The organism is Micromonospora sp. CNZ322 (genome assembly GCF_007827755.1).
The window spans coordinates 763541-820434 of the sequence record NZ_VITD01000001.1 but is presented as its reverse complement, the minus strand read 5'-3'; the positions used below and the strand labels follow the sequence as shown (position 1 = coordinate 820434).

Here is a 56894-nt window from a genome sequence, read left to right as displayed (position 1 = left end):
CTCCGTATCCCCTCGCCGAGGCCTGCCAGGACCACCTGATCAGCCTCGCCATCGAAGAATCAATACGCGCCGGCCAGCCGGTCGTCACCGCCACCGAGGCATGGGGACGGTAGCTCGGGCGGATCCACTTCTGTCCCTTGGCTGACAGTACGCAACCGGGAAGCCAGCTCACCTGTGGAGCCGAGTATCAACCGAATGCCCGGGAGTACCCGGGCTGCACACGGGGAGCAAGGATGAACCGAAGCACTCGACGCCGGATGCTCGCAGCCACCGCAACCGGTCTGCTGGCCACCTCTCTTGGCGTCGCTGTCTCCGCGACCGCGACCGCCGCGCCCGGCGGGGCGGCCCTCCGCACCTGCAAGATCAGTACGCTGCCGTACCCGACCGACACCTATCGCGCCGACGCGAACGCGGTCGACCCGACGGGCCGCTACGTCGCGGGCACCGCGCTGCGGGTCGGTGAGACCGACAACCAGTACCTGCTGCTGTTCTGGGACGGGCAGCGGGTCACCGAGCTGGAGTCGAAGGGCATGGCCACCCCCGTCGACATCAACGCCGACGGCGTCGTGGTCGGCAACGGGTCGGCGGAGACCGGCTACGGGCAGCCGTGGAGGTACCGCGACGGCAAGCTCGAGCAGTTGCCGGTGCTGCCGTCCACCGGCATCTTCGTCAGCGCCATCAACGATGCCGGCGACATCGTCGGCTACGGCTCCGACATCGTCCCCGGGGAACTGGTCGCGCTGCGCTGGCCGGCCGCCCGTCCGGGCACTGTCGAGGTGCTCGACGCGCCGGTCGACGCCCAGGCAGGTGGGATCACTGACAACGGGACCATCGTCGGTAGCGCCGGGCCCTTCGGAGACTGGAACAGCTGGGTCCGCCGGCCGAACGGCCGGATCGACGCGCTCACGTTCCCCGGCGCCGAGTGGAGCACGGCCGGCGTGGCGGCGGGCCGCTGGGCGATCGGCCAGGTATGGCTGGACGGCGGCACCAGCTCGACCGGGGTGCGGTGGGACCTTCGGAACGGCTCGCACACGTTGCTCGACCAGGAAATGCCGGCAGTGACCGATGTCAACGCCAAGGGCGTCGTGGTGGGTGATGACCGCGTTGCCAGGGGCTCCACCTCCCGGGTCCTGCCGGGTGGCGGCGAAGGGGTGGTCGTCGGTGCGCGGTCCATCTCCGACTCGGGCACCATCGTCGGGTTCCGCAACGTCCTCGCCGACCGGTTGACTCCGGTGCGTTGGACGGGCTGCTGACCCACCGACTCTCCCACCGCGTGGGGCCGGCCCGGACGGGGTCGGCCCCACGTCTCGTCAGCGCGTCACGGCTTCCAGGAACCGGCGGTCTGGAACTGGTCCTGGTACTCCAACGCGCCCGAGGTGTCGTGCACGTCGAACACCACGCTGCCCGTGCGTCTGGTGCCAGCGGTCAGGTCGTCGACGGCCGGCATCGGTTTGCCGCAGCCGGAGAAGGCTCCACCGATCGCTGTGGTCTTGGTGCCGTCGGCGGCGACCCACTGAAAGTAGAGCGGGTTCGTCGAGGCGGTGCCCTTGGTGACGGCCACCGTCACGTCGGCGATCACGTACATGCCCTCGCCGGGCTTCAGTCCGTGGGACTTGCATGGTTTGGTGGCGCTGCTGAACTTCGTCACGGTGATCTCGACGGTGCCTGCCGAGCTGTTGACGACAAGGGTGTCGCCCGGCGACATGTCGCGGGTGTCGCCGTTCGCTGACGGTGGGGTCGGCGGAGTGGCCTGTGCCTCGCTCACCGTGGTCGAGGTGCCTTTGGTGCCGATGACGACCGCCACGATGCCGCCGGCGCAGGTGAGCAGGGTGAGTACGGCCGCGGTGACCGCGACGAGCACGACGGACTTCTTGGCGCGGTCCGTCTGCGCCAGGGGTGGTGCGATGATCGGGTAGCCGGGGCCACCAGGTGCCCGATATCCGCCGCCAGCGCCCGTGTACCCGCTGGCCGCCGGGTACGCAGCCCCCGAGAACGGCGGCTGCGGTGTCGCCGCGAACGAGCGGGTCGGCGGCTGCGGGTTCGGTTGTTGGGGGTCGTGCGGCCTGACGCGGGGCTGGGGGTGGGTCACCGTACTCCTTGACGCTTCGGTACGTGCGGTGCGGGAACTCTTCGACGTTACCGTGGGTGGCGGAGCGTCCAGTGGCCACGCCGGAGGGCTTCCCACCGCGAGGATCCGAAACCGCTCTGGCCAGCGTGGACAGTGTTCAATCGGTCACCGAACGCCAATGTGGATCGGTATCTTATTCATCGCCATGAGTAACCAGGCGAGGTCAACGTGCCGAAAGTACGGCGGCGGTGCGGACCAGCCCGTCGGCGATCACGAAGCGGCCGCTGATCGATGTCGGAGGGTCGTCGACCCCCGCCGCGTCCACCCGGGCCGGTGCGATCCGGGCAGTGAACGTGCCGGCATCCGGATCAATGTCGAGCCGGGCGTCGTGGAAGTCCAACCAGCCGCGGACGACCGGATGCCACACCTTGTAGACGGTCTCCTTCGCACTGAACAGCACGACCGGCCAGTAGGTGCCGCTGGGTAGCCGAACACACATTGCCTCCTCCTCGGGCAGCAGCACGAGTCGGCGTACTCCCGGATTGACCTCGCGGTGCTGCTCGGCGTCCATTCCGACGGACCGGATGTCGGTGGTGTGCGCCGCCGCGGCGGCGCAGTAGCCGGCGGTGTGGGTGATGCTGCCGACCACCCCGGCCGGCCAGACCGGCGCGCGATCGGCGGCGGCCGGCACGGCGGTCGTCGGCAGGCCGAGGTCGCGCAATGCCCTGCGGGCGCAGATCCGCCCCGCGGCGAAGTCCCGCCGACGGGTCTGCACCGCCCGCTCGCCGAGACATGCCTGCTCAGCGGGGAGCAATTCGCCCGTCCAGTCCTCCGGCCCGGCGACGGCAACGGCGACAGTCGATGGCAGCAGGTCACGCATTCCATTGACCTACTGGTCGGTAGGAATGACGCAGAGAGTTAACCGTCAAATTTCCGACTCCCACGACCGCCGAAGGTACCGCAAAGATGTAACACCGGAGGGACGCGCAGCGCCCTCCCTGATGGCTCCGGGGGGACCACCATCAATGCTGGCCGGCGCGGCAGCCGCCAGTCCCGTGGACATCTGGAAGGACGTGCGATGACCGATGGCCTGGATCGGCCGGGGGTGCGGGCTGACGAACACGCCCCGAAGACCCCCTGCTGGAGCTGCGGCTCCTGCGGTGACGAGTGGCCGTGCGCGACGAAGCGCACCCGGCTGCTGGCGGAGTACGAGGGTGATCGCGCCATGCTCAGCGTCTATCTGGGCTCCTGCCTCGCCGCCGCCACCGAGGATCTGCGCGCGGCACCGGTGATGTCGCTCCAGGACCGGTTCATCGGCTGGTTGCCGCGCGGCTCCCGGCGTAGCTGAGGCTCTGGAGGCCCCGCCGCTGGGCGGGGCCTCCAGAGACTGGCGTTCAGCGACGTCGAGGGCGTCGGGTCACCGCGAAGCCGACCACGCCGGCCACCGCGGCGAGCACGCCGCCGATGCCGGTCCAGAGCCAGCGCGAGCCGAGATTCGGCAACCAGTCCGCGAGCGAGCCGCTCTCGTCGTCGGCCTCCGCGTCCACCGGGGGTACGGCGTTGAGCACCGTGCCGGCCTTGGTGTTCGGCACCAGCGGGGCGGCCAACTCGCCGTCGTCAGCCGAGGCGCCCCGGTCGGCGATGGTGCCGACCAGCAGGTCGACGTCGATCGGCGCACCCAGATCGGGCTCCGGCAGCTCGATCACCGAGAGCCGGACGACGTACGTGCCGGGCAGTGGGTCGGCCGACCAGGGCTCCGCCCACGACCGCACCTCGCGCAGCGTGCAGCCCAGCACCACGTTCGACGCCTTCGCGTCCACGGTCGGGGTCTGGGCTCCCGCCGTGCACGCCTGGCGTCGGCGCAGCCCGTCGAAGACGTCCACCGTCCAGGTGGAGGCGCCGCTACGTCCCTTCGGGAAGGTGACGGTGGCGTTGATCTCGTGCACCTGGCCGGCCGTCGCCGGGAACGACCAGTAGAGGTGGTCGCCGATCGAGGCGTCCACCCGTACCGGTTGGCCGGCGGTGATCGGGGTGGCGGTGAGGAACGACGTGCCGGCACGGTTCACCGGCGTGGCACCCGGGGAGGGGGTCGGTGCGGCGACGGCCGCAGCGGGGAGCAGAGCGGCCACGCCGGCGGCGAGCAGCGCCGCCGTCGACCGGAACAGTGCGGTACGCATCAGTTCTCCCTCCAGGTGGCGACCCACCAGCGGGTGAGCAGACCGGCGAGCAGACCGGTGACCAGCCCGGCGATGGTGAGCAGGGCGAGCAGCACCCAGCCCCGGCCGAGGTCCGGTCCGTCCGGTGCGGGTGCGGCGGCGACGACGTCGATGGTCAACTCCACCGGCATGCCCGGGGTGGCCGCGGTGCCGGGACGCGGGGCGAACGAGTTGCTGACCACCAGGCAGACCGTGGTGGGTTCGATGACCGGCGCGGAGTTCTGCTCGGTCTCGGCGGCGTCCTCGTCGTCGGCGGAAGCCGACCAGCGCAGTCCGGCGGAGAGCACGTCGGCCCGCCCGCTGCCGGCGTCCGCCCCCCGGACGAGTTCCCGCCCGTCGGCCGCGGTGGCCCGCAGCAGCACCCCGTAGTCCCGGTTGACGGCCCGGTCCAACGCCATGCTCACCGAAGCCCGCAGCTCCTGCCCGGGGCGGATCGGCACCCGGTAGTAGCGATGCTCGGAGAACGCCTCCCGGTCGGCGTAGACGCCGGGGGCGAGCAGTGGCGCCGAGTCGCACGCGCTCGTGCCGCCGACCACGGTCGGGGCCCGGGTGTGCGTGTCTGCGGCCCGCTCGACAAGCTGTTTGATCCGGTCGGTCAACTCCTCGGCGCTCTGCGCGGCGGTGTAGGTCCCGCCGGTCGCGCTGGCGATGCAGAGCAGTTGCCGGCGAACCTTCTCGTCGGGGGCCAGACCGAGGGTGTCGACGACCAGGCTGGTGCCCTGGGCGGCCAGTTCCCGGGCCACCTCGCACGGGTCCGGCGGAGCACAGGTGTCCTCGCCGTCGGTGATCAGCACGATCCGCCGGGTGGTGGCCCCGGTGCCCAGGTCCTGCGCGGCGGAGCGCAGCGCCAGCCCGACCGGAGTGAACCCGGTCGGCCGAAGTGTCGCCACCGCCGCCTTGGCGGCGGACCGGTCCACCGGCCCGACCGGCACGATCTGCTGGGTGTCCTGGCAACCGACCTTCTTGTCCTTGCCGCGGTAGGTCGCGCCGAGCACCCGGATGCCGAGCTGTGTCTCCTCGGGCAGCGCATCCACCACCTCGTTGAAGGCCTGCTGGGCGACCGATATCCGGGTGCGTCCGTCGATGTCGGCGGCGCGCATCGACCCGCTGACGTCGAGCACCAGCTCGACCCGGGGCGGCTCGGGCACCGGCTCCTCGTCGGCCTGCGCCGGCCCGGTCAGCGCGGTGGTCGCCAACAGTCCGAGAAGGACCGCCGTCGATCGTCTGAAGTTGATCACGATCCGCAGTGTAGTGAGATCCACTTTGGATGATCGTTTGGGTGCAGGCGTGCGGAACCGGCGACTCCGGCTGGGCCGGGGACCGCCTCTGACCGGCCGCGCCCGCGCTCAGGGTCCACGCCGGGTCACCCTCGGTCAACTGTGCGAGGGAAGGTGTCGGCTCGGCCAGCATCCGTCGGAAATCTGACCCAAGTCGACCCGTTGTGCCGGTGGTGCGCGGTGGTTAAGCTCTTCTTGCGCGCCCCAATCGCCCGCTTCCCCCGTGGCAGGCGATCGGGGCGCGCGTCTTTGTCAAGAAGGGCCCGCACGCTTCGGCGTGCGGGCCCTTCTTCCGTCGCGCTGTGCGGCGCGTCGCGTGTCGATGCTTATATCCACCGGCCGTCGAGCCACATCCGGGACAGCCAGTCCGAGTACGGAATCACCCGACCCACGAAGATCGGATAGAAGTACGCGAAGCAGAGCGCCACCAGCAGCACGTACGCCCCCGCAGCGATGCTGCCCACCAGCCGGCGCTCATAACTCGGGTCACCCGGCACCAGCGGCGCCACCGCACCCACGTCGCCCCCGGCGGGCGCGATCAGCGCGCCCAGCACATACACCACGGCCAGCACCAGGAACGGCACCGCCGGCGCGGCGTAGAACGAGAACATCGTCCGGCCGTCGAGGGCGAACCAGAACCACGGCAGCAGCCCGGCGGCCACGGTGAGCAGGATCGCGCCGGCCCGCCAGTCCCGACGGGCCACACCCAGCCAGACCAGCGCCACCAGGGCCGGCAGGAACGACCACCAGAGCAGCGGGGTGCCGAGCAGCAGAATCTCGGAGGCGCAGCTCGCCGCGCCGCAGACGCCGTCGCCGGCGTAGTGGAACGCCACCGGTCGGCCCAACAGCAGCCACTGCCACGGCCACGACTGGTACTTGTGCGCATCATCGAGCTGGGCGTGGAAGCCGTACGCCGCGCGGTGGTACTCGAAGAGATTGATCAGCGGGCCGATCACCGGCCGGTCGCTGAGCCGGGAGCCCGGGTAGGACGACGCGAGCCGGTAGTAACCGTCGTCGGTGAGCAGCCAGCCCGACCAGGTGGCGAGGTAGGTGCCCACCATGAGCACGCCGGCGAGCACCAGCCAGGGCAGCTCGTCGACGAGCGTGTCCCGCCAGGGCCGGCGGACGCCCGCCGAGCGGCGGACGCCGACCTCCCAGAAGAGCACCAGCAGCGCGAAGGCCGGCACGAAGTACAGGGCGCTCCACTTCACCGCACAGGCGCAGCCGATCAGCACCCCGGCGGCCAGCCGCCACCACGGCCAGGTGCGCCAACCGGTCGGCGGGCGGCCGGCCCGGCCCGGCTGGCTCGGATCGAGCCCGTCGTCCAGGGCCCGAGCCCAGCGCCGACGGCGGGCGTCCCGATCGAGCACCAGTGCGCCGAACGCCGCCAGGACGAAGAAGAGCAGGAAGATGTCGAGCAGGGCCGCGCGGGACAGCACCAGGTGGAAGCCGTCCAGGGCGAGCAGCAGGCCGGCCGCGCAGCCGAGCACCGTCGAGCGGAACATCCGCCGACCGATGCGGACCAATAGCAGCACCGACAGCGTGCCGATCACCGCCGCCGAGAAGCGCCAGCCGAACTCCGGCGCGGTGGTCATCAGGTGCCCGGGGACGGAGACCTTGGAATCGGCGTCCTGATAGCCGAACGCCCACTCGCCGATGCCGATCAACCACTTGCCCAGCGGCGGGTGCACCACGTACGACGGGACGTTGTCCTTGTAGTTCCACTCCACGCCACGCGAGATCAGCCCGTAGGCGTCCTTGGCGTAGTACGTCTCGTCGAAGATCTTGCCCTTCGGGCTGGACAGCCCGACGAAGCGCACGATCGCCGCGATGGCCACCACCACTGCCGTGGCCAGCCAGGAGAACCGGTCCACCTGGGTGTCGACGGTGGCGAACCGTCGCCGGACCACCGCGGCCACCCCGCCGCCCTCGGCGCTCGGTGGCGTCGGCTCCTGGTTGGCACTGGGCTCGCCCGTCATCTGGATCATCTTGTCCGGATCGGCGCTCGGGCTCTGCGCTGTCGACGCACTCGTCACCCGGCGATCGTAGGCTGCCAGGGTGTCCGGTGGCGTCCGTCGTCCCTGATACCGGTATTCCCAGCAATGAAGGAGACGAATCCGTGGGTGAAATGTCCGAAGTTGGGCGCCTGATTCTGCTCGGTGCTCCACTCGGCAACCCCGCCGACGCCTCGGCCCGACTCCGGGAGGTGCTGATCAGCGCCGACGTGGTCGCCGCCGAGGACACCCGCCGGCTCACCCGGTTGGCCCGCGATCTCGACCTCACCGTCGGCGGTCGAATCGTCTCCTACTTCGAGGGCAACGAGGAGCGGCGCACCCCCGAGCTGGTCGAGGCCATCCTCGGCGGGTACGTGGTGGCGCTGGTCACCGACGGCGGGATGCCCAGCGTCTCCGACCCCGGCTACCGGCTGGTCCGTGCCACGTTGGATGTCGGGGCGCCGGTCACGGTCGCCCCCGGGCCCAGCGCGGTCACCACCGCGCTGGCCGTCTCCGGGCTGCCCTGCGACCGGTTCTGCTTCGAGGGCTTCCTGCCCCGTACCCCCGGCGGCCGCCGATCCCGGCTGCGCGCCCTCGCCGCCGAGGAGCGCACCCTGGTCTTCTTCGAGGCTCCGCACCGGATCGGAGCGACGCTCACCGACCTGGCGGACACGTTCGGGGCGGACCGGCCGGCCGCGCTCTGCCGCGAACTCACCAAGACCTACGAGGAGGTGCTCCGCCGCCCCCTCGGCGAGCTGGCCCGGTGGGCCACCGAGGGGGACCCGCGCGGAGAGATCACCCTGGTGGTGGCCGGAGCCCCGGTGACCGCGGCCGAACGCCCCGACGACGACACCCTGCGCGCCGCCGTCGCCGAGCGGGAGGCCGCCGGCCGGTCCCGCCGGGACGCCATCACCGACGTCGCCACCGAGTACGCGCTGCGCCGCCGGGACGTCTACACGATCGTGCACAGCTGACCGAGGAGGTACGGTTCGCCGGACGGCGGGTTCACCACGCGGCGGCCAGGAAGCCGACGGTGATCAGCGTGGGGCCGGCGATGGCGGCGGCCACGGCCCAGCGGCGGTGCCGGCGACCGGGCAGCCGGGCCGACCCGGTCCACCGGACGATGCCGCCGGTGCAGGCCACCACCACCAGCAGACCGGGCAGCCACCGCAGGTGCCGGCCCACGCCGACGTCCGCGTACGCGGTGCCGCTGTCCGGGCCGGTCATCCGCGCCGGCAGCGCGGTGCCGGCCGTGCTCCCCTCGACGGGCACGCCGCTGACCCGGACGCCATGGGCGATGAACCGCCCGTCCTCGGCCGTGAAGAGCCCCCGGCACCGCAGGGTGAGCCCGCCGCCGGAGCAGTCGTCGATCACCACGGTGCCCGTCCGGGCGTGCCCGACCGCGAGCCAGAACGGGCCGGCGCTGACCCAGGCGAAGAAGGCCGCGACCAGGCTCAGCACCACCAGCGCGGCGAGCCCGGGCAGCGGATCCGGCGGTGGGGGCGTGCGGCTGGGTGCCCGGCGCAGCGCCAGCCGGAAGCCGCGAAGCCGCGCCGGTGCCGCGTCCTTGCGGACCGGGGTGCCGTCCCAGTGCACCTGCTCGATCGGCGCCCAGAAAGCGCCGGCGTCGTCGTCCGGCGGGTCGCCGTCGGGCCCATTGTCGCGCTGCCGGCGGCCCTGCTGCCGGACCGGCACCCGACGCGGCACCGCGTCCACCGGCGCGCCGGTGGTCGGCTCCACCTCGACGGGCTCCGCGCCAGCCGGTGCCGAGCCGGCCGGCGGGCCCGACGAGCCGGGCCGGACCGGGCTGGGTACGGGTGCCCCCGGGGTCGGACGGGTCGGTGTGGGCGCCGGCGCCGTCGGCGTGGGGCGGGCCGGGGCGGACCTCCCCGCCGGGGTGGGCCGCTGCGCACCCGGGTCGGCGCTGGGCTCGAGCCGGGGCTGCGGCGCGACCCCGGCGACCCGGGACGCGGCGGGCTCGGGCCCCGGGTCGTCGCCGACCGCCGGCCCGGTGGGACGGTCCTCGTGGTCCCGTGCCGCTCCTCTGCCCGTCACGACGTTCATTGCACACCGGGCCAGGAGGTGAAACGGGCAGGTGAGCCGCGTGTCGACGACAAATCGGACCAACGGGCGAGGTGGTCGGCCCGGTCCGCCGGTCCGGCACCCCCCATTGGTTCGCGAACGCCCCGGACGGGTCACTAGGCTCACTGCTCATGAGTCACGTTCTCGCGGCAGTGGCCTGGCCGTACGCCAACGGCCCCCGCCACATCGGCCACGTCTCCGGTTTCGGCGTTCCCTCCGACGTCTTCGCCCGGTACATGCGGATGGCCGGCCACGACGTGCTCATGGTCTCCGGCACCGACGAGCACGGCACCCCGATCCAGGTGCAGGCCGACGCCGACGGGGTGACCCCGCGCGAGCTGGCCGACCGGTACAACAGGGTGATCGTCGAGGACCTGCACGGCCTCGGTCTCTCCTACGACCTGTTCACCCGCACCACCACCCGCAACCACTACGCGATGGTGCAGGAGTTGTTCGAGGGGATGTACCGCAACGGCTACATCGTGCCGAAGACCACCATGGGCGCGATCTCCCCGTCCACCGGGCGTACCCTGCCCGACCGCTACATCGAGGGCACCTGCCCGATCTGCGGGTACGACAGCGCCCGCGGTGACCAGTGCGACAACTGCGGCAACCAGCTCGACCCGATCGACCTGATCAACCCGAAGTCGCGGATCAACGGAGAGACTCCGAAGTTCGTCGAGACCGAGCACTTCTTCCTGGACCTGCCGGCCCTGGCCGAGGTGCTGCGGCAGTGGCTGGACACCCGCGAGGGGTGGCGGCCCAACGTGCTGCGGTTCTCCCGCAACCTGCTCGACGACCTCCAGCCCCGGGCGATCACCCGTGACCTGGAGTGGGGCGTACCGATCCCGCTCGACGACTGGCGCGACCGGCCGGACAAGCGGATCTACGTGTGGTTCGACGCCGTGATCGGCTACCTGTCAGCCTCGATCGAATGGGCCCGTCGCTCCGGCGACCCGGACGCGTGGCGGAAGTACTGGTCCGCCGACGGCGCGGGGAAGGACGCCCAGTCCTACTACTTCATGGGCAAGGACAACATCGTCTTCCACTCGGTGATCTGGCCGGCGCTGCTCTCCGGCTACTCCGGCGAGGGCTCCCGCGATGGTGAGCCGGGCGAGCTGGGTCGGCTCAACCTGCCCACCGAGGTGGTGTCGAGCGAGTACCTGACCATGGAGGGGCGCAAGTTCTCCTCGTCACGCAAGGTGGTCATCTACGTTCGCGACTTCCTGGAGCGCTACGACGCCGACGCGCTGCGCTACTTCATCGCCGCCGCCGGCCCGGAGAGCAACGACACCGACTTCACCTGGGCCGAGTTCCTGCGCCGCAACAACGACGAGTTGGTCGCCGGTTGGGGAAACCTGGTCAACCGGTGCGTTTCGATGGCCGCTAAGAACTTCGGGGCGATCCCGCCGGTCGACCCGGCCGGGCTCACCGAGGCCGACCAGGCGCTGCTCACTGTCGCCCGGACCGGGTTCACCACTGTCGGCGACCTGATCGGCCGGCACCGGCAGAAGCAGGCGATCGGTGAGGCCATGAAGGTGGTCGCCGAGGCCAACAGGTACCTCTCCGAGCAGGCGCCCTGGAAGCTCAAGGACGAGGCGGACAAGCCCCGGATGGGCACCATCCTGCACGTCGCCCTTCAGGTGATCAGCGATGCCAACACGCTGCTCACCCCGTTCCTGCCGCACTCCGCGCAGCAGGTGCACGAGCTGCTCGGGGGCACCGGCGTGCACGCGCCGATGCCGGTGATCGAGCAGGTCGACGACCTGGACGGCGGCCCGGCGTACCCGGTGCTCACCGGGGACTACACCGTCGGCGCGCGCTGGGAGTCGGTGTCGATCGAGTCGGGTCGCCCGCTGGCCGCGCCGAAGCCGGTGTTCCGCAAGCTCGACCCGTCGATCGTCGACGAGGAACTGGCCCGGCTCGCCGACTGAACGCACGACGCGCGCGGTGGCGGGGTGCCCTGCCGCCGCGCGCCGTCACATCGCGTACCGGGTGTCCATCACCTGGTCGTCGGTCACCTCGGCGCCCGGCGCCCAGGCCTCGTAGATGCCACGTTCCTGACACTGCGCGCCGGTCGTGACCACGGTGTCCGGGTTCGGGTAGCGCAGGCGCACCCGCAGCCAGCCGGCCTCCTCCCGCAGCACCAGGCACGGCACGCCCCGCCACTGGGCGCACCGGACCCGGCGGGCCACCGCGTCCACCGGGTAACGGGCCGCGCGGGTCATCGCCAGCACCCGGAATCCACCGGGTAGGTCGGCGACCGCCTCGTACTCGCTGTCGCCGTACCTGCCGACCAGCTGGGTGGAGCGGGGGGCGTCGGCATTCGGCACGTACTCCTGGTCCGGGGAGAGGCCCGGCACCGCGGCCAGCAGGTGCCGCCACTGCGGGCCCACCATCCGCAGCCACCCGCGCTGCTCGGCCTGGTAGGTGTACAGCACCACCTCCACCCCCTCCGCCGGGTACGCAATGAGGGCGGCGTTCGCCGGCATCGGCAGGTCGGCGAAGTCCCGGGTGATGAACTCCGGGATGAGCTGACCGTTGCTGGGCACGAAGCCGGTGCCGAGCACCGGGGCGCCGAGCCGGTCCCGGGAGGCCAGCGCGGTCAGGCCGCGGTGTGCCGGGCCCACCGGCACGTCGTAGTCGCCCGGGTCGGACGCGCGCCAACGCAGCGCGTACGCCACGTCCGAGCCGTCCCGGCCGGCATCGCCATCGGTACGCAGCACCGTCGTCGTCGCCGGCGTACGTAGGTGCGCCACGTCGTGCTCGCGATAGCAGAAGCCGTGCGGCAGCCAACCCCGTACGTAGCCGGCGAGCTGCTGGGCCGAGAGCACCTTCATCATCCGGGTGCCCCGCCGGACCACCGCCGACGCGCGCGCCTCCGTCAGCATCGGGTCGCCCGCCGCAGCCGGCTGCTGGCTGAGCTGGTGCAGGTAGGCCCAGCCCCGCTCACGGTGAGCGGGGATCAGCAGCGGCGTCTCCGGCTCGTCGGCCGGCTCCGTCGCCCCGTGCACCGCGGTCACCTCGGTGACGTGCACGAACCGGTGCCACGGCAGGGCGCTACCGGGGCGGGGAGCCCACTCGAAGCCGGCCACCTCGTCGGCGCTGAACAACTCGTACGCGGCGCCTCGGGCGATCTCCTCGGCCGGGTACACGCCGCCGCCGAACGCCACGTGCAGTCCGGTCCGTTCACCGGCGCTGCCACCGGCCTGGGGAGTGACGCTCATGCCGTCGCCTCGCTGCTCGGTGGGATGAGGTCCGCACGCTGTCGCGTCCGCTCGTGAGCGACCGTAGAGTCGCGCGGCGTAGTCGGGGTGAACGTCGGGTGGCGGGCAGATGGACAGGCCCGGTGTGTGATGCTGTCGCTGATGAGCGAGCCCACTGAATCCCGCCGCGAGCGTGCCGCCCGGCGGGCCGGAGAGTTTCCGCCCGCCCCCGAGTCGTTGCCCCGGGCGGTGCTGGACAGCCACACCCATCTGGACATCACGGTCAGCGAGGCCGGTGTACCCGGCGGCGGGCCGGCCGACGATCCGGTTGCCGTGGCCATCGCGTTGGCCACGAAGGTCGGCGTGGACCGCCTGGTCCAGGTGGGCGTGGACGTCGCCTCCTCCCGGTGGGGCGCGGACACCGCCGACCGGTACCCCGCCGTGCTGGCCACCGTGGCGCTGCACCCCAACGAGGCGCCCCGGCTGAGCGACCTCGACGAGGCGTTGCGGGAGATCGAGGCACTCGCCGCCCGCGACCGGGTCCGGGGGATCGGCGAGACCGGAATGGACTTCTTCCGGACCGGCGACGAGGGGCGTGCCGCGCAGGAGCAGAGTTTTCGGGCGCACATCGCCATCGCCAAGCGGTACGACAAGACGCTGGTCATCCACGACCGCGACGCGCACGCCGACGTGCTGCGGATCCTCGACGACGAGGGCGCTCCCGACCGGGTGGTGCTGCACTGCTTCTCCGGCGACGCCGACTTCGCCCGCGAGTGCGTCCGCCGCGGCTACCTGCTGAGCTTCGCCGGCACCGTCACCTTCGGCAGCGCGACGGCGCTGCGCGAGGCCGCCGCGCTCACTCCGATGGAGCAGATGCTGGTGGAGACCGATGCCCCGTACCTCACCCCGATGCCGTACCGCGGCCGACCGAACGCGTCGTACCTGATCCCGCTCACCGTCCGCGCGCTCGCCGCGACCACCGGCAGTGACCTGGACGAGCTGTGCGCGGCCATCTCCGCCACCGGCGACCGGGCCTTCGGCCCGTGGTGAGCCCGGCCCGACGGTCGGCACCGACCCCGTCGCTACGCTGCCTGCCATGACCGGTCTCCTCGGCCCGGCGGAGATCCGGGAACTCGCCGCCCGGCTGGGCGTCGCGCCCACCAAGAAGCTGGGCCAGAACTTCGTGCACGACCCGAACACAGTGCGCCGGATCGTGACCGCCGCCGGCCTCACCCCCGACGACGTGGCCCTGGAGGTGGGGCCCGGGCTCGGCTCGCTGACCCTGGGGCTGCTGCCGGTCGCCGGGCACGTGCACGCCGTGGAGATCGACCCGGTGCTCGCCGGGGCGCTACCGGAGACCGTCGCGCGGCACGCCGGGGCCGATGCCGCCCGACTCACCGTGCACCGCGCGGACGCGCTACGCATCGCCGCCGCCGAGCTGGCCGACCCGGCACCGACCGCGCTGGTGGCGAACCTGCCCTACAACGTCGCCGTACCGGTGGTGCTGCACCTGCTCGCCGTGCTGCCCACCCTGCGACACGGCCTGGTGATGGTGCAGAAGGAGGTCGCCGACCGGCTCGTCGCCGGTCCCGGCTCCAAGGTGTACGGCATCCCGTCGGTGAAGCTCGCCTGGTACGCCCAGGCCCGGGGCGCCGGCAAGGTGCCGCCGAACGTGTTCTGGCCGGTGCCCAACGTCGACTCCGGCCTGGTCTCCTTCACCTGCCACGAGCCGCCCCGCACCGACGTACCCCGGGAACGGGTCTTCGCCGTGGTGGACGCGGCGTTCGCGCAGCGGCGCAAGACGCTGCGCGCCGCGTTGGCCGGCTGGGCCGGTGGGGCGGACCGGGCCGCCGCTGCGCTCACCGCCGCGGGCGTCGACCCCGGCGCCCGCGGGGAGTCACTGACCGTCGAGCAGTTCGCCGCCATCGCCGCGTCGGCTCCGGTCGGTACGCCGGCCGGGAAGTAGGCTGACGCCGTGTCCGCCGAGGAGGTGTACGAGTGACCGCGCAGCCGATCGAGCCCGCCGCCCACGGGATGTGGAGTCCGGATCCCGTCCGGCAGCGGCTGGCCAACCACACCATCGAGGACGTGCTGGCCCTGCCCGACGACGCCCCCCGCGTCGAGCTACGTGACGGAGTCCTCGTCGTGGTCCCTTCCCCGACCCTTGGTCATCAGAACATCGGCAACCTGTTGTGGATGTGGCTGCGGCAGCACGCTCCGGACGAGTTGACGCCGGCCACCGCGGTCGGGGTGGCGATCAACTATCGGAACACTCTCGAACCCGACGTCGTCCTACTGAAACGTCCGGTGGCGGCCGACCACCACTACTTCGAGGCTGATCAGGTTGTGCTCGCCGTCGAAGTTGTCTCGCCCGGCACCCGTCGTCGGGACCGGCTGGAGAAGCCGGCCGACTACGCCGACGCCGATATCCGGCACTACTGGCGGATCGAGCAGAATCCGGTGCACGTGTACGCGTACGACCTGGTCGGCGGCCGGTACGAACTGGCCGCTGACTCCGCCGAGGAGCTGATCGTGGCCAAGCCGTTCGACATCCGCCTGCACCTGCGGGACATCACCCCGTGACCGAGGCCTGGCGACCGGACGACGACGAGCGACGCGGGGCCATCGGCCCGGTGCGGGTGCGGGTGCCGGCGAAGATCAACCTGCATCTCGGGGTGGGCCCGCTGCGGCGGGACGGCTACCACGAGCTGAACACGGTCTACCACGCCATCTCGATCTACGACGAGCTGACGGCCCGCCGGGGCGACACCCTCGCCCTGACCATGGAGGGTGAGGGCACCGGCGAGCTGGCCCTGGACGACACCAACCTGGTGATCCGCGCCGCGCACGCCCTCGCCGGGTACGCGGGGGTTCTGCCGCACGCCCGACTGCACCTGCGCAAGCAGATCCCGCTCGCCGGTGGGTTGGCCGGCGGCAGCGCCGACGCGGCCGCCGCGCTGGTGGCCTGCGACGCGCTCTGGGGCACCGGGCTGTCCCGCGACGAGTTGGCCGGCATCGCCGCCGACCTCGGCTCCGACGTGCCTTTCCTGATCTACGGTGGCACCGCGCTGGGCACCGGCCGGGGTGAGGCGATCAGCCCGGTGCTGGCCCGCCCCACCTCCTGGCACTGGGTGGTGGCGATCGCCGACGTCGGCCTCTCCACCCCGACCGCGTACCGGGAGCTGGACCGGCTCCGCGACTCCGGTGCCGCCGGCGCCCCGCTGGGCAGCACCGACGCGCTGCTGGGCGCGCTGCGCCAGCGTGACCCCCGGGTGCTCGCCCGTACGCTCGGCAACGACCTCCAGGACGCCGCGCTGGCCATGCGCCCGGCGCTGGCCGACACCCTGAAGGCCGGCGAGGCGGCCGGCGCGCTCACCGGCATCGTCTCCGGCTCCGGCCCGACCTGCGTGTTTCTCGCCGCCAACGCGGCCGACGCGGAGCGGATCGCCGCCGAGCTGACCGCCGCGGGCGTCTGCCGGGAGGCGCGGGTCGCGCACGGTCCGGTAGCCGGCGCCCGCGTCGGCTGACGAAGCGTTCCACCGGAGCTGCTGGCGCGCGGCGCGAGCGTTCAGGGCTTCCGCGTACCCTTGGGACAGGCGTCCAGGTGCCCGCCGGCATCGGGACGCCTTGATCATGAAGGGTGGAACGTGGCGAACATCGTCAATCTGGACCGGGTGTCCAAGGGGTACGGCGCCGCCGGGCGGCTGCTCACGGACGTCTCGCTCGGCCTGGACGACGCCGACCGGATCGGCGTGGTCGGCCTCAACGGCGCCGGCAAGTCCACCCTGCTGCGGCTGCTCACCAAGCAGGAGGACCCCGACGACGGTCGGGTGACCCACCGCCGTGACCTGCGTGTGCTCTGGCTGCCGCAGCAGCTCACCCTCGCCCCCGAGGCCACCGTCCGGGACGTGGTGCTCGGCACCGCCTGGCTCGCCGAGGGCATGGGGGCTGAGCACGAGTGGGCCGGCGACTCCGGGGTGCGGGCCATCCTCGACGGCCTCGGCATGCCGCACCTCGGCCTCGACCAGCCGGTCGGCCCGATGTCCGGTGGCGAACGCCGCCGGGTGGCGCTCGCCGCGCTGCTCGTGCGCGACTCCGACCTGCTCATCCTCGACGAGCCCACCAACCACCTGGACGTCGGCGGGGTCGACTGGCTGGCCCGGCACCTGGTCGGCCGCAAGGGCGCCCTGGTCGTGGTCACCCACGACCGGTGGTTCCTGGACGCGGTCTGCACCAACACCTGGGAGGTCGCCGACCAGACCGTCCGCGCCTACGAGGGTGGCTTCGCCGCCTGGACCCTCGCCCGCGCCGAGCGCGAGCGGGTCGCCGCCGCCACCGAGGCCCGCCGGCAGAACCTGCTCCGCAAGGAGATCGCCTGGCTGCGCCGCGGCCCGCCCGCGCGGACCTCCAAGCCGCAGTTCCGCATCGACGCCGCGAACGCGTTGATCGCCGACGTGCCGCCGGCGCGCGACACCATGTCGTTGCAGCGCATGGCCACCTCCCGGCTGGGCAAGCAGGTGTACGACCTGGAGAACGTCGAGCTGCACGCCGGCCCGAAGGAGATCCTTCGCGACGTCACCTGGCTGGTCGGCCCCGGCGACCGGATCGCCATCCTCGGTGCCAACGGCGCCGGCAAGACGACGCTGCTGCGGATGCTCGCCGGCATCACCCGCCCCGATGGTGGCCGCCTCGGCACCGGCTCCACAGTGCGGCCCGCGTTCCTCTCCCAGGAGCTCACCGAGCTGCCCGGGCACCTGCGGGTGCTGGAGGCGGTGGAGGAGGTCGCCCGCCGGGTCCAGCTCGGCGACCGGGAGGTCTCCGCCGCGCAGCTCGCCGAGGTGTTCGGCTTCGACGACCGCCGCCTCTGGACCCCGGTCAGTGACCTTTCCGGTGGGGAACGCCGCCGGTTGCAGATGCTGCGGCTGCTGGCCGGCGAGCCCAACGTGCTGCTTTTCGACGAGCCCACCAACGACCTGGACACGGACACTCTCGCCTCGTTGGAGGACCTGCTCGACTCGTGGCCGGGCACGATCATCGTGGCCAGCCATGACCGGTACCTGATCGAGCGGGTCACCGACACGGCGTACGGGATGTTCGGCGACGGTCGGCTGGTGCACCTGCCGGGCGGCGTGGACGAATACCTCGCGCGGACCGCCGAGCGGGCCGGCTCTCCTCGGGCGGGCGTCACCTCGACCGCCGCGCCCGCTGCCGCCTTGGGAGGTGGCATGTCCGCCGCCGAGGTCCGTCAGGCCCGCAAGGAGCTGACCCGGCTGGAGCGGCAGCTCAGCAAGCTCGACCAGCGCGAGACCACGCTGCTCGCTCAGCTCGCGGCGGACGCCACCGACTACGCCCGGGTCGCCGAGTTGGACACCCAGCTCAAGGATCTGCGCGCCGAACGGGAGCGGATCGAGGAGAGCTGGATGACCCTCGCCGAGGACCTGCCCGAGAGCTGACCGTCCGGGCGCGCCGGCCCGGGCCCCGTGTGCGGCGTCACACCACCACATGCGAGACAATCGTCGGCGACACCTACCCCACGGCGTTGGAGACACAGACATGGCACACACCCCCGTCAACCACCCCGCGCGGCCGATCTACCGGGCGATCGGCGGGCTGACCGGTCTGTACCTGGTCGTCTTCGGTGTGTTCGGCATCATCGCGAGCACCGGCAACGAGATCCTCGCCCAGGACGACACCCGGGTCCTCGGTCAGGGCACCAACCTCGGCTTCTCGCTGCTCAGCGTGCTGCTCGGGATTGTCGTGCTGGTCGGCACCGCGCTCGGCCGCAACATCGACGTGGCGATCAACCAGTGGCTGGCGTACACCCTCATGGTGGTCAGCCTGGCCGGTCTCGCGTTCATCCGGACCGACGCCAACATCTTCAACTTCAGCATCACCACCGTGATCGTGGTGATGACGGCCGCTTTGGTGCTGCTCATGGTCGGCATGTACGGCAAGGTCGGTACGGAGGATGAGGCGGAGGCGTTCCAGAAGGCTCGTCTCGTTCTCTGAATCCTTTGGTTGCGGCCGTGGGTTTTCGCCGGAGCCCGAGCTGCTCCGGGCGGTCAGGCTTGATCCCTGCGCAGCTCGGGCTCCGGCGAAAACCTGACCTGGTCCAGCCTGTCGGCGGACCCCTTCGGCTTTGGGGTTCTGCGGACAGTTAGTGCTGCCTTGGGCGACAATTCCCCTGAAACGGTCACATCAGGGGGTCTGGGCATGCCGCATTTTCCGGTCAACCATCCGGCACGGCCGCTCTACCGGGTCCTCTCCGGGCTGATCGGCGTCTACATCCTGGTCTTCGGCGTCTGGGGCGTCGCCGAGACGATCGGGGATCCGCTCTTCGCCCGCAGCAGCACCTGGGCCCTCGGGCTCCGGACCAACCTGGCCTTCTCGCTCGCCTCGGTGGTCTTCGGGGTCGTCCTGATCATCGGGGCCTCGCGGCGTACCAACCTCGGCCACTACATGAACCTCACCGCGGGCGTGGTGTTCCTGGTGACCAGCATCCTGATGATGTCGGTGCTGCAGACCGACGCGAACTTCCTCAACTTCTCGATGTCGACAGTGGTCGTGTCGATGCTGTTCGGCCTGATCCTGCTCGGCACCGGCCTCTACGACAAGGTCGGCCCACCGGAATCCGCCGAGGCGGAGCTGGAGCACCGCAAGCACCCGGTGGCCGACGTGCACCGCCGCTGATCGGGGTCAGCTACGCCGCGCGGTGATCAGGGTCGGCTTGGCCTCCAGGTGCGACAACCCGTTCCAGGCCAGGTTGACGAGGTGCGCCGCCACCGTCTCCTTACGCGGCTTACGCACCTCCAACCACCAGCGACCGGTCAACGCCACCATGCCGACCAGCGCCTGCGAGTACAGCTCGGCGAGCTTCGGGTCGTACCCGCGGCTCTTGTATTCGGCGCCCAGGATGTGCTCGACCTGGTGCGCCACGTCGTTCATGACGCTGCTGAAGGTGGCCGTGCCGGCCATCAGCGGCGACTCGCGGACCAGCACGCGGAAACCGCTGGTCTCCTCCTCGATGTAGGTCAGCAGGGCGAGCGCCGCCTGTTCCAGCAGCTCCCGCGGGTGCCCGGCGGTCAACGCCGTGGTGATCCGGTCCAACAGGGCCCGGACCTCCCGGTCCACCACCACCGCGTAGAGCCCTTCCTTGCCACCGAAGTGCTCGTAGACCACCGGCTTGGAGACCTTGGCGCGGGCCGCCACCTCCTCGATGGAGGTGGCGTCGAAACCACGCTCGGCGAAGAGTTGCCGGCCGGTCGCGATCAACTGCTCCCGGCGTTGGGCCGCCGACATGCGGACCCGGGAGGGAGCTTTGGCTTTCGGTGCCGCCGCCGTCGGCGACGCCCGTCGGCCGCCGACAGCTGCCGACGCCTCGTCGCTGACCTCGGGCATGTCGCCGCCTCGCTGGCGCTCGGTGACGCCCTGCCGTGGAATGGTTCCTCCGCTGTGCCCGTTCACGTCGTCGCCTCACTGTCGGGCGGTCCGACCGCCCTGACGCGCCGTTCGACCGTACCCGGATCGGGCTCGGCCCCCCGTCCGCCGAGCCGCCCGGTCCCCCCCCGCATGGCTCGGTCATCCGGCCATCCTGCCAGGCGGCATCGTCGGGCACCGCCCGGTTTCAGCGGGGTGCGACCGGCTTCACCAGCTTGGCGGCGAGGCGCTCGGGCTTTGGCCAGCGCACCTGCGTTGCCGCGCCGACCTTCTCGAACAACCAGATCACCCGCGCGGAGATGTCCACCTGACCGCGCAACACGCCGTGCCGGGCACTGGTCGGGTCGGCGTGGTGCAGGTTGTGCCAGCTCTCGCCGAACGACAGGATGGCCAGCGGCCAGAAGTTCGACGCGCGGTCGCCCTGGCGCATCGCGAACGGACGCTCACCGTAGACGTGGCACACCGAGTTGATCGCCCAGGTGACGTGGTGCAGAAGGCCGATCCGGACCAGCCCCGCCCAGAAGAACGCGGTCAGCGCGCCCTGCCAGGACCAGGTCACCAGACCGCCGATCAGCGCCGGGCCGAGCAGCGAGATGGCCACCAGCGCGGGGAAGAGCCGATCGACCCGGCTGATGTCCCGGTCGGCGATGAGGTCCGGTGCGAAACGCCCGCGGTTGGACAGCTCCCGGCGGAACAGCCAGCCCACGTGTGCGTGGAACAGGCCCCGGGTCAACGCCCAGAAGCTGGTGCCGAAGCGCCACGGTGAGTGCGGGTCGCCCTCCAGGTCCGAGAACGCGTGGTGGCGCCGGTGGTCGGCGACCCACTGAATGATCTCGCCCTGCACCGCCAGCGAACCCGCGACCGCCAGAGTCACCCGCAGCCACCGCTTGGCCTTGAACGAGCCGTGCGTGAAGTAGCGGTGGAAGCCGACGGTGATGCCGAGCCCGGAGACGACGTACCAGACCAGGCCGATGATCACGTCGGTCCAGCCCAGCCAGCCGCCCCACGCCACCGGCACGGCGACCAGCAGGGCGACGAAGGGGATCACCACGAAAGCCCACAGGGCGGCCAGGATGCCGGGGGACTGGCTGCCGTCGGTGAGTGGTTTGGGGCCGGGTCCGGCGGTGTTGGAATCGAGCAGAGCAGTGGACATGGGACCTCGCAGGGGGATGGTAACGATCACGAAGCTACGCCTACGTCACCGTAACTTACGGCACCGTAGATCGCACGGGGAAGTTTCGAATCGCCTTCGCGTAACTGCTCGAAGTCGCAGGTCAGCCGGCCCACTGGCGGGTGCCTGACCGACCCGGGAAGCGGGCGGCCCAGGCGCGCGCCGACCACCCCCGGAAGGTCGACGGCATCGACCGCTCGCCGTGCGGCGGGATGAGCGCTGGCATCCGTCGGCCGGGGCGCTAAGGTGTAGCGGCGGGATGTCCATCCCTCGTGCGACGTGCTCACGTCGCTGATCGGCCGTGGTGTAATTGGCAACACCCGGGTCTTTGGTACCCGTATTTCAGGTTCGAACCCTGGCGGCCGAGCTGCCCACCTGCGCCCGTTTTAGGGTCCGGTGGGGGTAAGAGGGGAACGTGCCGGGCCTCGCGGCTAGCATGGCCGCGAGAGTGTCCGCCGTCCCGACGGGAGCCACGTCGTGCCCCAGCCCCACCTCCGTACCGTCGTCGTACTTGCCGCCGGTGAGGGCAAGCGGATGAAGTCGGCACTGCCCAAGGTGTTGCACCCCCTGCTCGGGCGGACGCTCCTCGGTCACGTGCTGAGCGCCGCCGCCCCGTTGGGCGCAGAGCGCACCGTCGTCGTGGTGGGGCACGGCGCCGACCAGGTGCGGGCGCACCTGTCCGAGGTCGCCCCGGACGCCACTCCGGTGCTCCAGGCCGAGCAGTTGGGCACCGGGCATGCCGTACGGATCGCGCTGGAGGCCGTACCGGAGGGTGCCGGCACCGTCGTGGTGATCAACGGTGACGTGCCGCTGCTGCGACCCGAAACGGTGGGCGCGCTGGTGACCGCGCACGAGGCGGCCGCCGCGGCGGCCACCGTGCTGGCCGCCGAGGTACCCGACCCGACCGGCCTCGGGCGGATCGTGCGGGACGCCGACGGCCGTCTGGAGCAGATCGTCGAGGAACGCGACGCCGACACGACGCAGCGCGCGATCCGGGAGATCAACGCCGGCATCTACGCGTTCGACGCGATGCGGCTGCGCGAGGCGCTGGGCAAGCTCTCCACCGACAACGACCAGGGCGAGGAGTACCTGACCGACGTCTTCGGTCTGCTCCGTTCCGCCGGCGAGCCGGTGGCGGTGCACGTCGCCGCGGACCACGTCGAGACGTTGGGCTGCAACGACCGGGTGGAGCTGGCCACGCTGCGTCGGCTGCTGCGCGACCGGATCAACGAGGCGTGGATGCGCACCGGGGTGAGCCTGCTCGACCCCGCCACCACCTGGATCGACGTGACCGTCGCGCTGGACCGGGACGCGGTGGTCGACCAGAACACCCAGTTGCGCGGCGGCACGGTGGTCGGCGCGGGCGCGCTGATCGGGCCGGACGTCACCCTGATCGACACGATCGTCGGCCCCGCCGCGTCGGTGATCCGCAGCCACGCCGTCGGCGCCGAGGTGGGCGCGGGCGCGACCGTCGGGCCGTACGCGTACCTGCGGCCGGCCGCCCAGTTGGCCGAGAAGGCGAAGGTCGGCACGTTCGTCGAGGTGAAGAACTCGCAGATCGGCGCCGGCGCGAAGGTGCCGCACCTGACGTACGTCGGCGACGCGACGATCGGCGAGCAGACCAACATCGGCGCCGCGTCGGTCTTCGTGAACTACGACGGGGTCAACAAGCACCGCACGGTGATCGGCAGCCACGCGCGGACCGGTGCGGACAACATGTTCGTGGCACCGGTCGAGGTGGGCGACGGGGCGTACACGGCGGCTGGCTCGGTGATCGTCGACGACGTGCCGGCCGGGGCGATGGGCGTCGCCCGGGCGCGCCAGCGCAACATCGAGGGCTGGGTGGTGATGCGGCGTGCCGGCACTGCCGCGGCGGAGGCGGCGCAGCGGGCCCGCGACGCGAAGAATGCGCAGCCGGCCGGCGACGCGAAGGGTGCGTCCGGTACGACCGGTGCCGCAAGCCACAGTGAGGCAATCCACGGGGCGACCGAGACGGTGGGCGGCGCATCCGGCGCGGGAGATACTGCAACCGAATAGTCCCTGACCCACCACCACCGGGTCGGGTACCGCCGACATAACGGGAGCAGACGGGCCCATGGGCAGCATCGTCGCCGAAAACCGCAAAAGCCTGATGCTCTTTTCCGGACGTGGCTTTCCGGAGTTGGCCAAGGAGATCGGCGAGGTGCTCGGCGTCGCGCCGACGCCGGCCGACGCGTACGAGTTCGCCAACGGCGAGCTCTTCGTACGGTTCAAGGACTCGGTACGTGGTTCGGACGCCTTCGTGGTGCAGTCCGTCACGCACGGGGTGAACACCTGGGTCATGGAGACCCTGATCATGGTGGACGCGCTGAAGCGGGGGTCGGCCAAGCGGATCACCGTGGTGCTGCCGTTCTACCCGTACGCCCGCCAGGACAAGAAGCACCGTGGTCGGGAGCCGATCTCGGCCCGCCTGGTGGCAGACCTGCTGAAGACCGCCGGCGCGAACCGCATCCTCACCGTCGACCTGCACACCGCGCAGATCCAGGGCTTCTTCGACGGCCCGGTGGACCACCTCTTCGCGATGGACATCCTGGCCGAGTACGTCGAGCACAAGTACGCCGGCCGGCCGATGACCGTGGTGGCACCGGATTCGGGCCGGGTGCGGGTGGCCGAGCGGTGGACCGACCGGCTGGGCGGCTGCCCGCTGGCGTTCATCCACAAGACCCGTGACCCGATGAAGCCGAACCAGGTCGTGGCGAACCGGGTCGTCGGCGAGGTGGAGGGCCGGGTCTGCCTGATCGTCGACGACATGATCGACACCGGGGGCACCATCGCCAAGGCGGCGGACATCCTCAAGGAGTCGGGCGCGGCGGAGATCGTGGTCGCGTCCACCCACGCGCTGCTGTCCGACCCGGCCACCGAGCGGCTGAAGAACAGCTCGATCAGCGAGATCGTGGTGACGAACACCCTGCCGCTCCCGCCGGAGAAGCAGTTGGACAAGCTCACCGTTCTGTCGATCGCGCCGCTGCTGGCGCGGGCGATCCGGGAGGTCTTCGACGACGGCTCGGTGACCACCCTCTTCGGTGGCCTGAGCTGAGCCTGAGCCCCGTTTCCGCCACGCGGCGCGCCGGCGGGGGCGGGGCTGGCAAACTGGTGGAAACGGGGCCGGCACGCTGGTGGGAGCACCACCGACGCGCCGGTCTTGAGCCGTGATCGGGGACTGCCGGAAACCCTGGAAACAGCTCGGGTAGACTGGTGCGGTTGCCACGGCGAGGGTGCCCGGCGGGCCGCTGAAAAGCGCCGCACGGAGGCACCGTCATCGACGCGGTGCTCCGGGCAGTCGTTCATGACGCATGAGCCCCAGCGAGCCCCTCGCCCCAGCACCGTTAGACGACAAGCCGCCGCAGCGAAAAGCATCAGGAGTTTCCCCGTGTCCGAGGTAAAGATCAGCGCCGAGCCCCGTACCGAGTTCGGCAAGGGTGGTGCCCGCCGTACCCGCCGGGCCGGCAAGGTGCCCGCCGTGCTGTACGGCCACGGCGAGAAGCCCAAGCACATCGCGCTGCCGTCGCGGGAGTTCGCCGCCGCGATCCGCAAGGGCGGTGCCAACCAGCTCTTCGCGATCGACATCGCCGACGGCACCCAGGTGCTGGCGCTGCCGAAGGCGATCCAGCGTGACCCGATCCGCGACACCTTCGAGCACGTCGACCTGATCCTGGTCCGCCGGGGCGAGAAGGTCACCGTCGAGGTCCCGGTCCAGCTGACCGGCGAGGCCGCCCGGGACACCCTGATCGTGCACGACCACGACACCCTCTCGGTGACCGCGGACGCCACCAAGGTTCCGGACCACCTCGAGGCGTCGATCGAGGGCCTGGAGGCGGGCACCCTGGTGACCGCCGGCGATGTCGAGCTGCCGACCGGCGTCGAGCTGGCCGTCGACTCGGAGCTGACCGTCGCGTCGGTGACCGCCGCCCCGACCGCCGAGCAGCTCGAGGCGACGCTGCCCGAGGTCGAGGCTGCCACCGACGAGGCCGAGGCCGAGGTCGGCGAGACCACCGAGGGCTCCGAGGGCGCGGACGCCGCCCCGGCCGAGGGCGCCGAGACGACCGAGGCGCGCACCGAGGCCTGATCGGTTCGTACTGTGCGACAGGCGTCCCCGGATGTTCGGGGGCGCCTGTCGGCATATCAGGAGTCGGTGGGATGGGCGTCGGAAGGGACGGGTCGTGACGGACGAGACGGGGCCGTGGCTGGTGGTCGGCCTGGGAAACCCGGGTCGGGAGTACGCCGGCAACCGGCACAACGTCGGGTTCATGGTGGCCGAGCTGCTGGCCGGGCGGGTGAGTGCGCGTTTCGGCCGGCACAAGCGGGCGGTGGCCGAGGTGGCCGAGGCGCGGCTGGGGTTCGGTGGCCCGAAGCTGGTGCTGGTCAAGCCACTGACGTACATGAACCTCTCCGGCGGGCCGGTCGCGGCGTTGGCACAGTTCTACAAGGTGCCGACCGCGCAGGTGATCGCGGTGCATGACGAGCTGGACATCGGCTTCGGCCAGGTGCGGGTCAAGTTCGGCGGCGGCGAGGGCGGGCACAACGGCCTGCGTTCGATGTCGAAGTCGTTGGGGACCAAGGACTACGCCCGGGTGCGGTTCGGCGTCGGCCGACCGCCGGGGCGACAGGATCCGGCGGATTATGTGCTGTCGGATTTTGGCGCGGCTGAGCGCAAGGAGCTGGATTTCCTGGTGGACCGGGCCGCCGACATGGTGGAGTCGGTGATCACCAAGGGCGTGGAGCCGACCCAGAACCTCTACCACGGCGGCTGAGCCGGGCGGGGCGTACCCGAATCGGAAACGGCGGGCCGGTAGTCTGCGCCTTTCAGCGTGCCGCGACCGGCGACGCGAGTCGCGGCGGATCGGCCCGTGCGGGCAGCGCGGCGAGGCGACGGGAGCGGACAGATGAGCAGTCCTCCGATGATCGATGGCGCGTTCGCCCGATGGTTGGCGTCCCGGGCCGGGCAGGCGCTGCTCGACCTGCGCACGGAGATGGGTTTCGCCGACGCCGGCGCGCTGAAGTCGGCCGGGGACAAGGTGTCGCACGACCTGATCCGCACGGAGTTGGCGAAGTGGCGTCCGGGTGACGCGGTGCTCTCCGAGGAGGACGAGGGGTCGCGGTTGGCCTGGGCCGCGGAGGTGAACACCGGAGCGGTGTCGCGGCTGAACGCGGACCGGGTGTGGATCGTCGACCCGTTGGACGGCACCCGCGAGTTCTCCGAGGAGGGCCGCTCGGACTGGGCGGTGCACGTGGCGCTCTGGGCACGCAACGCGCCGAGCCCGCACGGGCTGGTCGCCGGGGCGGTGGGGTTGCCGGCGCAGCACCGGGTGCTGGGCACTGACTACCCGCCGGCGTACCCGCCGATGACCGTGGAGGCGGCGACGGCCGGCGAGCGGAAGATCCGACTGGCCGCGAGCCGGAGCCGGCCGCCGGTGTTCCTGACCGATCTGGCCGAGGACGTCGGGGCGCACCTGGTGCCGATGGGCTCGGCCGGAGCGAAAATCGCCGCCGTGGTCACCGGCGAGGTGGACGCGTACATCCACGCAGGTGGGCAGTACGAGTGGGACTCGGCGGCCCCGATCGCTGTGGCGACGGCCACCGGACTGCACGCTTCCCGGATCGACGGTTCTGCGCTGAAATACAACGAGGCGGATCCGCGGCTGCCCGACCTCCTGGTCTGCCGCAAGGATCTCGCCACCCGGTTGCTTGCAGCGCTGCAGAAACATTCCGGGTAGCCTGAGCGAACTTTCTTGACATGCCCGACCGGAAAGGTCTGGAAATCGGATGAGCGAGCGAATCGAGCCGGTGTCATGACCACCCCCGCGGCGTACCAGGTCTCCCACCTGGACGCCTTGGAAGCGGAGAGCATCTTCGTGATGCGCGAGGTGGTCGCCGAGATGGAACGCCCGGTGATGCTCTTCTCCGGTGGCAAGGACTCGATCGTCATGCTGCGGCTCGCGCAGAAGGCGTTCGCCCCGGCCAACGTCCCCTTCCCGGTCATGCACGTCGACACCGGGCACAACTTCCCCGAGGTCCTGGAATACCGCGACCAACGGGTCGCCGAGCTGGGGTTGCAACTCGTGGTGGCGAGCGTGCCGGAGGCCCTGGCCAGCGGCATGGTCCGGGAGTCCGGTGACGGCATGCGCAACCGGATCCAGACACCGGTGCTGCTGGACGCGGTGGAGAAGCACCGCTTCGACGCGCTGTTCGGTGGCGCCCGCCGGGACGAGGAGAAGGCGCGGGCGAAGGAGCGGGTGTTCAGCTTCCGCGACGAGTTCGGTCAGTGGGACCCGAAGAACCAGCGGCCGGAGCTGTGGTCGCTGTACAACGGCCGGCACCACCCGGGCGAGTCGATCCGGGTCTTCCCGCTGTCCAACTGGACCGAGCTGGACGTCTGGCACTACATCGCCCGGGAACGCATCCCGCTGCCGTCGATCTACTACGCGCACGAGCGCGAGGTGATCGAGCGGGACGGCATGTTCTACGCCGTCAACGAGTTCTTCCGCCCCCGCGCGGGCGAGGAGCGGTTCAAGGCGCAGGTGCGCTACCGCACCGTCGGCGACGCCTCCTGCACCGCCGCGGTCCGTTCCGACGCGGACACCGTGGAGAAGGTCATCGAGGAGGTGGCGGCCACCCGGATCACCGAGCGCGGCGCCACCCGTGGTGACGACCGGGTCAGTGAGGCCGCCATGGAGGACCGCAAGCGGGAGGGCTACTTCTGATGAGCACCGAGATCGCGGCGTCCGCGAATGCGGAGGCGCGGGCTGTTACCGGGGCCGGGCCGGAGGCCCGGCCGATGGACCTGCTGCGGTTCGCCACCGCCGGCAGTGTGGACGACGGGAAGTCGACCCTGATCGGGCGGCTGCTCTACGACACCAAGTCGCTCTTCACCGACCAGTTGGCCGCCGTGGAGGCGGTCAGCGCGGCCCGCGGTGACGAATACACCAACCTGGCGTTGCTCACCGACGGCCTGCGTGCCGAGCGGGAGCAGGGCATCACCATCGACGTGGCGTACCGGTACTTCGCCACCCCCCGGCGCAAGTTCATCATCGCCGACACGCCAGGCCACATCCAGTACACCCGCAACATGGTCACCGGGGCATCGACCGCCGACCTGGCGTTGATCCTGGTCGACGCGCGCAAGGGCCTCGTCGAGCAGTCCCGCCGGCATGCGTTCCTCTGCTCCCTGCTGCGGGTGCCGCACCTGGTCCTCTGTGTCAACAAGATGGACCTGGTCGACTGGTCGCAGAAGGTCTACGAGCGGATCGCCGACGAGTTCACCGCGTTCGCGGCGAAGCTCGACGTACCGGACCTGACCGTGGTGCCGGTCTCCGCTCTGCGCGGCGACAACATCGTCACCCGGTCGGACAACATGCCCTGGTACGAGGGCCCGTCGCTGCTGCACCACCTGGAGCGGGTGCACATCGCCAGCGACCGCAACCTGGTCGACGTCCGGTTCCCGGTCCAGTACGTGATCCGTCCGCAGTCCACCACGGTCACCGACTACCGCGGCTACGCCGGCCAGGTCGCCTCCGGCGTGCTGAAGCCGGGTGACGAGGTGATGGTGCTGCCCTCCGGCTTCACCAGCCGGATCGCCGCCGTGGAGACCGCCGACGGACCGGTCCCGGAGGCGTTCCCGCCGATGTCGGTGACGGTACGACTGGCCGACGAGATCGACATCTCGCGAGGTGACCTGATCTGCCGGCCGAACAACGCGCCGGCGGTGGCCCAGGACATCGAGGCGATGGTCTGCTGGATGGACGAGACTGGTCCGCTACGGGTCGGCGGCCGGTACGCGATCAAGCACACCACCCGGTCGGCACGGGCGATCGTGCGCGGGCTGCACTACCGGCTGGACATCAACTCCCTGCACCGCGACGAGTCCGCAGACGAACTGCGGCTCAACGAGATCGGCCGGGTGCGACTGCGCACGACGGTGCCGCTGCTGGCCGACGAGTACCGCCGTAATCGCACCACCGGAGGCTTCGTCATCATCGACGAGGCGACCAACCGCACGGTAGGTGCCGCCATGATCGTCGAAGCCAGCTAACCCCAACCCGCCGGCGGCTTGCCCGCCGGCCCCTGCCCGTGCGCTGGCCAGCCCGCGCCCGCCGCCGGCAAGATCGCGCTCGATCCAGGAAATAGTGGCCTCGCCCAACGGGCGAGGCCACTACTTCCATGAACAAGCACGATCTCCATCCCGGCCTCCCGCCCGGCCCTGTGCCCCCGCCCGGCCCTGTGCCCCCGCCCGGCCCTGTGCCCCCGCCCGGCCCTGTGCCCCCGCCCGGCCCCGTGCGCCCGCCGGCCCCTGCCCCTTGCCCGCGGCCGGTGATCAAGAGGTTTGCGTCAGGATTCGGGCTCGAATTGACGCAAACCTCTTGATCACCGGCTGGAGCGGAGGTGGGCGGTGGGGGTGGGACCGGGTGGGGTGGGGTGGGTGTGTGGGGGTGGGTTAGGGCAGGCGGGTGGCGCCGGGGGAGGGGAGGACCGTCACGGTGCCGGGGGCGGTGAAACCCCGTTGCGCGTACGCGTCGGTCACGGCGGCGGCTACCGCGTCGGCACTGTCGGCCTCGATCAGCGCGAGCACGCAGCCGCCGAAGCCGCCGCCGGTCATCCGGGCACCCAGCGCACCGGCCGCCAACGCTGCCTCGACCGCCGTGTCGATCTCCGGCACGGTGATCTCGAAGTCGTCGCGCATCGAGACGTGGGAGGCCGTCAGCAGCGGGCCGATGTCGCGGACCCGGGCGGCGCGGAGCAGCGCCACCGTGTCCAGTACACGCTGGTCCTCGGTCACCACGTGCCGGACCCGTCGCCGGGTCTCCTCGTCGTCGAGCCGCGCCAATGCGGCGTCGAGCTGGTCGACGCCCACGTCGCGCAGGGCGGCAACGCCGAGCGCACTGGCCCCGGCCTCGCAGGAGCGGCGGCGGGCCGCGTACTCCCCGTCGGCGTGGCGGTGCGGTGCCCGGCTGTCGATGACCAGCACCGCCAGCCCGTCGGCGTCCAGGTCGAACGGGATGTGCTCGACCGACTCGTCGCGGCAGTCCAGGAAAAGGGCGTGCCCAGCGCGGCAGCGGATGGCCGCGGACTGGTCCATGATCCCGGTCGGCGCGCCCACGTAGACGTTCTCCGCCCGTTGCGCCAGCCGGGGTTGCAGTTCCGGGGCGAGCTCCAACTCGCCGAGGTCGAGCAGGGCAGCAAGCGCGGCCGACTCCAGCGCTGCCGAGGAGGAGAGCCCGGCGCCCAGCGGCACGTCGGAGGCGATCGCCAGCCGGGCACCCGGCACCGGGTGACCGGCCTCGCGCAGCGCCCAGACCACACCCGCGACGTACGCGCCCCAGCCGGTGACCCGACCCGGCTCGGCGACGTCGTCCGCGCCGAAGGTGATCGCCTCGCCGGAGAGCTCGGACCAGGCCGTCCAGTGCTCCCCGTCCTGCCGGTCGGCCGCGACGACGGTACGCATCGGCAGCGCGAACGGCAGCACGAAGCCTTCGTTGTAGTCGGTGTGCTCACCGATCAGGTTGACCCGTCCAGGGGCCGCCCAGCGGCCGGAGGCCTCGGCGCCGAACTGCGCGGAGAAGCCGGCCGCAGCCCGCTCGGCGACGTCACTGCTCGGGTGGGTCATGACTGCCCCAGGATGTGCGTGCGGTAGAACGCCCAGGCATCCCCGACCATGTCGTGCAGGGTCGGCTTCTGCGGCACCCAGCCCAGCTCCTCGCGGGCCAGCGCGGAGGACGCGACCAACTCGGCCGGGTCGCCCTCGCGGCGCGGCGCGACCTCGACGGGCAGTTGGTGCCCGGTGACCTCGCGGACCACGTCGACGACCTGCCGGTTGGTGAAGCCGTTGCCGTTGCCCAGGTTGTAGATGCGGTGCTGGCCGCCGGTGGCCGCGCCCAGCGCCAGTAGATGCGCGCGGGCCAGGTCGGCGACGTGGATGTAGTCGCGGACGCAGGTGCCGTCCACGGTGGGGTAGTCGTCCCCGAAGAGCTGGAGCTTCTCCCGCCGGCCGGCGGCGACCTCCAGCGCGATCGGGATCAGGTGCGTCTCCGGGTCGTGCCGCTCGCCGAGCGTGATGTCGCCGTCGAGGTGGGCGCCGGCCACGTTGAAGTAGCGCAGCGACACGGCGGCCAGCCCGTGCGCGATCGCCTCGGAGGTGAGTGCCATGTCGACGGCGAGTTTGGTGGCGCCGTACGTGTTGGTGGGTGCCTTGACCGCGTTTTCGGTGATGGGCAGCTCGGTGGGGTTGCCGTAGACGGCGGCGGTGGAGGAGAAGACCATCCGGGGCACCCCGGCGGCCCGGACCGCGTCGATCAGCGCGAGCGTGCCGATGGTGTTGTTGTGCCAGTACAGCTCCGGCTTGACCATCGACTCGCCGGCGGCGATCAGGGCGGCGAAGTGCAGCACTCCGTCGAACCCGGCGTCCGCGGTGATGACCTGGGCGGCGTCGTGGATGGACGCCTCCACGTGGGTGGCGTCCGGGGCGAGGGCCTCGCGGTGGCCGGTGCGCAGGTCGTCCAGGATGACCACCTGGTGACCCGCGTCGAGCAGCATCCGGGTCACCACGCTCCCGATGAAGCCGGCGCCCCCGGTGACGAGCAGTTTCACGTCGTTGCCTCCTGCCTGGCCCGCCCGGGACGTGGCCCTTCGGTGATCACACTAGGGCGGTGGCCGGCGCTCTCGCCGTTGCCACCGTCAACCCCATTCCATCATAATCTCTCATGATTAAACAGAGCCGAACATCTCTCCGCCGCTCCGCGTGATCCCCGGTGCGGTGGGCCCACGGTGTCTACCATCTCTGTCATGCGGGAAGCGGCCCGTACCGGGCTCCGGCGACACGCGCGGGCACACCCCCGCCGCGACCCTGGCCGCCTCGCCCGGGCCGTCGCCCGGGTGCTGGTGCGCGCCGCGGATGGCGCCAGCCGACTCGTCACCGATCTGCTCGGGACCGGTCCGACGGCCGGCCGGGAGCACATCTCCGAGGCCGATCTGCGGGACCTGGTCGCGGCGAACACGGTGCTCGACCCGGACGAGCGGCGGATCATCGACGAGGTCCTGGTGGCCGGTGCCAGTCTGATCCGCGAGGTGATGATGCCGCGCACCGAGGTGGTCTTCCTCCCGGCGCGGCTGACCATCGTCGAAGCCGCCCGACTCGTCCGCGCCGAAACGCACACCCGTTACCCGGTCACCGACGGCACGCACGACGACGTGGTCGGCTTCGTGCACCTCCGTGACGTACTGCTGCGCCCGGACGCCGACCCGTGCGTCACCGTCGGCGAGTTGGCCCGGGAGGTGAAGCGGCTCCCGGGCAGCAAACGGGTGCTCGCCGCGCTGACCGAGATGCGCCGGGAGGGTCAGCACCTCGCGGTGGTGGTCGACGAGTACGGCGGCACGGCCGGGATCGTCACCCTGGAGGACCTCATCGAGGAGTTGATCGGCGAGATCCACGACGAGTACGACGCCACCCCGGACCCGGTGCACGCCGGCCTGCCCGCCGTGGTGGACGGCCGCCTCAACCTCGCTGACTTCGCCGAGCGGACCGGGGTGGCACTACCCGCCGGACCTTACGAAACGGTGGGCGGGTTCGTCATGGCCGCGCTGGGTCGGCTCCCGGTGACCGGCGACGAGGTGCCGGTGCCGGGTGAGCCCGCCGAGGTCGGCGCCCCCGATCCGCCCGAGCTGCCGGCGGGCTGGCTGCTGCGGGTGCTCACGTTGGACCGCCGCCGGGTGGCCCAGATCGCCGTCTCCGCCGTCCGCACCGAGCAGCGCCGCGAGCAGCGCACCGAGCCGGACCGCGAGCAGCGCACCGGGCGGCGCCGCGAGTACGACGCCGCGTCGGCCTCGGCGGGCGGCGGCCCCGAGCCTGCCCGGGAGGCGATGGCGGGGCAGCACCGCCGGGTCGCGGTCGGGCCGACGCGCCGGGTCGGCGCGGGCGAAGCAGGCGAGGTCAGCACCCCGGCACCGGCGGGCCGGAGCCGACCCGCCGGCCCGTCATGACGGACCGGGTTGCTTGCTGACAGAATTATCGCCATGTCCGACGTTCCCGCCCGGCCCCGCGTCTTCTCCGGCATCCAGCCGACAGCCGACTCGTTCCACCTCGGCAACTATCTCGGCGCGGTGCGGCACTGGGTGGCGCTACAGGACACCCACGACGCGTTCTACTGCGTGGTGGACCTGCACGCCATCACTGCGGGGCACGATCCGGCGCTGCTGCGACAGCGGACCCGGGTGGCCGCGGCCCAGCTCTTCGCGGTCGGGCTCGACCCGGAACGCAGCACCCTGTTCGTCCAGTCGCAGGTGCCCGAGCACCCGCAGCTGGCCTGGGTGCTCGGCTGCATCACCGGCTTCGGCGAGGCCAGCCGGATGACCCAGTTCAAGGACAAGTCGCAGAAGCAGGGTAACGAGCGGGCCAGCGTCGGGCTGTTCACCTATCCGGTCCTCCAGGCCGCCGACATCCTGCTCTACCAGGCCAACGCGGTCCCGGTCGGTGAGGACCAGCGCCAGCACCTGGAGCTCTCCAGGGATCTGGCCCAGCGCTTCAACTCGCTGTTCGGCGCGACCTTCACGGTGCCCGCGCCGCACATCGTCAAGGACACTGCCAAGATCACCGACCTGCAGGACCCGACCGCGAAGATGTCGAAGTCGTCGTCCTCGCCGGCCGGCATCATCGACCTCCTCGACGATCCGGCCCGGTCCGCGAAGAAGATCCGTTCGGCGGTGACCGACACCGGTCGGGAGATCGTCTTCGACGTCGAGACCAAGCCGGGTGTGTCCAACCTGTTGACCATCTACTCGGCGCTCAGCGGCCGCAGCATCGACGAGCTGGTGGCCGCGTACGCGGGCCGTGGCTACGGCGATCTGAAGAAGGAGCTGGCCGAGGTGGTGACGGACTTCGTCCGGCCGATCCAGGAGCGCACCCGCGGCTACCTCGACGATCCGGCGCAGTTGGACAAGCTGCTCGCGGCCGGCGCGGAAAAGGCCCGTGCGGTGGCCGCGACGACCCTGCGGTCCGCGTACGAGCGGGTCGGGTTCTTCCCGCCCGTGCGCGGCGAGTAGCTCCGCGGTACAGGTGGACGGCTCGGTGGTCGGAGGGGCGGCGCGAAGCGTGGATCGCAGTGGCGGGATGCCGCCGACCGGCGACACCATCCAGATCGGCATCGCGGTGGACATCCCCGAGCCGTGGGGTGCCCTGCTCACCCGGCGGCGGGTCGAGGCCGGTGATCCGCTGGCGGTGCCCGCGCACGTGACGTTGCTCGGGCCCACCGAGATCCGGACGGCCAACCTGCCGGCGGTCGAGCGGCACCTGGCCGCCGTCGCCGCCGCGCACCTGCCGTTCACGCTGCACCTGCGGGGCACCGGCACGTTCCGTCCGGTCACCCAGGTGGTGTTCGTCGCGGTGGCCGCCGGGATCAGTGAGTGCGAGCTGCTGGCCGCGGCCATCGCCGCGGCGCCGGGCCTGCACCGCGAGCTTCGGTTCCCGTACCATCCGCACGTCACAGTGGCTCAGGACGTGGCGCCGGAGGACCTGGACAAGGTGTACGAGGATCTGGCCGATTTCTCCGCGATGTTCGAGGTCGACGGGTTCACCCTCTTCTCGCACAGCGGGCAGGCCAGGTGGCAGCCGCGTCGGGACTTCTGCCTCGGCAACTGAAGCGCCGGCAACCGAACCGCCAGCACCTGAAGCATCGGCGACGCGCCGGCCGGCGAGCATCGGGAGCCGGTTGCCACTACAGCGGTGGGAGATCGGCGAGGATGATCGCGTGAACGTGATCGGCCGGATCGAGGCGGGCATCGACCGCTGGGTGAGCGCCGCGCGCCACCGGTCGGGGCTCTTCGATCATGTGTGGCGGGCCGGGGTGCTGTACGGCGAGGTGCTGGCCGGCCGACTGGCAGCCGCCATCGCCTACTACGGCTTCTTCGCCGTGTTCGCCCTCGCCCTGGTCGCGTTCTCCATCTTCGGGGCGATCCTGGAGGACAACGACGAGGTCAGCGCGGCGGCGGCCGACTTCCTCAAGGAGAATCTGCCGTTCCTGGACGCCGAGCAGATCGCCAACTCCAGCGGCACTGTCGGTGTGGTCGGCCTGGTCATCCTGGTCTTCACCGGGATCGGGTGGGTCGAGGCCATCCGGTCCTCGCAGCGGTTGATGTACCAGCTCAACCAGCAGCCGGGCAATCTGGTGGTGCGGCGACTCGTTGACCTGGGCGTGATGATCGGCGTCTTCGTGCTGCTCGGCGTCTCGGTCGCGGCGGTGGACGCGTTGGAGTCGCTGCTGCGTTTCCTGCTGCGCAGCACCGGGTCGGTGGGTCTGACCACCATCAGCGCGGTGCTCAGCGTGCTGGTCAACACCGTGCTCGCCACCGCGTTGCTGCTGGCCGTGCCCCGGCTGCGGATGAGCCGGTCCCGGCTGCGCCCGGTGGTGGTGCTGGTGGCGGTCGGCATCACGCTGCTGAACACCGTCGGGCGGTACTACGTGGTGCGGACCGAGCGGAACCCGGCGTACACCGTGGTGGCCGGCGCCGTCGGTCTGCTGCTCTACCTCTACCTGCTCAACCAGTTGGTGCTGTTCGGCGCGGCGCTCCTGGCGACCAGCACCAACGGCCGAGTGGTGGACCTGGCGGAGACCCCCGCCGCACCGAAGGATGTCGACGAGGGCATCGACCCCGGTACGCCGGGCGGTGCGGGCTGATGACGGAAGGCGCGCAGGTGCTGATCTCGGTCGACCAGGACTCGTCGGTACCCCCGTACGAGCAGGTGCGCGTGCAGCTCGCCGAGCTGATCGGCGACGGCCGGTTGCCGGTGGGCAGCCGACTGCCCACCGTCCGGCAGCTCGCTGCCGACCTGCGATTGGCCGCGAACACGGTGGCCCGCGCGTACCGGGAGCTGGAGACGGCCGGGCTGCTGGAGACCCGGGGGCGCAACGGCACCTTCGTCGCTCCCGGGCGGGACGACGCCGTCGACCGGTTGCAGCGGGCGGCAGCCGGCTACGCGGCGGAGGCGGCCCGGCTCGGCGTGCCGCCGGCCACCGCGCTCGCCCTGGTCCGCGCCGCCCTGGACGCGGTCCGCCCCGGCTGACCGGCCGCCGATCGACAGTCGGACGGGCGATAACTGAGCAGAACGGCGTCGTCGCTCGCGTTCGCGGACCATGATGAGCCGGTGGGCGCACTCATGACACTGGACCTGCCGGCGGACTCACCGCTCCTCGGCCTGCCATGGATCATCACTTTCGGTCCGCTCGGGGACCTCGACGAGTGGGAGCCGGTGGTCTGCGGGCCGTACGAGCGACCGCACGCGTTGGCGCTGGCCGAGGCGGTGGTGGCCGAGGAGCAGCTGATGGCCGTGGTGGAGCCGCTGCTACCGGCGCTGTCCGCCGACGAGATCCGCAGCGAGATCGCCGCCGCGCAGGTTGCCGCCGAGGACGAGGCCCGCCAGGTGGAGGGGGCCGACCTGTACGGGGACTTCGAGGACGTAATCGACGAGGAGCTGGACGCGGCAGCCGACGAGGCCGGCCACGGTGAGCCCGCCGAACCGCCGGACGAGGCAGAGGTACGCGCCGGCTGGACCCGGATCGCGGCGTTGCTCACCGCGAAGTGAGACGTCAGCGGGTCGGCGCGCGGTCCAGCACGCAGAACTCGTTGCCCTCGGGATCGGCGAGCACCGTGAACTGTTCGGTCCCGGTCTGCCCGACGTCGACCTGCCGCGCGCCGAGGCTCAGCAGCCGCCGTACCTCGGACTGGGGGTCGGTGTCCGCGACCAGGTCGAGGTGCAGCCGGTTCTTGCCCCGCTTGGCGGTGCCCGAGCCCTGCAACCACACAGTGGGCGCGGCGGCGGACGGCTGCCCCGGCGGCCAGAGCATCGCGCTGCCGTCGTCGCCCTTCTCGACCTCGTAGCCGAGCGCCGCGGACCAGAACGAGACCATCAGGTCCAGGTCCTCGACGTCGAGCGTGCACTGGGCGATCCGTACCACCATGGGGGTCACCTCCGTAGTGATGGTGCCCGATTCGTTACCCCCGATATCTGCGGATCTAACCACCGGCGGCACACGGACACCGGCGCCACGCGGAGCGGACTCCGCGCGGCGCCGGTGGCACCTCACCCCCCACCACAAGGGGCCGGTAGCCCAGTCGCCCGCCGGCGCGGGGCACGACGAACGACCAGGTCGAGAACGAGTTACCCGTTCAGCGCCGTTCCAACCAGACTGCCGCGTCAATTGGCAGCAGCTGACCGGAGCCCTGTCCGGTGAGCTCGTCGCTGGCGACGAGCGGCTGACCGTACCCGTCGATCAGGACCGGCGCGCCGCTGAAGTTGACCACGCAGGTCAGCACGGTCGAGCCTGCGGAGCGGGAGAAGGCCAGCACGCCCGGCTCGCTCTCCCGCCAGGTGACCCCGTCGGCGTCGAGGGCGAGCGCGGGATGAACGTGGCGGATCCGCAGCGCGGTCCGGTACAGCTCCAGGGTCGAGCCGGGTACGCCGGTCTGCGCCGTGACGGACAGCGCCTGCCAGAGCGCCGGGGCGGGTAGCCAGCTCAGCTCGCTGCCGGCCGGCCCGAAACCGTACGGGGCCAGCTCGCCGCTCCACGGGATGGGCACCCGGCAGCCGTCGCGGCTCTCGCCGGTGCGCAGGAATGCCGGATCCTGGCGCAGCTCGTCGGGGAGGTCGAGAACCTCCGGCAGGCCCAGTTCCTCGCCCTGGTAGAGGTAGGCGCAGCCGGGCAGGGCGAGCATCAGCAGGCTGGCGGCCCGGGCTCGGCGCAGCCCTTCGACACCGTCACCGTACCGGGTGACGTGCCGCTGCTTGTCGTGGTTGGACAGCACCCAGGTGGTCGGCGCTCCGACGACTGTCGCCTCGGCCAGCGCGGTGTCGATCACCTTGCGGAACGAGTCGGCCGACCAGGTGGCGTCGAGGAAGTCGAAGCTGAACGCCTGGTGCAGCTCGTCCGGGCCGATGTAGCGGGCCAGGCGCTGTGGCGTCTCGGCCCACGCCTCGGCAACCGCCATCCGACCGCCCGGGTAGCTGTCCAGGATGGGCCGCCAGGCCCGGTAGATCTCGTGTACCTCGTCCTGGTCGAAGTACGGCAGCCGGCCCTTGCCGAGCAGTTCGACCTGGCGCTGGCCGGTGGTCATCGAGCTGAAGCCGACGTCCGGCAGCCCTTCCGCCTTGATCATGCCGTGCGCCACGTCGACGCGGAATCCGTCGACGCCCCGGTCCAGCCAGAACCGCAGCACGTCCTCGAACTCGGCGCGGACCTCCGGGTGACGCCAGTTCAGGTCCGGCTGCGACGGGTCGAACAGGTGCAGATACCACTGACCGTCAGTGATCCGGGTCCAGGCGGGGCCGCCGAAGATGCTCTCCCAGTCGTTCGGGGGCAACTCGCCGTGCGCGCCCTGACCGTCGGCGAAGAGGTAGCGGGCCCGCTCCGGTGAGCCGGGGCCGGCGGCAAGCGCCGCGGTGAACCAGTGGTGCTCGCTGGAGGTGTGGTTGGGCACCAGGTCGACGATGATCCGCAGGCCGTGGGCGTGCGCGTCGGTGATCATCGCGTCGAAGTCGGCGAGGGTGCCGAACATCGGGTCGACGTCCCGGTAGTCGGCCACGTCGTACCCGCCGTCGATCATCGGCGAGGTGTAGAAGGGGGTCAGCCAGAGCGCGTCCACCCCGAGGTCGCGCAGGTACGGCAGGCGCTGCCGGATGCCCTGGAGGTCGCCGGTGCCGTCGCCGTCGCTGTCGGCGAAGCTGCGGACGTACACCTGATAGACGACAGCGGAGCGCCACCAGTCGTCGTCGGTGGCATGTGGCGGGGTGGTGGTGCTGATCATTCGAGCAATATGCCGGCCCGTCGCTGCAAGAGTCAAGCAGATCTTGCGTAAGACAGGCGTGCGGAGCTCGGCGCGACAGCGGTGGAGCCGCGCACCACCAGCTCCGGGCGGAACAGGTACTCCGAGTGCGGGGCGCCGTGCCCGTTGATCTCGTCCACCAGGGCGCGGACGGCGGCCACCGCCATCGCGGTGACCGGCTGCCGCATGGTGGTCAGCGGTGGGTCGGTGAAGGCCATCAGCGGGGAGTCGTCGTAGCCGACCACGGAGAGGCCGCTGGGGACGTCGAGGCCGCGTTGGCGGGCGGCCCGGATCGCGCCGAGCGCCATCAGGTCGGAGCCGCAGACCACGCCGGTGACGCCGCGGTCCAACAGGCGGCCGGCCGCCGCCTCGCCACCCTCCACTCCGAACAGTGAGAGCTCGGCCAGCGGACCCAGGTCGGCCTCGGCGACGCCGGCCAGCCGGGTCATCGCGGAGCGCCAGGCAGCCACCTTGCGCTGCACCGGGACGAACCGGTCCGGGCCGGTGATCAGGCCGATCCGTCGATGCCCGAGCGCGACCAGGTGGGCGACGGCCAGTTCGGCCGCCTCCCGGTCGTCGCAGGAGACGAAGGGCGCGCCGATGCCGGGCACGTACCCGTTGATCATCACGACCGGCAACGGCCGGGCGAGCAGCGCCCGGTAGCGGTCGTGGTTGGCGGCCGTGTCGGCGTGCAGACCGGAGACGAAGACGATCCCGGAGACCTGCCGGTCCAGCAGCATCTCCACGTACTCGTCCTCGGTCACGCCGCCGGCGGTCTGTGTGCAGAGCACCGGGGTGAAGCCGCTCTGCGCCAGTGTGGACTCGATGACCTGGGCGAAGGCGGGGAAGATCGGGTTGTCCAGCTCCGGCACCACCAGGCCGACCAGACCGGCGCTGCGCTTACGCAGCCGGGCCGGGCGCTCGTACCCGAGCACGTCGAGGGCGGTGAGGACGGCCTGCCGGGTCTCGGGGGCCACGCCGGGGCGGTCGTTGAGCACCCGCGACACCGTGGCCTCGCTGACTTCGGCCTGCTGGGCGATGTCGGACAGTCGAGCGCGCATGGCGGCACTTTAGCCCACCGGCAAGTTCTTGCGGGGTGCTCTGCAAGCCCTTCCATTACTTGCAACGTCTTGCTAACGTCCCCGCAACATGCGAGAGCAGCGGCGCAGCATCAATGCGCCGGTTGGCAAGAAATTCCAGAGGTTTCCACTGGCGGGCCGCCCTTCCCCCGGCGGACCCGCCATGACGACAGGAGTACCGATGCGCATCCGTACCGCGGGTGTGGTCGCCCTCTTCGCCCTGGCGCTCGCCGCCTCAGGCTGCGGTGGCGACAGCGACGAGCCGGCCGCGAAGGACACCCCCAAGGCCGCCGGCGGCAAACTGGTGATCTGGGCGGACGACAAGCGGACCGCCGCCCTCAAGCCGTTCGTCGAGAAGTTCGGCCAGGAGAACGGCGTCACCGTCGAGGTCCAGGCCGTCCCGAACGAGGACCTCCAGAACAACTTCGTGACCGTGTCGAGCCAGGGCGGCGGCCCGGACGTGGTGATCGGCGCGCACGACTGGATCGGCAACCTCGTCCAGAACGGTGCCATCGACCCGGTGCAGCTGTCCGACGAGCAGAAGACTGCCTTCAACGAGACCGCCGTCAAGGCCGTCACGTTCAACGGCCAGCTCTACGGCGTGCCATATGCCCAGGAGAACCTGGCGCTGATCCGCAACACCGAACTGGCCCCCGAGGCACCGAAGACGATTGAGGACCTGGTCGCCACCGGCAAGCAGCTCAAGGCGCAGAAGAAGGTCACCGAGACGCTCTGCCTCCAGGTCGGCCAGAAGGGCGACGCGTACCACATCTACCCGCTGTACACCTCGGCCGGCGGTTACCTCTTCGGCACCACGGCGAACGGCGACTACGACCCGAAGGACCTGGGCGTGGGCAAGCCGGAGTCGATCGCCGCGTTCAAGAAGATCGCCGCGCTCGGCGAGAAGGGCGAGGGCGTGCTGAAGCGCTCGATCGCCGACACCAACTCGACCGCCACCTTCACCGGCAAGAAGTGCGCCTTCCTGGTCTCCGGACCGTGGGCCACCGCCGACGTGAAGAAGGCCGGCATCAAGTACGACGTCTCCGCCGTACCCGGCTTCGCCGGCGGCAAGGCGGCCGCGCCGTTCGTGGGCGTCCAGTCCTTCTACGTGGCGGCCAAGGGCAAGAACAAGGCTCTCGCCCAGGAGTTCGTCGCCAACTACGTCACCAGGCCGGACCTGGCCATGGCGCTCTACCAGGCCGACCCGCGCCCGCCGGCGCTGACCGCCGCGCTGGACCAGGTAAAGAGCAGCGACCCGGACCTGGCCAAGTTCATCGAGGCCGGCAAGAACGGCCAGGTGCTCCCGGCCATCCCGGCCATGGCCGCGATCTGGGACCCGTTCGGCAAGGCCGAGGCCGCCGTCATCGGCGGCGCCGACCCCACCAGCACGGTTACCGCAGCCGGTAAGACGATCGCCGGTTCGATCAAGTAATGAGCACACCGCTGTCCGGCCCGGAGTCTGCCCAGCAGGCCCCGGGCCGGGGGCCCGTCCGCACCGGGTCCCCGCGCACCTCCCGTACCGCGCGGAAACACGCGCCGATCACCGCGGCCGGCCTCGCCGCGAAGGTGATCCTGCTCGGCCTGGTGGCCGGGATCGCGATCTGGGCGGCCTTCCCGCTCGTGGCGGCCGAGAAGTGGGTCGGGCTGGCGGTGCTGGTGCTGACCACCGCCGCACTGTTCTATCTGTACCTGGGCCGCCGGCACGTCCCGGCGAAGTACCTCATCCCCGGCACGCTCTTCCTGATCGCCTTCCAGGTCGTGCCGGTGCTCTACACCGCGAGCACAGCCTTCACCAACTTCGGCGACGGCCACCGCGGCAGCAAGGACGACGCGATCGTCGCGATCCAGAGCTCCTCGGTCAAGCAGGTCCCGGGGTCCCCCCAGTACCCGTTGTCGGTCGCCACCAAGGGCGACCCGGCCACCGGCGCCCTGGTCTTCCTGATCACCAAGCCAGGAACCGACACGGTCTCCGTCGGCGACGCCGGAGGCCTGCGCCCGCTCGATCCCGGCGCGGCCACCGTCGGCCCCGGCGGGAAGGTCACCGCGGCGGACGGCTACACAATGCTGAACTTCGGCCAGGCCAGCGCCCGCAGCAAGGACATCACGGACCTGGTGGTGCCGACCGCCGGAGGCGCGCTGCGCTCGTCCGGCCTGTCCCGGGCCTACGAGGGCAAGGCCGTTCGGGCCTACGACGCCGGCTGCGACTGCGTAAAGGACAGCGACAGCGGCAGAACCTGGACCGCGGACGGCGAGGTCGGCGCGTTCGTCGCCGCCGACGGCGAGCGGCTGGCCCAGGGTTGGAAGGTGAACGTCGGGCTGTCCAACTTCACCCGCGTGCTCACCGACGAGCGGATCTCCGGGCCGTTCCTCGGCACGCTGATCTGGAACTTCGCCTTCGCCATCGGCTCCACCGGCGGCACGTTCATCCTCGGCATGTTGATCGCCCTGGCGCTGCACTCGCCCCGAATGCGGGGCACCAACCTCTACCGGATGTTGCTGATCCTGCCGTATGCCATGCCGTCCTTCGCGATGCTGCTGGTCTGGCGGGACATGTTCAACACCGACTTCGGGCTGATCAACAATCTGTTCGGGCTCAGCGTCGACTGGTTCGGGCAGGACTGGTCGGCCCGCGCCGCGGTGATCCTGGTGCAGCTCTGGCTCGGCTACCCGTACATGTTCCTGGTGGCCACCGGCGCACTGCAGGCCATCCCACGGGAGCTGACAGAGGCCACCTCTGTCGACGGGGCGTCGCGCTGGCAGTCGTTCCGGGCGGTCACCCTGCCGCTGCTGCTGGTCGCGCTCTCGCCGCTGCTGATCTCGTCGTTCGCGTTCAACTTCAACAACTTCAACGCGATCTACCTGACCACCGAGGGCGCGCCGTTCCCGGCGGACAACCCCAGCAACGGCGCCACCGACCTGCTGATCACCTACACCTACCGGCTGGCGTTCGGCGGGCAGGCCGCACAGTTCGGCTTCGCCGCGGCCATCTCGCTGTTCATCTTCGCCATCGTCGCGGTGGTGTCGGCGATCAGCTTCCGGCGGACCCGGCAACAGGAGGAGGTGTACGCATGACCATGCTCACCGGCGCCGCCGTCACGGGCGGCGCGAACGGCCCGGCGGCGGTCAACCGAAACCCGGGCAAGCGTAAGAAGCGATGGTTCGCCGAGGTCGGCTGGCGGCACCTGGTCGGCCTGCTCGGCGTGCTGTTCAGTCTCTTTCCGCTCGTGTTCGTCGTCTCGGCGGCGCTCAATCCGCTCGGCACCCTGTCGTCCACCGAGTTGGTGCCGACCGGCGGGGTGTCGTTGGAGAACTTCGGGAATCTGTTCGCGCGCACCGAGTTCGCTGACTGGTTCCTGAACTCGCTGCTCATCGCCGGTGGGGCCGCGTTCGCCTCGGTCTTCCTCTCCGCGCTCGCGGCGTACGCCTTCTCCCGGATGCGGTTTCAGGGGCGACGGGTGGGGTTGCTGTCACTGTTGTTGATCCAGATGTTCCCGCAGTTTCTGGCGATCGTTGCGATCTTCCTGATCTTCGGCAGGATCACCGACCTGTGGCCGGCGATCGGCTTCAACACCCCGTGGGGTCTGTTGCTGCTCTACCTGGGTGGCGCGCTGGGCGTGAACACCTGGCTGATGAAGGGCTTCTTCGACACACTGCCCCGGGAGTTGGACGAGTCGGCCACCGTGGACGGCGCCTCACACGCCCAGGTCTTCTTCCGGATCATGCTGCCGTTGGTGGCGCCGATCCTCGCGGTGACCGGACTGCTCGCCTTCATCAACACCATCAACGAGTTCCTGATGGCGAGCGTCTTCCTCACCGACACGGACGCCAAGACCCTCGCGGTCGGCATGCGGGGCATGTTGCAGGGCGGCGAGCGGAACACCAACTTCGGCATCTTCGCGGCCGGCACCCTGCTGACCGCGATCCCGACGGTGCTGGTCTTCCAGTTCCTTCAGCGGTACATCGTCTCCGGCCTCACCTCCGGCGCCGTGAAGGGATAGGTCGTCGACAGTGGCCGGGCGGCCTGGACGCGCCGACCGGCCCACCCCACTACTACAAAGTGTCGTTGATGGGGGAGGATGGGCGGCGTGGAAGCACTCCGACTCATCCTCCTCTACGTCCATCTGATCGGGTTCGCCCTGCTGCTCGGTGGCTCGATCGCCCAGTACGCCAGCGGTCGGCTGCGGATCAACCCGGCCATGCTGTGGGGCGCGGTGATCCAGTTGCTGACCGGGCTCGGCCTCTCCGCGCCGCTGCGCGACGGCGACGAGCCGGCACCGGCAAAACTTGTGACGAAGTTGGTGATCGCGCTGCTGATCTTCGTCATGGTCTTCTTCTCCCGGAAGCGGGACGTGGTCAACCGCGGTCATTTCCTCGCGATCGTCGGTCTGACCCTGGTCAACGCGGCGGTCGCGGTCTTTTGGCGGTAACGTCCGAGGAGGAAAACGCCTCCAGAAAACGGACGTTGCGGACGCCGTGGCGCTTGCTTACCAGCACGAAGAGTGACTTGCCCCACGCAAGGGTTACACCCGGGTAACAGGCGCTCAACAGTCGTGCACGATTGTCGGCCGGTGGGTGGACGCGGGCGTACGCTCCCGTCCGTAACGTGGGACAGCCGGCGGCACACCCGCAGGTCGGCTGATGGGCTGCCACCGCACAAGGCGCGGTGTGCAATGGGAAGGAGACGTCTTGCGCTCGGTGCGTGGGATGCGGATCGCCTCGATCTTCGCGGTGGGTGGGCTCGCGCTCACCGCCGCCGCTTGTGGCGAGGCGCCCAAGGATGACAACAACGCCGGCAGTGGCGCCAAGAAGTTCAGCGCCTGCATGGTGACCGACGTTGGCGGCATCGACGACAAGTCGTTCAACGCTTCGGCCTGGAAGGGCCTGCAGGAGGCCAAGGCCGCCAACGACAACATCGACATCAAGTACGTCGCGTCGAAGGCCGAGGCCGACTACGAGCCGAACCTGACGCAGTTCGTCAACCAGAAGTGCGACTTCATCCTGGCGGTCGGTGGCCTGATGGAGAACGCCACCAAGAAGATTGCGACGGCGAACCCGAACCAGGAGTTCGGCATCGTCGACGCGAACCCGGGCGTGGACAACATCTACCCGATGCAGTTCGACACCGCCCAGGCCGCGTTCCAGGCCGGCTACCTGGCCGCCGGGATGAGCAAGAGCGGCAAGGTCGGCACCTACGGTGCTGTGCCGATCCCGCCGGTGACCATCTTCATGGACGGTTTCGTCGACGGTGTGAAGTACTTCAACACCACCAAGGGCAAGAACGTCCAGGCCCTGGGCTGGAACAAGGAGACCCAGAAGGGCTCCTTCTCCAACGCCTTCGACAAGCAGGACGAGGGCAAGAAGGTCTCCGACGCGCTGGTCGCCCAGGGCGCGGACATCATCATGCCGGTCGCCGGCGGCTCCGGCCTCGGCACCACCGCCGCGGCCAAGGCGTCGGGTGGCAAGTACAGCACCATCTGGGTGGACGTCGACGGCTGCGAGAGCACCCCGGACTGCTCCGCGATCGTGACCACCGTGGTCAAGAACATCCCGGACGCGGTCAAGGAGGCCGTGGTCAAGGCCGCTGCCGGTGACAAGCTGCCGGCCAAGCCGGGCTTCGTCGGCACCCTGGCCAACAACGGTGTCTCGATCGCCCCGTACCACGACTTCGACAGCAAGGTTCCGGCCGAGCTGAAGGCCGAGGTCGACAAGATCAAGGCGGACATCGCCGCCGGCACCATCACCGTCACCTCGAAGGCCCAGCCGACCAAGTGACAACCGGCCGGCCGCTCCGGTGAGATCATCGGGAGGGCCGGCGGGGGACAGGTACGACCGATCGGCCGCTCCGGCTCTGCGGACACCCCGCGGGGTCGGAGCGGCCGATCGCGCACCACGGCGGCCGGTCCGGTCCGGCCGGTACGACGGCAGCTAGGCTGCACCATCGCTCGCACTCCAGGAGGTTGCGCTGAGACTCGAACTGCGCGGCATCACCAAGCGGTTCGGTGATCTGGTCGCCAACGATCACATCGACCTGACGGTGGAGCCTGGAGAGATTCACGCCCTCCTCGGCGAGAACGGCGCGGGCAAGTCGACACTGATGAACGTGCTCTACGGGCTCTACCAGCCCGACGAGGGCGAGATCCTTGTCGACGGCAAGCCGCTGAAGCTGAAGGGCCCGTCCGACGCGATCGGGGCCGGGATCGGCATGGTGCACCAGCACTTCATGCTGGTGCCGGTCTTCACCGTCACCGAGAACATCATGCTCGGCGCCGAGCAGATCCGGGGCGGCATCGCCGGCTTCCTGGACCGGCGGCGGGCCCGGCGCGAGGTCACCGAGGTGTCCCAGCGCTACAACCTGCGGGTCGACCCGGACGCGGTGATCGAGGACCTACCGGTCGGCATCCAGCAACGCGTCGAGATCGTCAAGGCGCTCACCCGCGACGTCGACCTGCTCATCCTGGACGAGCCGACAGCGGTGCTCACCCCTCAGGAGACCGAGGAGTTGCTGACGGTCATGCGGTCGCTCAAGGCGGCCGGCAAGTCGATCGTCTTCATCACCCACAAGCTCGGCGAGGTCAAGGCCATCGCCGACCGGATCACAGTGATCCGACGTGGAAAGACCGTCGGCACCGCCTCGCCGGAGGCCAGCCGGGATGAGCTGGCCGCGTTGATGGTCGGGCGCAACGTCCGGCTCACAGTGGACAAGACCCCGGCCACGCCGGGCGACCCGGTGCTGGAAGTGGCCGGGCTGGTCGTCGACGACGACCGGCAGATCCGCGCTGTCGACGGCGTCGACCTGACCGTGCGCGCGGGCGAGGTGCTCGGCGTTGCGGGCGTACAGGGCAACGGTCAGACCGAGCTGATCGAGGCGATCATGGGCCTGCGCCCGGTGCTCGCCGGCACGATCAGCCTGACCGGCGACCGGATCAACGGCTGGAAGCCCAAGAGGGTGCTCCGGGCGGGCGTCGGTTACGTACCCGAGGACCGCAGCGTGGACGGCTTGATCAAGGAGTTCAGCGTCGCGGAGAACCTGGTGCTGGACATCTACGACCGGCCGCCGTTCGGTGCCGGGCTCGCGCTGAAGCCGGACGCGATCGCCGCCTCGGCGAAGGAGCGGATCGAGCAGTTCGACGTCCGCACCTCATCGGCCGACGCGGCGGTGGGCACCCTCTCCGGTGGCAACCAGCAGAAGGTGATCGTGGCACGGGAGCTGTCCCGGCCGCTGAAGCTCCTCATCGCCGCCCAGCCGACCCGTGGCGTCGACGTCGGATCGATCGAGTTCATCCACAGCCAGGTCATCCGCGAACGGGACATCGGCACCGCCGTTCTGGTGGTCTCCAGCGAACTCGACGAGGTGATCGGGTTGGCCGACCGGATCGCGGTGATGTATCGCGGTCGGATCATCGGCATCGTCGGCCCGGACACCCCACGTGAGGAAATCGGCCTGCTGATGGCCGGCATCAGCCCAGACGCGGCCCACGACGCCATCGCAGCACCCGCCGCCGACAAGCCCGGTGCGGCGACCGCCGTCGACAAGCCCGCAGCGGCCGACGGGGGCCCGGCGAGCGACGCAGGTTCCGCGAGCGAGGACGAGGCATGACCAACCCCAACCCGCAGTCGGGCTCCCCGGACAAGGAGCCGGCGAGCGAGGCGCAGGCCGCGCAGAACGCGCTCGGCAACACCGAACGCGCCGAGGTGGCGACCGAGCCGGACCGCTCGGTGGCGAAGCCGGGCCCGGAGCCGGAGCCGAGGCCGAGCCTGGGCCGGTTGTTCCTGGACAACCTCTGGGCGGCCAACACCTTCACGGTGACGCTGTTGTCGTTGGTGCTGGCGATCGTGGTCGGCGCGGTGCTGATGATCATCTCTGATCCCGACGTGCTCTCCACCTACTCGTACATCACCTCGCGCCCGTCCGACGCGATCAACTCCAGTTGGACGCTCGTCAGCGAGGCGTACGCGAACCTGTTCAAGGGCTCGATCTTCGACCCCGAGGCGTTCTCCGGCTGGTTGAACGGCGCCAACGGCTGGCAGGCCGTACTCGCGCCGATCTCGGAGACGCTGACCTACGCGGCGCCGCTGGTCTTCACCGGTCTGTCGGTGGCGCTGGCCTTCCGGGGCGGCCTGTTCAACATCGGCGCCCAAGGCCAGGCCACCATCGGCGTGATCATGGCGGCGCTGGCCGGCTTCCTGCTGCCGCTGCCGCCCGGCCTGCACCTGCTGGTGGCGGTGCTGGCCGGCGCGCTGGGCGGAGCGATCTGGGGTTTCATCCCCGGCATCCTCAAGGCCCGTGCCGGAGCACACGAGGTGATCAACACGATCATGCTCAACTACGTCGCCACGTACTTCCTCACCTGGTTGATCGTGCAGAACGGCGTGCAGGACCCGAACCGTACCGACGCGATCAGCAAGGCGGTGGACAGCTCCGCCCAGCTGCCCCGACTGCTCGGCGACAACCTGCGGGTGCACGCCGGCATTCTGCTCGCCGTGCTGGCCACCTGGGCGGTCGCCTGGCTGCTCAACCGCTCGACGCTCGGCTTCGAGCTGCGCGCGGTCGGCGCCAACCCGGACGCCGCCCGGACCGCGGGCATCAGCGTCACCCGGACGTACATCCTGATCATGGTCTTCGCCGGAATCCTGGCCGGCCTCGGCGGCTCGAACATGGTGCTCGGCTCCACCGCCAGCGCGTTGACCCCGCTGGTGGTCGCGCAGATCGGCTTCGACGGCATCCTGGTGGCGCTGCTCGGGCGGGTGAAGCCCTGGGGTGTGCTGCTGGCCGCGCTGCTGTTCGGTGCGCTGCAGGCCGGTGGTAACCGGATGCAGTCGTACTCCGGGATCTCCCTGGAGCTGGTGACCGTGCTCCAGGCGCTGATCGTCATCTTCATCGCCGCACCGGCCCTGGTGAAGGCGATCTTCCAGCTCCGGGCCGCGCGCGCCGCCCGGTTGCAGACGAGCCTGGCGAAGGGCTGGTAACTCATGTCCACCATGGCTGTCCCCGACATCGCGGTCGCCCCGGTCGACGAGGGCTTCTGGACCCGCAGCCGGAAGGTCGGTCTCACGCTGCTGGCGCTCGGCCTGCTGTCCGCGGTGCTCTTCGGCGCGCTCGCCACCGACCAGCAGGCCCGGTTCACGCTCAGCGACGACGCGGCCGGCGCCGCACTGGAGATCAACGGCACGATCGGGGCGATCCTGTTCGGGATCATCACGATCGCCGCCGGCGCGGCGCTGCTCGCCGGGGTGCCGAAGCGGTGGTTCCTTCCCGTACTCGGCGTCGGGCTGGTCGCCTTCGTGCTGTCGTTCCTCTGCTGGCAGGTCTCCGCCGCGCCGACCGGGCAGAACTTCATGCCGCTGGTCAACGTCATCCGGGGCACGTTCATCCTGGCGCTGCCGTTGATCTTCGGCGCGCTCGCCGGGGTGCTCTGTGAGCGGTCCGGCGTGGTCAACGTGGCCATCGAGGGCCAGCTGCTGATGGGCGCGTTCAGCGGGGCCCTGTTCGGCAGCATCTCCGGCAGCGTGTGGGTGGGCCTGGTCGCCGCCGCCATCGGCGGTGCGTTCATCTCGCTGCTGCTGGCCGTCTTCGCCATCCGCTACCTGGTCGACCAGGTCGTCATGGGCATCGTGCTGAACCTGCTGGCCGTCGGCGTCACCGGCTTCCTCTACGAGCGGCTGATGCAGACCGACGCCGCGAAGTACAACAGCGCGCCCCGCTTCAGCAACTGGGAGATCCCGCTGCTGAAGGACATCCCGGTACTCGGGCCGGCGTTGTTCCGCGGCAACATCTTCCTCTACCTCGGGCTGCTCCTGGTCCTGGTGATCCACATCGGGCTGTTCCGCACCCGGTGGGGGCTGCGGACCCGCTCGGTCGGCGAGCACCCGATCGCCGCAGACACGCTCGGCGTCAAGGTGTTGCGAGTTCGCTACCGCAACGTGCTGCTGGCCGGCGTGGTCGCCGGCATCGGCGGGGCGTCCTACACGCTGGCGCTCTACTCGTTCACCAAGAACATGATCGGCGGTAAGGGCTTCATCGCCCTGGCCGCGCTGATCTTCGGCCGGTGGAACCCGACCGGCGCGCTGCTCGCCGCGCTCTTCTTCGGCTTCGCCGACCAGCTCGCCACCTACCTGGGGGCGATCAACAGCGTCATCCCCAGCCAGTTCCTGGCCATGCTGCCGTACCTGGCGACCATCCTGGCGGTCGCCGGGCTGGTCGGCCGGGTCCGGGCACCGGCCGCCGACGGCAAGCCGTACATCAAGGGCTGACCGCCATCACCACAGACCGCTGCGGGCAGGGCCGGGGACCCGGCCCTGCCCGCTTCTGACCTGGGCTACTTCGGCAGAATGATGACATGACCGACATTGACTGGGCGCAGTTGCGCGCCGCCGCCACCGAAGCGATGCGGCACGCGTACGCGCCGTACTCGACGTTTCCGGTCGGCGCGGCCGCGCTGGTCGACGACGGCCGTGTGGTGGTCGGCTGCAACGTGGAGAACGCCGCGTACGGGGTGACGCTCTGCGCCGAGTGCGGGGTCGTGTCCAGCCTGCACGCCACCGGTGGCGGCCGGCTCGTCGCGCTCTCCTGCGTCGATGCGACCGGCGAGCCGTTGATGCCGTGTGGCCGCTGCCGGCAGCTGCTCTGGGAGCACGGCGGGCCGGAGTGCCTGATCGAGAGCAAGACCCGGCCACTGCGGATGGCCGAGCTGCTGCCGCACGCCTTCGGCGTGGAGGATCTGGAAGCCGTCACCGGGGAGACGCCGGTGCCGGTGGTCCCGGAGCGGCTCGCCGCCTGGCGCGGGCGCGGCACCGTCTTCGTGCACCCGGACATGTCCGCCGGTCAGCAGGTCTGGACGGCGTACTGGGAGCGGTCGGCCGGCGACGACGCTGGCGCCGAGACCGGGGTGCTGGAGGAGGCGCCGAGCTGGGACGACCCGGCCGAGGCGATCACCTGGGGCCTGGCCCGGACGCCCCGGGTGGTCGTGGTGGACGCCACCGGCACGATCTTCTGGGCCGGTGAGGGTGAGCCGCCGGCGGAGATTCCGGTGCGCTGGTCTTGATTGTGGTTGCTGTTTGGGCCCGGGGCCGACCCGTGCCCGGCTTCGGGCGGTCAGGCTTGATCCCTCCGCCGGGCACGGTCGGCCCCGGCCCCGTCGTGGTAACCGGCCGTGCGTCGGTGCCGCCAATCGACTAGAAAAGATCATTTGATGAGTGGTTTTGCTGCTGTTGACGTTATTCGCGTCAAGCGGGATGGGGGTGTGCTGTCGGACGCGCAGATCGACTGGGTGGTCGACGCGTACACCCGGGGGGTCGTCGCCGACGAGCAGATGTCCGCGCTGGCCATGGCGATCCTGCTCAACGGCATGACCGGGCCGGAGATCGCCCGGTGGACCGCCGCGATGATCGCCAGCGGTGAGCGGTTGGACCTGTCGGCGGTACGCCGGCCGACGGTCGACAAGCACTCCACCGGTGGCGTCGGCGACAAGATCACTCTGCCGCTCACCCCGCTGGTGGCGGCATGTGGCGCGGCGGTGCCGCAGCTGAGCGGCCGGGGTCTCGGGCACACCGGCGGCACGCTGGACAAGTTGGAGTCCATCCCGGGCTGGCGGGCCACGGTGAGCAACGACGAGTTCATCGCTCAGCTGGACGAGGTCGGTGCGGTGATCTGCGCGGCCGGTGCCGGGCTCGCCCCCGCCGACCGCAAGCTGTACGCGTTGCGCGACGTGACCGGCACCGTGGAGGCGATCCCGCTGATCGCCAGCTCGATCATGAGCAAGAAGATCGCCGAGGGCACCGGGGCGCTGGTCCTCGACGTCAAGGTCGGCTCGGGCGCCTTCATGAAGTCCGTCGAACAGGCCCGCGAGTTGGCGCGCACCATGGTCGAGCTGGGCGGTGCGCACGGGGTGCGGACGGTCGCCCTGCTCACCGACATGTCCACCCCGCTCGGCCTGGCGATCGGCAACGCGGTCGAGGTGACCGAGTCGGTCGAGGTGCTGGCCGGTGGTGGACCGGCCGACGTGGTGGAGCTGACCCTCGCACTGGCCCGGGAGATGCTCGACGCGGCCGGTCTGCCGGACGCCGATCCGGCTGCGGCGCTGCGCGACGGCCGGGCCATGGACTCCTGGCGGGCGATGATCCGGGCGCAGGGCGGCGACCCGGACGCGCCGATGCCAACGGCTGCCGAGGTGGAGGTGGTCCGCGCCGAGCGGGACGGGTACGTCGCGGCCGTCGACGCGTACGCGATGGGGGTTGCGGCGTGGCGGCTCGGCGCGGGTCGGGCGCGCAAGGAGGACCCGGTCAGCGTGCCGGCCGGTGTGGTGTTGCACAAGCGGCCGGGTGACGAGGTGCGGGCCGGTGACCCGCTCTACGAGCTGCGTGCCGACGACGCGACGCGGATTCCGGCAGCGCTGACCGAGGCCGCCAACGCGGTGCGGATCGCGCCGATGGCCCCGGCGGCGACGTCGTTGGTCATCGAACGCATCGGCTGATCGATTCGACGTCGCCCTGGCGTGGTGCCGGTCACCTGGGAGCGCTATTGTCGCAGGCCAAGGGGGGACCACCGGCCTTGCGCCGGCGCGAGCAGACAGGAAGATCCGCCGTGAGCGTTGCTGCCCCCGACCCACGTGAGGTGCGCGAGGCGAGCCTGGACGAGCTGTCCCGGCTCGGCCTGCCGTTGCCGCCGGCCCAGTTTCCCCTCGTGTGGGAGCCGGGTGACCAGATCGACCTGCGCCCGACCGCGGAGATCGAGGCGCGGATCGCGGTGCTGCACCTGATCCTGGCCCGCTGTTTCGGGATGCCCCCGCAGGCGGCGATGAGCTGGCTGCTCGGCTCGCACCTGGTCGACATGGTCACCCCGCCGGAGTGGCAGTTCGTGATGGGCGGCAAGGGGGACCACCGGTCGTTCGTGCTGCACCACGACGCGCTCTTCGCGCTGGCCTGGGTGCTCGGGCTGAGCAAGCAGCTCGACCCGACGCTGGCCGTCGACGAGCGGCTGGTCGAGCGGCTGCCGCACATCGCCGAGGGGGAGACCTTCCCGCACTGGCGCTCCCGGATCCTCACCGCGCCGCAACACCCGGCCGACGCGGCCGCCCTGCTCGACCTGCACTACTGCCTGGACTGGGCGTACCTGGAGACCGAGCGCGGCGGCCGGAGGGCACCGGGCCTGGTCGACGCGAACGCGATCGGGCAGCGGCGTTGGGCGCTGGAGTGGGCGGTGATCCTGCGCGGGCCGTACCACGACGAGCCGCCCGGCTGGGAAGAGGTCGACCTCTCCACCTGAGGTCAGCGAGGTCGCAGGACGTCGAGCCGGACCGCCACTGTGACCCGGACCGGTTCGGGCAGCGCGGCCAGCCGGGTGGCGAGCGCCGCCGGGTCGGTGTGCCAGGCGCTGGGGCCCATCCCGACCAGGGTGGCGACCTCCGGCCGGGTCAATGCCAACTCGGCCCGGTGCACGGCCGAGCTGACCGGCGTGAAATGCCCGCCCAGGCTGGCGGCCACCCGGTCGGCCTTGTCCGGGTCCACCCGCAGCAGGTCGAGGACGTCCACCAACTCGGCGAGGTGGTCGGTGTCGGGCGTGACCACCAGCAACGCGCCGGCCGGGTCGAGCACCCGGTGGAACTCCGGGCCGTTGCGCGGGGCGAACACGTTCAGGAGCACGGCGGTCGAGGCGTCCGCGAGCGGCAGTCGTTGCCAGGTGTCGGCGAGCGCGGCGGCGGCCCGGGGATGCGCGCGGGCCGCGCGGCGCAGCGCCGGCTTGGACACGTCCAGGGCCAGACCCACGGCGTCCGGCAGCGCCGCCAGCACCGCGCCGAGGTACCGGCCGGTGCCGGCGCCGGCATCCACCACCAGGGGGTACGCCCGGAAGTCGGACGTCGGCATCGCGCGGAGCCGACCGGCGGCTTCCGTCGCCGCGTCGGAGAGGGCGGCCGAGATGAGGTCGTAGTGCCCGGCGGCGAGGAAGTCCGCACGGGCGGCGACCATCTCGGCGCTGTCGCCGACGTGCGGGGCGCGCCCGGCGAGGAGGTTGACGTACCCCTGCCGGGCGATGTCGAAGCTGTGCCGGCGCGGGCAGCGCAGCGCACCGGTGGTGCCGGCGGTCGCCTCGGTCAGCGGCTCGCCGCAGACCGGGCAGCGCAGTCGGTCGAGGATGCGGGGGTCCACGTCAGGCCTTCGCCGCGGGCTGCGGCCGGGTGGCTTGGAGGCCCGGCTCGGCGAGGTGGTCGACCACGCGGTGGGTGAGCGCGCCGAGCGCGTCGATCTCCGCCGGCGTGAGCAGGTCGATCAGGTGCCGGCGGACGGCGGCCACGTGGCCGGGGGCGGCGGACTCGATGGCCTGCCGCCCGGCGGGGGTGAGGACGACGACCGAGCCGCGGGCGTCGGCGGCGCACTCCTCGCGGGTCACCAGGCCGCGCTGCTGCATCCGGGTCAGGTGGTGGGAGAGCCGGCTACGTGACCACAGCATCCTGTGCGCCAGCTCGCTGAGGCGCAGGCGCCCCTGGGGTGTCTCGGAGAGGTCGGACAGCACGTCGTAGTCCGGCTCGGAAAGGCCGGCGTCCTGGGCCAGCTCCCGGGCCAGCTCCAGGTCGAGCAGTCGACGCATCCGGCGGTAGCCGCGCCAGGCGCGGTCCTCCCGTTCGTCCAGCCACCGGGGTGCGTCCATCCGTCGAGTCTAACGCTTTCGTTGACATGTCATCAATCTGCCTCTAGCTTCGATGACATGTCAACAAATTCTCTCCAGCGGCCGAGTGCGACGACCGACGTTGCGGGCAATCGACTGTGGGAGCTGTTCGGTCAGCGCGGGCGCGGAGTGCTGGTCACCCTGCGCCGGGACGGGCGGCCCCAGCTGTCCAACCTCGACTACCTGGCCGAGCCAGGGCTGATCCGCTGCTCCAGCACCGGGGGCCGGGCGAAGGTGCGCAACCTGCGCCGCGATCCCCGGGCCAGCTTCCACGTGACCACGCCGGACGGCGGCGCGTACGCGGTGGCAGAGGGGGTCGTGACGCTCAGCGAGCCGGCCGTGGCCACCACCGACGAGACGGTCGACGAGCTGGCCGAGGTCTACCGCCGGATTCGCGGCGACCACCCGGACTGGGCGGACTACCGCGCCGCCATGGTCGCCGACGGACGGCTCGTGATCCGCCTCGACGTGCACCGGGTGTACGGCTGGCGGCCGTGACGCCCGGCCGGTCCCGTACCGGTCCGCCCAGGCCGCTGACTAGGGTCTGAGCATGGTCGCAACTATCCGGTACGAGGACATCGTCAAGGTCCCGAAGGCGCTGCTGCACGACCACCTCGACGGCGGGCTGAGGCCGGCGACGATCGTCGACCTGGCCGCCGAGGTGGGCCACGAACTGCCCACCACCGACCCGGAGGCGCTCGGACGCTGGTTCGCGGACGCGGCGGACTCCGGTTCCCTGGAGCGCTACCTCGAGACGTTCGCGCACACCGTGGCGGTCATGCAGACCGCGCCCGCGCTGCGTCGGGTGGCCCGCGAGTGCGCCCTCGACCTGGCCGCTGACGGTGTGGTCTACGCCGAGGTGCGTTTCGCCCCTGAGCAGCACCTGGAACGGGACCTCAGCCTGGACGAGGTGGTCGAGGCGGTGCTGGCCGGGTTCGCCGAGGGCACCGCCCAGGCGGTCGAGGCGGGCCTGATCATCCGGGTGGGCACCCTGCTCACCGCGATGCGGCACGCCGCCCGTTCCCAGGAGATCGCCGAGCTGGCCGTGCGGCACCGGGATGCCGGGGTGGTCGGCTTCGACATCGCCGGCGCCGAGGCGGGTTTTCCGCCCACCCGGCACCTGGACGCCTTCGAGTACCTCCAGCGGGAGAACTTCCACTTCACCATCCACGCCGGCGAGGCGTTCGGTCTGCCGTCGATCTGGCAGGCGATCCAGTGGTGCGGGGCGGACCGGCTCGGCCACGGGGTGCGGATCGTCGACGACATCGCCCCCGACGGCTCGCTCGGCCGGCTGGCCGCGTACGTCCGAGACAAGCGGATCCCCCTGGAACTGTGCCCCTCGTCGAACGTGCAGACCGGTGCGGTGGACTCGATCGCGGACCACCCGATCGGCCTGCTGCGGGACCTGCGTTTCCGGGCGACGGTCAACACCGACAACCGGTTGATGAGCGGCACCTCGATGTCGCGGGAGATGTCGCTGCTGGTGGAGACGTTCGGCTACGGCTGGAAAGAGTTGCAGTGGTTCACCATCAATGCGATGAAGAGCGCCTTCATCCCGTTCGACGAGCGGCTGCGGATCATTGATGACGTGATCAAGCCGGCGTACGCGAAGTTGATGGCCTGAGTTCAGCCATGTGGGTGGCCGGCGAGCAGCCCGGCCACCCGGCGCAGCACCTCCCGGGCCCGGGCCGCCTCCGCGCCGAGGCCCATCTGCCGGCGCAGCACCGCGGGCTCGGCCCGCAGCAGCGCCACCCCGCGCCGAAACAGCACCCGAGGCGCCTTGCGCTGCTCGGACAGGTCGCGGGCGAGTCGGCGCACGAAGGTGGCCCCGCGCGGGCGGCGCAGCGCGTACGCCCCGGCGAGC

At 71.0% G+C, this 56894-nt stretch carries 54 protein-coding genes, 1 tRNA gene and 1 pseudogene (2 of these 56 running past the window's edge); 39 read left to right on the top strand and 17 right to left on the bottom strand.

What is annotated here, in order from left to right; all coding sequences use genetic code 11:
* Positions 1-113, top strand: the 3' end of a protein-coding gene (locus FB453_RS03760) for a Gfo/Idh/MocA family oxidoreductase (RefSeq protein ID WP_145787485.1). It extends 973 nt beyond the left edge of the window; only the last 113 of its 1086 coding nucleotides appear in the window; its start codon lies off the left edge, out of view; the stop codon is at positions 111-113.
* A 120-nt stretch (positions 114-233) separates the two neighbouring features.
* Positions 234-1253: a hypothetical protein gene (locus FB453_RS03755; RefSeq protein ID WP_145787483.1), complete on the top strand. Its 1020-nt coding sequence runs from the start codon at positions 234-236 to the stop codon at positions 1251-1253.
* Between the two features lie 65 nt (positions 1254-1318).
* On the opposite strand, the gene FB453_RS03750 is transcribed toward FB453_RS03755, so the two are convergent.
* The gene (locus FB453_RS03750) at positions 1319-2089 is read right to left on the bottom strand and encodes a DUF4352 domain-containing protein (RefSeq protein WP_145787481.1); all 771 of its coding nucleotides are present in this window, start codon (positions 2087-2089) and stop codon (positions 1319-1321) included.
* Positions 2090-2291: 202 nt separating this feature from the next.
* Positions 2292-2948, bottom strand: coding sequence for a 4'-phosphopantetheinyl transferase superfamily protein (locus FB453_RS03745; RefSeq protein ID WP_145787479.1), 657 nt, complete (start codon positions 2946-2948; stop codon positions 2292-2294).
* 198 nt (positions 2949-3146) lie between these two features.
* Between FB453_RS03745 and FB453_RS03740 the strand changes: the two genes are divergently transcribed.
* Positions 3147-3416 carry a hypothetical protein gene (locus FB453_RS03740; protein ID WP_145787477.1) on the top strand — a complete coding sequence of 90 codons (270 nt, stop codon included), beginning with the start codon at positions 3147-3149 and terminating at the stop codon, positions 3414-3416.
* Positions 3417-3462: 46 nt separating this feature from the next.
* Here FB453_RS03740 and FB453_RS03735 read toward each other — a convergent pair whose 3' ends face one another.
* The 3 genes from FB453_RS03735 to FB453_RS03725 all read right to left on the bottom strand — a co-directional run bounded on the left by FB453_RS03735 (position 3463) and on the right by FB453_RS03725 (position 7597).
* The gene (locus tag FB453_RS03735) at positions 3463-4245 is read right to left on the bottom strand and encodes a peptidase (RefSeq protein WP_145787475.1); all 783 of its coding nucleotides are present in this window, start codon (positions 4243-4245) and stop codon (positions 3463-3465) included.
* Positions 4245-5522: a VWA domain-containing protein gene (locus FB453_RS03730; protein WP_145787472.1), complete on the bottom strand. Its 1278-nt coding sequence runs from the start codon at positions 5520-5522 to the stop codon at positions 4245-4247. Before FB453_RS03730 ends, FB453_RS03735 begins: the two co-directional genes overlap by 1 nt.
* 365 nt (positions 5523-5887) lie before the next feature.
* The gene (locus FB453_RS03725; RefSeq protein WP_145787470.1) at positions 5888-7597 is read right to left on the bottom strand and encodes a phospholipid carrier-dependent glycosyltransferase; all 1710 of its coding nucleotides are present in this window, start codon (positions 7595-7597) and stop codon (positions 5888-5890) included.
* 92 nt (positions 7598-7689) lie between these two features.
* Here FB453_RS03725 and rsmI point away from each other — a divergent pair, with 92 nt between their 5' ends.
* Complete coding sequence (gene rsmI / locus FB453_RS03720) at positions 7690-8529, top strand: 16S rRNA (cytidine(1402)-2'-O)-methyltransferase (RefSeq protein WP_247669021.1); 840 nt, start codon at positions 7690-7692, stop codon at positions 8527-8529.
* A 31-nt stretch (positions 8530-8560) separates the two neighbouring features.
* Here rsmI and FB453_RS03715 read toward each other — a convergent pair whose 3' ends face one another.
* Complete coding sequence (locus FB453_RS03715; RefSeq protein WP_486480142.1) at positions 8561-9619, bottom strand: YML083C domain-containing protein; 1059 nt, start codon at positions 9617-9619, stop codon at positions 8561-8563.
* Between the two features lie 149 nt (positions 9620-9768).
* Between FB453_RS03715 and metG the strand changes: the two genes are divergently transcribed.
* The gene (gene metG / locus FB453_RS03710) at positions 9769-11571 is read left to right on the top strand and encodes a methionine--tRNA ligase (protein ID WP_145787468.1); all 1803 of its coding nucleotides are present in this window, start codon (positions 9769-9771) and stop codon (positions 11569-11571) included.
* Between the two features lie 45 nt (positions 11572-11616).
* Here the strand turns inward: metG and FB453_RS03705 are convergent, their stop codons facing one another.
* On the bottom strand, positions 11617-12864 hold the full coding sequence (locus tag FB453_RS03705) for a hypothetical protein (protein WP_145787465.1): 1248 nt from the start codon (positions 12862-12864) through the stop codon (positions 11617-11619).
* Positions 12865-12993: 129 nt separating this feature from the next.
* On the opposite strand from FB453_RS03705, the gene FB453_RS03700 reads away from it, so the two are divergent.
* The 7 genes from FB453_RS03700 to FB453_RS03670 all read left to right on the top strand — a co-directional run bounded on the left by FB453_RS03700 (position 12994) and on the right by FB453_RS03670 (position 19533).
* A complete protein-coding gene (locus FB453_RS03700; RefSeq protein WP_112581840.1) occupies positions 12994-13893 on the top strand; it encodes a TatD family hydrolase in 900 nt (299 codons plus the stop codon).
* 46 nt (positions 13894-13939) lie between these two features.
* A complete protein-coding gene (rsmA, locus tag FB453_RS03695) occupies positions 13940-14809 on the top strand; it encodes a 16S rRNA (adenine(1518)-N(6)/adenine(1519)-N(6))-dimethyltransferase RsmA (RefSeq protein WP_145787463.1) in 870 nt (289 codons plus the stop codon).
* Positions 14810-14841: 32 nt separating this feature from the next.
* Positions 14842-15426 (top strand): Uma2 family endonuclease, encoded by a 585-nt coding sequence (locus FB453_RS03690; RefSeq protein WP_486480141.1) that lies wholly within the window; start codon positions 14842-14844, stop codon positions 15424-15426.
* Positions 15423-16370 carry a 4-(cytidine 5'-diphospho)-2-C-methyl-D-erythritol kinase gene (locus FB453_RS03685; protein WP_112581644.1) on the top strand — a complete coding sequence of 316 codons (948 nt, stop codon included), beginning with the start codon at positions 15423-15425 and terminating at the stop codon, positions 16368-16370. Before FB453_RS03690 ends, FB453_RS03685 begins: the two co-directional genes overlap by 4 nt.
* A 120-nt stretch (positions 16371-16490) precedes the next feature.
* Entirely contained in the window at positions 16491-18296 is a 1806-nt protein-coding gene (locus FB453_RS03680) for an ABC-F family ATP-binding cassette domain-containing protein (RefSeq protein ID WP_145787461.1), read from the top strand.
* A gap of 100 nt (positions 18297-18396) precedes the next feature.
* A complete protein-coding gene (locus FB453_RS03675; protein ID WP_145787458.1) occupies positions 18397-18852 on the top strand; it encodes a DUF4383 domain-containing protein in 456 nt (151 codons plus the stop codon).
* Positions 18853-19056: 204 nt separating this feature from the next.
* A complete protein-coding gene (locus FB453_RS03670) occupies positions 19057-19533 on the top strand; it encodes a DUF4383 domain-containing protein (RefSeq protein ID WP_112605894.1) in 477 nt (158 codons plus the stop codon).
* Between the two features lie 6 nt (positions 19534-19539).
* On the opposite strand, the gene FB453_RS03665 is transcribed toward FB453_RS03670, so the two are convergent.
* Together FB453_RS03665 and FB453_RS03660 are read right to left on the bottom strand one after the other, a co-directional pair.
* The gene (locus tag FB453_RS03665; RefSeq protein ID WP_145787456.1) at positions 19540-20241 is read right to left on the bottom strand and encodes a TetR/AcrR family transcriptional regulator; all 702 of its coding nucleotides are present in this window, start codon (positions 20239-20241) and stop codon (positions 19540-19542) included.
* A 226-nt stretch (positions 20242-20467) separates the two neighbouring features.
* Positions 20468-21433, bottom strand: coding sequence for an acyl-CoA desaturase (locus FB453_RS03660; protein WP_112581639.1), 966 nt, complete (start codon positions 21431-21433; stop codon positions 20468-20470).
* Positions 21434-21746: 313 nt separating this feature from the next.
* Between FB453_RS03660 and FB453_RS03655 the strand changes: the two genes are divergently transcribed.
* From FB453_RS03655 to FB453_RS03620, 8 genes are all read left to right on the top strand, one after another.
* Positions 21747-21818: transfer RNA gene (locus FB453_RS03655), tRNA-Gln, on the top strand.
* A gap of 110 nt (positions 21819-21928) precedes the next feature.
* Positions 21929-23488, top strand: coding sequence for a bifunctional UDP-N-acetylglucosamine diphosphorylase/glucosamine-1-phosphate N-acetyltransferase GlmU (gene glmU, locus FB453_RS03650; RefSeq protein WP_145787454.1), 1560 nt, complete (start codon positions 21929-21931; stop codon positions 23486-23488).
* A gap of 58 nt (positions 23489-23546) precedes the next feature.
* On the top strand, positions 23547-24527 hold the full coding sequence (locus FB453_RS03645) for a ribose-phosphate diphosphokinase (protein ID WP_091394633.1): 981 nt from the start codon (positions 23547-23549) through the stop codon (positions 24525-24527).
* 333 nt (positions 24528-24860) lie between these two features.
* Positions 24861-25556: a 50S ribosomal protein L25/general stress protein Ctc gene (locus FB453_RS03640; protein ID WP_112581637.1), complete on the top strand. Its 696-nt coding sequence runs from the start codon at positions 24861-24863 to the stop codon at positions 25554-25556.
* A 94-nt stretch (positions 25557-25650) separates the two neighbouring features.
* Positions 25651-26241, top strand: coding sequence for an aminoacyl-tRNA hydrolase (gene pth, locus FB453_RS03635; protein WP_112605888.1), 591 nt, complete (start codon positions 25651-25653; stop codon positions 26239-26241).
* A gap of 132 nt (positions 26242-26373) precedes the next feature.
* Complete coding sequence (locus FB453_RS03630) at positions 26374-27204, top strand: 3'(2'),5'-bisphosphate nucleotidase CysQ (RefSeq protein WP_091394622.1); 831 nt, start codon at positions 26374-26376, stop codon at positions 27202-27204.
* Positions 27205-27279: 75 nt separating this feature from the next.
* Entirely contained in the window at positions 27280-28191 is a 912-nt protein-coding gene (gene cysD / locus FB453_RS03625) for a sulfate adenylyltransferase subunit CysD (RefSeq protein WP_091394617.1), read from the top strand.
* A gap of 74 nt (positions 28192-28265) precedes the next feature.
* Positions 28266-29519 (top strand): GTP-binding protein, encoded by a 1254-nt coding sequence (locus FB453_RS03620; protein WP_186718046.1) that lies wholly within the window; start codon positions 28266-28268, stop codon positions 29517-29519.
* Between the two features lie 402 nt (positions 29520-29921).
* On the opposite strand, the gene galK is transcribed toward FB453_RS03620, so the two are convergent.
* Both galK and galE read right to left on the bottom strand, forming a co-directional pair.
* Entirely contained in the window at positions 29922-31091 is a 1170-nt protein-coding gene (gene galK, locus FB453_RS03610; RefSeq protein ID WP_145787446.1) for a galactokinase, read from the bottom strand.
* A complete protein-coding gene (galE, locus tag FB453_RS03605; RefSeq protein ID WP_249037803.1) occupies positions 31088-32017 on the bottom strand; it encodes a UDP-glucose 4-epimerase GalE in 930 nt (309 codons plus the stop codon). The genes galK and galE overlap by 4 nt, the downstream gene beginning before the upstream one ends.
* Before the next feature lie 249 nt (positions 32018-32266).
* Between galE and FB453_RS03600 the strand changes: the two are divergent.
* The 6 genes and pseudogenes from FB453_RS03600 to FB453_RS03575 form a co-directional block, all read left to right on the top strand.
* Positions 32267-33284, top strand: a pseudogene (locus FB453_RS03600) (hemolysin family protein); the annotation flags it as partial.
* Between the two features lie 209 nt (positions 33285-33493).
* Positions 33494-34519, top strand: a complete 1026-nt coding sequence (gene trpS, locus FB453_RS03595) for a tryptophan--tRNA ligase (protein WP_145787444.1) — start codon at positions 33494-33496, stop codon at positions 34517-34519.
* A gap of 67 nt (positions 34520-34586) precedes the next feature.
* On the top strand, positions 34587-35114 hold the full coding sequence (locus tag FB453_RS03590; RefSeq protein WP_145787855.1) for a 2'-5' RNA ligase family protein: 528 nt from the start codon (positions 34587-34589) through the stop codon (positions 35112-35114).
* 109 nt (positions 35115-35223) lie between these two features.
* A complete protein-coding gene (locus FB453_RS03585) occupies positions 35224-36150 on the top strand; it encodes a YihY/virulence factor BrkB family protein (protein WP_112581631.1) in 927 nt (308 codons plus the stop codon).
* The gene (locus tag FB453_RS03580) at positions 36150-36536 is read left to right on the top strand and encodes a GntR family transcriptional regulator (protein ID WP_112581630.1); all 387 of its coding nucleotides are present in this window, start codon (positions 36150-36152) and stop codon (positions 36534-36536) included. The genes FB453_RS03585 and FB453_RS03580 overlap by 1 nt, the downstream gene beginning before the upstream one ends.
* 81 nt (positions 36537-36617) lie before the next feature.
* Positions 36618-37055 carry a hypothetical protein gene (locus tag FB453_RS03575; protein WP_145787441.1) on the top strand — a complete coding sequence of 146 codons (438 nt, stop codon included), beginning with the start codon at positions 36618-36620 and terminating at the stop codon, positions 37053-37055.
* A 4-nt stretch (positions 37056-37059) separates the two neighbouring features.
* Here FB453_RS03575 and FB453_RS03570 read toward each other — a convergent pair whose 3' ends face one another.
* From FB453_RS03570 to FB453_RS03560, 3 genes are all read right to left on the bottom strand, one after another.
* The gene (locus tag FB453_RS03570; RefSeq protein WP_145787439.1) at positions 37060-37431 is read right to left on the bottom strand and encodes a VOC family protein; all 372 of its coding nucleotides are present in this window, start codon (positions 37429-37431) and stop codon (positions 37060-37062) included.
* 208 nt (positions 37432-37639) lie between these two features.
* Positions 37640-39274: a glycoside hydrolase family 13 protein gene (locus tag FB453_RS03565; RefSeq protein WP_145787437.1), complete on the bottom strand. Its 1635-nt coding sequence runs from the start codon at positions 39272-39274 to the stop codon at positions 37640-37642.
* Between the two features lie 32 nt (positions 39275-39306).
* Positions 39307-40353, bottom strand: coding sequence for a LacI family DNA-binding transcriptional regulator (locus FB453_RS03560; RefSeq protein ID WP_145787435.1), 1047 nt, complete (start codon positions 40351-40353; stop codon positions 39307-39309).
* Between the two features lie 199 nt (positions 40354-40552).
* Between FB453_RS03560 and FB453_RS03555 the strand changes: the two genes are divergently transcribed.
* From FB453_RS03555 to FB453_RS03505, 11 genes are all read left to right on the top strand, one after another.
* Entirely contained in the window at positions 40553-41803 is a 1251-nt protein-coding gene (locus FB453_RS03555; protein ID WP_145787433.1) for a sugar ABC transporter substrate-binding protein, read from the top strand.
* Positions 41803-43443: an ABC transporter permease subunit gene (locus FB453_RS03550; RefSeq protein ID WP_145787431.1), complete on the top strand. Its 1641-nt coding sequence runs from the start codon at positions 41803-41805 to the stop codon at positions 43441-43443. The genes FB453_RS03555 and FB453_RS03550 overlap by 1 nt, the downstream gene beginning before the upstream one ends.
* On the top strand, positions 43440-44369 hold the full coding sequence (locus tag FB453_RS03545; RefSeq protein WP_112602074.1) for a sugar ABC transporter permease: 930 nt from the start codon (positions 43440-43442) through the stop codon (positions 44367-44369). The genes FB453_RS03550 and FB453_RS03545 overlap by 4 nt, the downstream gene beginning before the upstream one ends.
* Before the next feature lie 87 nt (positions 44370-44456).
* Positions 44457-44798 carry a hypothetical protein gene (locus tag FB453_RS03540; protein ID WP_091397247.1) on the top strand — a complete coding sequence of 114 codons (342 nt, stop codon included), beginning with the start codon at positions 44457-44459 and terminating at the stop codon, positions 44796-44798.
* Positions 44799-45075: 277 nt separating this feature from the next.
* Positions 45076-46143, top strand: a complete 1068-nt coding sequence (locus FB453_RS03535) for a BMP family ABC transporter substrate-binding protein (protein ID WP_145787852.1) — start codon at positions 45076-45078, stop codon at positions 46141-46143.
* A gap of 190 nt (positions 46144-46333) precedes the next feature.
* Positions 46334-47968, top strand: a complete 1635-nt coding sequence (locus FB453_RS03530; RefSeq protein WP_145787428.1) for an ABC transporter ATP-binding protein — start codon at positions 46334-46336, stop codon at positions 47966-47968.
* A complete protein-coding gene (locus tag FB453_RS03525; RefSeq protein WP_112602075.1) occupies positions 47965-49338 on the top strand; it encodes an ABC transporter permease in 1374 nt (457 codons plus the stop codon). Before FB453_RS03530 ends, FB453_RS03525 begins: the two co-directional genes overlap by 4 nt.
* A 3-nt stretch (positions 49339-49341) precedes the next feature.
* A complete protein-coding gene (locus FB453_RS03520; RefSeq protein ID WP_091394568.1) occupies positions 49342-50622 on the top strand; it encodes an ABC transporter permease in 1281 nt (426 codons plus the stop codon).
* Between the two features lie 86 nt (positions 50623-50708).
* The gene (locus FB453_RS03515) at positions 50709-51413 is read left to right on the top strand and encodes a cytidine deaminase (protein WP_145787426.1); all 705 of its coding nucleotides are present in this window, start codon (positions 50709-50711) and stop codon (positions 51411-51413) included.
* Between the two features lie 147 nt (positions 51414-51560).
* A complete protein-coding gene (locus tag FB453_RS03510; protein WP_145787424.1) occupies positions 51561-52841 on the top strand; it encodes a thymidine phosphorylase in 1281 nt (426 codons plus the stop codon).
* A gap of 110 nt (positions 52842-52951) precedes the next feature.
* Positions 52952-53632 carry a DUF4272 domain-containing protein gene (locus tag FB453_RS03505; RefSeq protein WP_112581619.1) on the top strand — a complete coding sequence of 227 codons (681 nt, stop codon included), beginning with the start codon at positions 52952-52954 and terminating at the stop codon, positions 53630-53632.
* 2 nt (positions 53633-53634) lie between these two features.
* Here the strand turns inward: FB453_RS03505 and FB453_RS03500 are convergent, their stop codons facing one another.
* A complete protein-coding gene (locus tag FB453_RS03500; protein WP_145787422.1) occupies positions 53635-54513 on the bottom strand; it encodes a putative RNA methyltransferase in 879 nt (292 codons plus the stop codon).
* A 1-nt stretch (position 54514) separates the two neighbouring features.
* On the bottom strand, positions 54515-55012 hold the full coding sequence (locus tag FB453_RS03495; protein ID WP_145787420.1) for a MarR family transcriptional regulator: 498 nt from the start codon (positions 55010-55012) through the stop codon (positions 54515-54517).
* A 57-nt stretch (positions 55013-55069) separates the two neighbouring features.
* Here FB453_RS03495 and FB453_RS03490 point away from each other — a divergent pair, with 57 nt between their 5' ends.
* Positions 55070-55528: a PPOX class F420-dependent oxidoreductase gene (locus tag FB453_RS03490; protein ID WP_145787417.1), complete on the top strand. Its 459-nt coding sequence runs from the start codon at positions 55070-55072 to the stop codon at positions 55526-55528.
* A gap of 52 nt (positions 55529-55580) precedes the next feature.
* Entirely contained in the window at positions 55581-56654 is a 1074-nt protein-coding gene (locus FB453_RS03485; RefSeq protein ID WP_145787415.1) for an adenosine deaminase, read from the top strand.
* 2 nt (positions 56655-56656) lie between these two features.
* Here the strand turns inward: FB453_RS03485 and FB453_RS34760 are convergent, their stop codons facing one another.
* Positions 56657-56894, bottom strand: the 3' portion of a protein-coding gene (locus tag FB453_RS34760) for a hypothetical protein (RefSeq protein ID WP_225855241.1). 56 nt of this gene lie beyond the right edge of the window; the window shows 238 of its 294 coding nt (coding positions 57-294); its start codon lies off the right edge, out of view; its stop codon occupies positions 56657-56659.

Bases quoted from the DNA above. Each gene is read 5' to 3' on its own strand.
- FB453_RS03755 (WP_145787483.1), top strand. From the start codon at position 234: ATGAACCGAAGCACTCGACGCCGGATGCTCGCAGCCACCGCAACCGGT.
- FB453_RS03745 (WP_145787479.1), bottom strand. From the start codon at position 2,948: ATGCGTGACCTGCTGCCATCGACTGTCGCCGTTGCCGTCGCCGGGCCG.
- FB453_RS03740 (WP_145787477.1), top strand. From the start codon at position 3,147: ATGACCGATGGCCTGGATCGGCCGGGGGTGCGGGCTGACGAACACGCC.
- FB453_RS03735 (WP_145787475.1), bottom strand. From the start codon at position 4,245: ATGCGTACCGCACTGTTCCGGTCGACGGCGGCGCTGCTCGCCGCCGGC.
- rsmI (WP_247669021.1), top strand. From the start codon at position 7,690: ATGTCCGAAGTTGGGCGCCTGATTCTGCTCGGTGCTCCACTCGGCAAC.
- FB453_RS03715 (WP_486480142.1), bottom strand. From the start codon at position 9,619: ATGAACGTCGTGACGGGCAGAGGAGCGGCACGGGACCACGAGGACCGT.
- metG (WP_145787468.1), top strand. From the start codon at position 9,769: ATGAGTCACGTTCTCGCGGCAGTGGCCTGGCCGTACGCCAACGGCCCC.
- FB453_RS03705 (WP_145787465.1), bottom strand. From the start codon at position 12,864: ATGAGCGTCACTCCCCAGGCCGGTGGCAGCGCCGGTGAACGGACCGGA.
- FB453_RS03700 (WP_112581840.1), top strand. From the start codon at position 12,994: ATGCTGTCGCTGATGAGCGAGCCCACTGAATCCCGCCGCGAGCGTGCC.
- rsmA (WP_145787463.1), top strand. From the start codon at position 13,940: ATGACCGGTCTCCTCGGCCCGGCGGAGATCCGGGAACTCGCCGCCCGG.
- FB453_RS03675 (WP_145787458.1), top strand. From the start codon at position 18,397: ATGGCACACACCCCCGTCAACCACCCCGCGCGGCCGATCTACCGGGCG.
- FB453_RS03670 (WP_112605894.1), top strand. From the start codon at position 19,057: ATGCCGCATTTTCCGGTCAACCATCCGGCACGGCCGCTCTACCGGGTC.
- FB453_RS03665 (WP_145787456.1), bottom strand. From the start codon at position 20,241: ATGCCCGAGGTCAGCGACGAGGCGTCGGCAGCTGTCGGCGGCCGACGG.
- FB453_RS03660 (WP_112581639.1), bottom strand. From the start codon at position 21,433: ATGTCCACTGCTCTGCTCGATTCCAACACCGCCGGACCCGGCCCCAAA.
- FB453_RS03645 (WP_091394633.1), top strand. From the start codon at position 23,547: ATGGGCAGCATCGTCGCCGAAAACCGCAAAAGCCTGATGCTCTTTTCC.
- FB453_RS03630 (WP_091394622.1), top strand. From the start codon at position 26,374: ATGAGCAGTCCTCCGATGATCGATGGCGCGTTCGCCCGATGGTTGGCG.
- cysD (WP_091394617.1), top strand. From the start codon at position 27,280: ATGACCACCCCCGCGGCGTACCAGGTCTCCCACCTGGACGCCTTGGAA.
- FB453_RS03620 (WP_186718046.1), top strand. From the start codon at position 28,266: ATGGACCTGCTGCGGTTCGCCACCGCCGGCAGTGTGGACGACGGGAAG.
- galK (WP_145787446.1), bottom strand. From the start codon at position 31,091: ATGACCCACCCGAGCAGTGACGTCGCCGAGCGGGCTGCGGCCGGCTTC.
- galE (WP_249037803.1), bottom strand. From the start codon at position 32,017: ATGCTGCTCGACGCGGGTCACCAGGTGGTCATCCTGGACGACCTGCGC.
- trpS (WP_145787444.1), top strand. From the start codon at position 33,494: ATGTCCGACGTTCCCGCCCGGCCCCGCGTCTTCTCCGGCATCCAGCCG.
- FB453_RS03590 (WP_145787855.1), top strand. From the start codon at position 34,587: ATGCCGCCGACCGGCGACACCATCCAGATCGGCATCGCGGTGGACATC.
- FB453_RS03580 (WP_112581630.1), top strand. From the start codon at position 36,150: ATGACGGAAGGCGCGCAGGTGCTGATCTCGGTCGACCAGGACTCGTCG.
- FB453_RS03570 (WP_145787439.1), bottom strand. From the start codon at position 37,431: ATGGTGGTACGGATCGCCCAGTGCACGCTCGACGTCGAGGACCTGGAC.
- FB453_RS03565 (WP_145787437.1), bottom strand. From the start codon at position 39,274: ATGATCAGCACCACCACCCCGCCACATGCCACCGACGACGACTGGTGG.
- FB453_RS03560 (WP_145787435.1), bottom strand. From the start codon at position 40,353: ATGCGCGCTCGACTGTCCGACATCGCCCAGCAGGCCGAAGTCAGCGAG.
- FB453_RS03555 (WP_145787433.1), top strand. From the start codon at position 40,553: ATGCGCATCCGTACCGCGGGTGTGGTCGCCCTCTTCGCCCTGGCGCTC.
- FB453_RS03550 (WP_145787431.1), top strand. From the start codon at position 41,803: ATGAGCACACCGCTGTCCGGCCCGGAGTCTGCCCAGCAGGCCCCGGGC.
- FB453_RS03545 (WP_112602074.1), top strand. From the start codon at position 43,440: ATGACCATGCTCACCGGCGCCGCCGTCACGGGCGGCGCGAACGGCCCG.
- FB453_RS03535 (WP_145787852.1), top strand. From the start codon at position 45,076: ATGCGGATCGCCTCGATCTTCGCGGTGGGTGGGCTCGCGCTCACCGCC.
- FB453_RS03525 (WP_112602075.1), top strand. From the start codon at position 47,965: ATGACCAACCCCAACCCGCAGTCGGGCTCCCCGGACAAGGAGCCGGCG.
- FB453_RS03520 (WP_091394568.1), top strand. From the start codon at position 49,342: ATGTCCACCATGGCTGTCCCCGACATCGCGGTCGCCCCGGTCGACGAG.
- FB453_RS03515 (WP_145787426.1), top strand. From the start codon at position 50,709: ATGACCGACATTGACTGGGCGCAGTTGCGCGCCGCCGCCACCGAAGCG.
- FB453_RS03510 (WP_145787424.1), top strand. From the start codon at position 51,561: ATGAGTGGTTTTGCTGCTGTTGACGTTATTCGCGTCAAGCGGGATGGG.
- FB453_RS03495 (WP_145787420.1), bottom strand. From the start codon at position 55,012: ATGGACGCACCCCGGTGGCTGGACGAACGGGAGGACCGCGCCTGGCGC.
- FB453_RS03490 (WP_145787417.1), top strand. From the start codon at position 55,070: ATGTCAACAAATTCTCTCCAGCGGCCGAGTGCGACGACCGACGTTGCG.
- FB453_RS03485 (WP_145787415.1), top strand. From the start codon at position 55,581: ATGGTCGCAACTATCCGGTACGAGGACATCGTCAAGGTCCCGAAGGCG.